We start from the raw sequence: 56444 nt of genomic DNA, 5'->3' as shown, positions 1-56444 counted from the left end.
GGTCAGTCATCCATTAACTGGCGCGATTGGCTTTACTGGCTCGCGGCGTGCAGGCTTGGCGCTCAAAGCTGCCGCCGATCAAGCGGGCAAAGCGATTTACCTTGAAATGTCGAGCATCAACCCAGTCGTCATGCTGGCGGGAGCAGTGACTGAGCGTGCCGAAGCGCTAGCCGCTGAATTTGCTGGCTCGTGTACTTTGGGTGCTGGCCAATTTTGCACCAATCCAGGCTTGTTGATTTTAGAACATTCGGCAGCCAGCAGCACGTTTATTGAAGCCACCAAAACCCATTTCAGCCAATATCCCAGCCTGACGCTGCTTAATCAAGGCGTTTTGGCAGGCATCGAAGAGGGCATCAGCGCATTGCACGATGCTGGGGCGCAAGTGTTGGTTGGCGGCCATGGCTTGGATGAGGGCTATCGCTATGCCAATAGTTTGCTGTATGTCGCGGGCAATAGTTTTCTCGCCAATCCTCAAGCGCTGAGCCACGAAGTATTTGGCCCAGTCAGCCTGATTGTGGAGTGTGCTGATCAAGCCGAGGTGTTGCAAGTGCTCGATTGCCTTGAAGGCAATTTGACGGGCAGCATCTACAGCAGCAGCGATGGCACAGATGAAGCGTTTTATCAGGTGGTAGCCGAGCGCTTGCGAGCCAAGGTCGGGCGGTTGCTCAACGATAAAATGCCAACCGGCGTGGCGGTCAGTTCGGCCATGAACCATGGTGGGCCATATCCGGCTACTGGCCATGCAGGCTGGACGGCAGTTGGTTTTCCGGCGACAATTCGGCGCTTTGCGGCGCTGCACTGCTACGATAATGTGCGCGAATCACGCTTGCCCAGCATTCTGCAAAATGCCAATCCGCAGGCAATTTGGCGCTTGGTTGATGAGCAATGGAGCAATGCTTAATGCTTGAATTAAAAACTAGGCTGGGTGGTTTGATGTAGGTTTTCCACCCTTCCGTCCCGCCAGCGGGAGACGCAGGGGGTTTTCAGCCCCCTGCACCCCCAAATATTTACTTAATGGACTGTTATTATGATTCTATACCCCCGTCGTGCGCTTCGTGCGCTTCGTGGATCAAACCTTCGCGTCCTTCGTGCTCTTCGCGGTTCCGTTTCCCTCGCCTCAAATCAGCAAGCAATCATTGTCAGAGCCAAGCACAGCATGCTAGACTGACGGCAGTTTTGCCAACAGGAGCAGTGCGATGGCTACCGTAAAACCTCAATTATCGCCATGGGTTCGAATTATGTTTGTAGTTGTTGCGCTGGTGTTGATCGCTGGCGTTTCGTTGTTGCTGGCCCCGAGTTTGGTGGGGCCGCGTTGGCCGTGGGCCTTGCGCCCATTTGCGACCCGCTTTTTAGGCGCGGTCTATGCTGCCGAAATGGTGGCGGTGGTCTGGACGCTTGTTATCAACGATTGGTCGGTGGCGCGCTTGACCATCCCGCAAGCAGTTACCTTTACAACGGTGGTCACCGGAGCATCATTGGCGTGGCTCAATAATTTTGATTTTGCGCGGCCAATTGTCTGGCTTTGGTTCATTATCTACATTATTCCGACCTTGGTTTTGGGCTGGTTTTGGTGGCAGTATCGGGCTTGGCCAGCGGTCTATCCCCAAGCGCTTGGCTGGTTACGCAGCACCTTATTAATTGAAGCAGTGGTTTTGGCAGGCTATGGAGCTGCTTGTATTGTTGCGCCAGCTTGGGCAACCGCGTTTTGGCCATGGAACATCGATGCGTTTCATGCCCAAATTTATAGCGCTTTGTTCATTACCGGAGCAATCGGCGCGTGGATCGTTGCTGGCGGTGGCAATCGCCATGAATTATTGACCCTTGGTGGCAGTCAAGTCGTCCTAGGCTTGGGCGTAATTGCAGGTTTAGCCCTGGTTGATTTTGGCGCAGCAAACCTAAGCGTGCCGTGGGCAAGCCTTGGATCGATTATTTGGGTCGCAAGTTTTGGCTTAATTGCTATTGTTGGGGGCTTATTAATTGGGCGGGGTTTGCAACAGCGGCGTTGAATTTGCGGGTAAACTTCTCCCCGCTTCCCTCGGGCTCGAAAACCTTGAGCCCGCGCTACGCCTCGTCGTGCATTGTACCACAACTCTAGGTTGCCCGTGCTTGCAGCCTCAAGTATAATATTGATTATTGTTCATTCGGTGTGCGCAGATAGGGGAGATCTGCCAATCCCCGCCGATCTTAACTTGTTGAAGCTCAGGAGATCACATTATGTCTGCGTTTCCTTTACGTGAATTTGCTTCGACTGCTCAGGCATCCGTTGATAGTGGGCCGCAATTTCCCAATGAACCAACTTCAATTGACGAAACCGGTCTTGGGATGGGTTTTATTGCCGATCTTGTCCTAAAAGTTATTTATTTCAACGGCACCATTAGCGCCCAACGGATCTCAGAGCAAACCTGTTTGCCCTATCTCAACGTGATCGATAAAGTGCTCCAGTTTCTCAAAATGAGCGAATATGTCGATATTGTCGGGGCCGAGCAAGGCTTTGGCGAACGCGCCTATCAATATGTCATTACCTTACAAGGCTCGCGCAAAGTTAACGAAGTGCTCGATCGCTCGCAATATGCTGGGGCTGCGCCAGTTCCGCTTGCCGCCTACATCGAGATGGTCAATCGCCAGTCAATTGGCGGCATGACGATCAATCAACAACGGATTCGTGAAGCCTTCAAAGATCTGGTTGTCAACGACGAAATGCTCGATAAAATTGGCCCTGCTGCCAACTCAGCCCGCTCGTTATTTCTCTATGGCCCGCCAGGCAATGGCAAAACCACCATCGCCGAAGGGATTTCGCGGATTATGGGTGGCTCGGTAATGCTGCCCTATGCAGTCGAAATTGATGGCCAAGTGATCAAGCTCTACGATCCGCTCAATCACTCAATTTTGACCAAGCCCGAAATGCGCCACGATGATGTACCAGCACCATTTGGGGCGGTTGCGACGACCATGCCACCAGCGCCCGATCGCCGTTGGTTGCACTGCAAACGCCCACGAGTGATGGTCGGTGGCGAATTGATTTTGGAACAATTGGAACTGATCTTCGACCCAATTTCCAAAGTCTATGAAGCACCCTACCAAATGAAAGCCAACGGCGGCTTGTTCCTGATCGACGACTTTGGGCGGCAACGCTGTCGGCCAGAAGAATTGTTGAACCGCTGGATTGTGCCACTCGAAAAGAAAATCGACTTTTTGGCCTTGCAAACTGGCAAAAAAATCGAAATTCCCTTCGATGTGTTGATCGTCTTTTCGACCAACCTCGACCCTAAGGGCTTGGTTGATGATGCTTTCTTGCGGCGGATTCGGCATAAAATCGAGGTTGCAAACCCAACGCCCAACGAATATCGCGATATTTTCCGCATCGTGTGCAAATCCAAGGGTGTGCCCTATAGCGACGATGGCCTGCGCTATTTGATTCAAGAACACTATTTCAAAGTCAACCGCGAATTGCGCTGTTGTCACCCACGCGATTTGCTTGATCAAGTGCTTGATGAAGCCAAATATCGTGGTCAACCGCCCCAAATGAACAAAGACCTTTTGGATCGGGCTTGTGAAGCCTATTTTGTCAAAATGTAGTGAGGTCAAGCTATGTCACTTCTCAAACGTCTTGGAAGCACGCCAACAAGCCCAGAGCCAACTGCGCCACCAGCGCCAGTTCAACCCATGGCTGGCGAGCAATCAATGCCTGAATATCGTTCATCATCGTTGACTCCGCTTAGCCCACCACCACCACCAGCCCCAAGCTCGGCTCCAATGCCAAGCGGCAATCTGAGTGCCTTGGCTGGCTCAAGCTCGGGCCTCAGCGCTGGCACAATCAATACCAGTGGCTTCTTGGTGCTCGCTGATCGCGATGCGCATCGCAAATTGCTTGAGCTTTCACTCTGGATTGTCGATAAAATTCAGGCTTCGGTTGGATCGCAAACCCAGCTGCAACGCAATGAAGATTCCGAGCGGCTAATTCAAGAGCGCTTTACGACTTTTGTGCGCCAATCGAGCACCAATTTAGATCAAGATGGCATGAAATTGCTTTATCAAATGGTGCTTGATGAATTATTTGGCTTCGGCCCGCTTGAGCAACTGATTCGTGATGATAGCATCACTGAAATTATGGTCAACAGCGCCACCGTGGTGTATGTTGAACAACGGGGTAAATTGACTCTCTCACCAGTTATTTTCGCCTCGGAAGATCATGTGCTCAAAGTGATCGACCGGATTATTCGGCCACTTGGGCGGCGGGTTGACCGCAAATGGCCAATGGTCGATGCGCGCTTGCCCGATGGCTCGCGGGTTAATGCGATCATTCCGCCATGTGCAATCGATGGTTCGTCGCTGAGTATTCGTAAATTCTCCAAGAAAAAGCTCCAAGTCAGCGACTTGATTAACTATGGCTCAATGACCAAGGAAATGGCCGACTTCCTCAATGCCTGCGTGGTCAGCGCCATGAACCTGATCGTCTCTGGTGGTACTGGTTCGGGTAAAACAACCTTGCTCAACGTGCTTTCAAACTTCATCCCCGATCACTACCGCATTTGTACAATTGAAGACTCAGCAGAACTTCAACTCGGCAAAGACCACGTTATCCGGCTGGAATCCAAGCCTGCTGATATTGATGGCTCTGGCTTGGTCACCATCCGCGACCTTGTGAAGAACTCGCTGCGGATGCGCCCCGACCGGATTGTGGTCGGGGAAATTCGCGACGGCGCGGCGCTCGACTTGCTCCAAGCAATGAACACCGGCCACGACGGCTCAATGTCGACTGTCCACGCCAACACGCCACGCGATGCAATTCGGCGTTTGGAAACCTTGGCCTTGATGTCAGGTTTGGATTTACCAGTCGCGGTTATTCGCGAGCAAATTGCCTCGGCAGTACACGTAATTGTGCAACAAGCGCGTTTGCGCGACGGCTCGCGGAAAGTTGTAGCGGTGACCGAAGTCCAAGGCATGGAAAGCGGTCAGGTGGTGTTGCAAGACATCTTCATCTTCGAAGATCAAGGCACTGCCCCCGATGGCAAAGTGTTGGGTGTTTTGCGGCCAACCGGCACGCGCCCCCGCTTTACGCCAGTCCTCGAAGCCAAAGGCTTCAAATTGCCTCCATCAATCTTCGGCGCAACTTTCCCAGGCATGCGACGCTAAGTCTCTAGGCTCTCATCAAGCAACAACCCGTAGGATTCATTATTCCTACGGGTTGTTTGGCGTTGGCAGGTTGTGCTATGATCGCTCGTAATAATCATTCATAGCAAAGGGGAGCGTAATGGCTCGACAAACCTGGACTCGCCGAAGTGCACTTTTGGCTGGCTTGCTGCTAGCGCTGTGGGGCTGTGGGCAGTATATCGCCCCAGCCACCAAACTCGCGATTAATCCAAATGCCGACTCAGGTGCTTACTACCCAGCAATCTATGTTGATAGCATGGATCTGCGTCATTACGCTTGGGCCGAATGCCAAGCAGGCAATGGCTGCGACCTGATTTATAGCCGAATGCGCGGCCCCAATGAATTGTTACGCCACACCATCAGCGCTGATAATTCGACCGCCACCCTTGGTTACACCAGTTTAACCGGCGATATTAGCGGCACAATCCACTTGGCCTACCTCAGTAACCAAACCAGCTTGAACCAAGGCGAGCCAAGTTATCGCCCCTATGTCGTCAGCATTAGCGCCGATGGCGCAACCGTCAGCCAACCAGTCAGTTTGCAAGGCGAAAGCATCAACAATAGCTTGATCAGCCCAATCGCCGTGCGCAATAACGATGGCTCACGCGTCGGCGTGCTGTACACAATGCTCATTCAAGAACAGCAAATAACCAAGCAAGCGCTGGTGTATCGCCAAATCGTGCCCAGTTTAAGCCAACCAGTTGTGATTGAAAGCGTCGCCACCAATATTATTCTGACCCAACCACGAATCAGCCTCGATAGCGCCAATCAAATTCATGTGGTCTATGGCAAGCGTTCGCCAATCGTTAATCAACGTAACTTTGGCGGCGACCCAACCCTCGACGAAATTCGCTATGCCCATGGCGATCTCAGCGCTATAACTGTGCGCACCGTTGATAGTTATACCAGCGCATCAAACATTATTCAGTTTGTGTACGAGCTGAGTGTGAGCGATAAGGTATATATAACTTATATCAAGCATCCGAACGGCGCTTCACCACGTGGAATCGCAACCGATAGCCTCCGCATGCATAACGCAACGGATAACACGACCAGCGATTTAGTTTTGCCGTCGATTCGCGAGCCATGGAGCATCAGTGAAATTAGCACCGTCAGCGATGGCACAGGTCGGCCAACTGTCTATTTTGCAGGCAGCAACAATAGCTTCAGCGATCCATTTGTCTATGATGTTTGGCAATACGATGTTCAAGCTAGTGATGGGATTAATCTCACGAATACGCCTGATCAGCATGAAAACAATCTTACGAGCAGCCGGTTCCAACTCGTCGATTTGGCAGCATGGCAGGCCGATAGCTTTAGTAGCAGCGGCTGTACAACCCAAATTATCAGCTATCGCAGTGATTTAGCTAATCAATTGCATATCGCCGAGCAGTTTCTCAACCCATTAGGCTGCACCCCAAGCGTGCTCCAAATGAGCGTTGGCAACGACGTGGCAGCGGGCGTTTGGATCTCGGTTGCCAAGAATGATCCAACCCTCAACGTGCCAGCCACTGCATTTAATAGTTATGGAACGTTTTTGCCAATCTCGCAGCGCTAATTCTTGTAATCAGGCCAAAGGATGACTTAATAATCAGCCTCATGCCGCTACAATAGATTGGGCTATGCGCTGATACTGCTCTCAGCAATTACTTACACCACCATTTGAGGAGCATATGCAAGCAGTAGCCCAATATACCCAGCGCCCTGCACGCTTAGCTGATATTCCAGCAGCAGTTGCGCTGATCAACCGTTGTTCGATGGAAGAAGCGAATGTCATTGAAATTACTGAAGTCGAGTTAGCCAGCGAGTGGCAAGAGTCCGACTTTAATATTGAAACCGATAGCTTGACCATTTGGGATGGCGAAAACCTGATTGGCGTAGCGGGGGTTTTCAATCACGAACCATTTGTACATGCCTATGTTTGGACGCGAGTACACAGCGATTATGCAGCAAGCGGAGTTCAAAGCCAGCTTTTAGATTGGTTGGAACAACGCACCAGCCAAGATATTGCTAAAGCCCCAAGCGATGCCGCAGTCAGCATCTATCACGGCGTGCTCAGCACCAATCACGAATTGGCCAACAGCCTCCAAGCTCATGGCTATAGCCTTGTGCGTCACTTTTGGCGCATGGTGATTGAATTAGCTGACTACACGCCACAACCAGTGCAATTGCCCGAAGGCTTGATCATTCGGCCCTACGATCCGGCAACTGAATTGCCTGCGGTCGTCACGGCGGTGCGCGATTCGTTCCGCGACCACTGGGGATTTACCGAATCGCCCTTTGAAAAAGAGCTGAAATATTGGGAAGAAATGATCAGCCGCGATCCAAATTACGATCCTGCGCTGTTCTTTGTGGTCTGCGATGGTGATCAAATTGCCGCTGTGGCCCTATGTTGGAAGCACATTACCGAAGATCCAAAAATGGGCTGGGTTGGCACCTTGGGCGTTTGTCGGCCATGGCGACGCAAAGGCTTAGCCAAAGCGATGCTTTACCATGCCTTCAACGAATTTGCCAGCCGAGGCCAAGAGCGAGTTGGCTTAGGCGTTGATGCCTCAAGCCTGACTGGTGCAACCAAGGTCTACGGTGATGTCGGGATGAAGTCGGTGCGCCAATTCGACCGCTACAAAAAAGAATTGCGGCCAGGGGTTGAACTCGGCACCGAAACCGTCGAAGCCTAATTTTCAAGCCAAAACCAAGCCAACCACCAGAGTAGTATACTGTGGTGGTTGTCGGCTTTTTAGGAGCAAGATCATGGCGCATTTTATGTTGGAAATTACCTATACCGTGCCGCTAGAGCAAATCGAAACCAAATTGGCTGAGCATCGAGCATTCTTGCAAGCAGGCTACGATCAAGGCTTGTTGCTAAGTTCAGGCCCACAAAATCCGCGCATCGGCGGCATTGTCATCGCCCGTGCAGCCTCGCTTGAGGCAATTCAGGCTTTCTTCGCCAACGATCCATATCAGATTGCCAACTTTGCTGAGTATCGTTTTGTCGAGTTCAATCCAGTTAAATATCAGCCATGGCTCGAAGAATGGGTGACGGGCAAGGTTGAATAATGCTGATAGGCTGGTTGTCTGTTGCGATTAACAACCAGCCTATTGCTCATTAATCGTTCAAAAACGGCTCGTCGGCATGCACCGCTGCAACCGCTGGCTCGTCGCCGCGCCGATAGGCAAAGGCCATGCGTGGCGTATTATGCGCCCAACCAAATTCGCCTTGGGCATTCAACACAATACACCCAGCCAAACCTTGCACCCGCCGCTCCAAAAAGGCAATGTTGGCTTTGGCCGCTTCGTGAGGCGAAGCAGTGCGCAACTGATCGGCGACACTTTTGGCCAAACAAACCTTCATAATCGATTCGCCCCAGCCTGTGGTCGAGCAACCGCCAGTTTCATTATCTGCATACAAGCCACTGCCAACCAACGGCGAATCGCCGACCCGCCCAGGCAATTTGTTGGGAATGCCGCCGGTTGAGGTTGCTGCCGCAATCGTGCCAAAACTATCAAGCGCCACCGCGCCAACCGTATCGTGGGCCGAATGAAAGGCATCGCGGCCTTTGTAGTTGGGGTTTGATTGCTGCTCTTGCCAACGTTGGCGTTCGCGCTCCACCACCAACTCAGCAGGATCGCACAACTCAGCGCCATGCTCAATCGCAAATTGTTCAGCGCCATTACCAACAATCAACACATAATCGCTTTCGAGCACTTGGCGCGCAACGCTAATCGGATGGCGCACACGTTGGACTGCGGCAACCGAGCCAGCCCGCATACTCGCGCCATCCATAATCCCTGCATCCAATTCAACTTCGCCAATCGCATTCAGAAACGAACCCACCCCAGCATCAAATGTTGGGTCATCTTCGAGCACCCGAATCGCAGCTTCAGCTGCATCAAGCGCAGTGCCGCCTTGCGCCAACACCGCCCAACCAGCATCAAGCGCCGCCAAACAGCCCTGTTTGTGGGCATCAATTTGATCATCGGGCATGTTCCAAGCCCCACCATGAACAATCAGGGCAATCATCGCTGCTCCTTTGCTGCGAAGAATGAATGCTTCAATGTTGGTATTTTAATCGAATTCACGGAGTTGGGGATCGGCGATTAAGAGCATAGAGCATAGAACAGAGCAGAGAACATAGGGGACTTTAACGCAGAGTATACGAGGGATCAGGTGTTAGGACTTAGGTATCTGGTTCATTGCGTTAACCATGGCGTGATCCCCTCACCCCAACCCCTCTCCCATCCGATGGGCGAGGGGCTTTAACCGCATGGTTCTGCCGCAAGGCGTGGTAAAAAAGGGTCTGCTCCCCTCGCCCGCGAGGCGAGAGGGAACCGTGTGGTCATTGCTCCCCTCGCCCGCGTTCAGTGGGAGAGGGGCTGGGGGTGAGGGAATGCCTCATGTTGCCAAGCCAATGAACTAATAGCCTATAGCCAAAAGCCTATAGCCTATTTATACCGATCTCCAGCCCCCATTAACCGATACCCATCTTTCACTTCATCGCCATCAAAATTTGCCATTGACTCGCTTCATCGAAGGCGACGATTGGCAGCATCGCATCGCCAAATACCGCTTGCACCCGCAAACCAGCCCGTTGTAAATATTGCTGCCACTCAGGAAACGTATACAACCGAATCCGCTCGCCTGGATGCACAGCCTCGCCACCATTTGGCTCAATATAACGATACGCTGTTTCAATTGTGCCAGTGATGGGGTTAAAGTGTGATTCACGCAACACATAGCCAGGCCCAACCTGATGCCAGCCGCGCCGATAGTGCTGCATATAGCTGCTAATTTGATAGGGATTGATGCATTGCAGCACCAACCGCCCTTGAGGCACGAGATGATCGGCCAGATCATTGAGCAGTTGTTGATGTTCATGATCACTGAAAAAGCCCAATGAGCTATTCATAATCAAGATCACATCATACATGCCCAAATCGTCGAGTTGGCGCATATCGCCAGCAATCACCCGCGCGGGCAATTGCTCAGCAGTAATTTGGGCGCTAAGCTGAGCAACCAATGGCGTAGCTAATTCAACTCCATCAATGTGATAGCCACGCCGCGCCAAACCCAACAGATGTCGTCCATTGCCACAGGCCAAATCCAAAATCCGCATCTCGGGAGTTAAATTCAACACCGTTTCCAAAAAATCAACTTCATTATTGGTCAAGCTTGTGGCAACATCAGCATAAGTTGCAAACTCGTGAATTTGAAACAATTCTTCCCACCACATCCGCTGTTCATCCATTGCCACCTCGCTTATAATTTACAAACAATGCCAGTGATTGAGGGTCGCATATGTTGCCAGAAACACTTATTCAACAAATGAGCCATGGCTGGATTCACGCTCCGATTGCCTCGCTGATTTATCACCGCAGCGGGCGCGCCGAATTACTCAACCTTGCGGGAATGGAGTTATTGCAATATCTACCCGAAGAAGCCACCCAAGCGCAACAACATTATAATCTGCATCGTGACCCTTCGCTCCAAGCGCCGCTGACCAAAAATGCCATCACCTCTGCCTTCGAGGGCAAAAAATCGCGCATCAGCGAGCTCGATTATGAGTTGCTGAACGTCCATGCGCGGCCATCTGGCAAGCATATCGTGGCGCGGCTCAATCTGGCTCCCTTGCGCGTCGAGGAAAAAACTGGCGAGTATATTGTGGCGTTCTTTACCGATATTACTGCGCAAGTCATGATGCGCCGCGAACTCGATACGCGCAAGCACGAAATTCAGCTGGCTGAGCAGCAACAAGAAGCCATGCGCGCCGAAATCGAGGCCCGTTCGGCTCCAGTTGTGCCGGTGTTGCCTGGCATTTTGGTGCTGCCACTAGTTGGAGCGGTCGATTCACGCCGCGCCGAATATGTGTTGAATTGTTTGCTGGAAGCTGCCTCGGAGCATAGCGCCGACACATTATTGCTCGATGTAACGGGAATTCCGGTCGTCGATACCGCGGTTGCTAATTATCTACTGCAAGCAATCAAAGCCCTCAAATTGCTCGGCACCGATACAATTGTCGTTGGCATCAGCCCTGAAATTGCCCAAACCCTCGTTCAATTGGGCTTGCGGCTCGAAGATATTACCACCCGCGCCGATTTGCAAAGCGGCTTGCAAACTGCGCTCCGTCGGCAAGGCCAAGTTATTCGTGCTCGTTCGTGAGGTGCACCCATGGCTTCTAGCTTAAATACACTCATTCGCAGTAGCGCTTGGTCGGTTATGTCAATCGGTTCAGCAATTTACGACAGCACTGGCAAGGCTGTATACACCAACACTGCGTTGCGCCGCATTTTCAATCTCAGCCCAGCAGAAATGTTGGAGCTTCAGGGCAATTACAATTTATTTGATGATCCTTCGCTGGCCGATCCCGAGGTTCAGGCCGACATCAAACGCGCCTTTGCTGGCGAGAAAGTCCTTTTACCAACTTTAGATTATGTGATTGTCGATGCACAAGGCCAGCCAAGCAATCGCCACTTAGCTGCGCGTTTTACGCTCAAACCATTGGGCGATGCTAACCCACCAGAATATGTCGTGGGCTATTTCCACGATGTCAGCGAAGCAATGGAGCTAGAAACCCAAATTAGCGCCCGCCGCGACGAAATTGCCCGGATGAGCCAGCAAGATTCCTTGCTCAAGGCCGAAATTGCTGCGCGGGCGGTGCCGGTCGTGCCAATTTTGCCAGGTATTTTGGTCTTGCCATTGGTTGGAGGCATCGATCCTGTCCAAGCTGATCAAATTATCACGGCTTTGTTGCAAGCCAGCTCGCGCAACAACGCCGACACCGTGATCTTAGATTTAACGGGCGTACCAGTGGTTGATACCGCCGTGGCCAACTACATTTTGCAGGCCATCAACGCGCTTAAGTTGCTTGGCACCGAAACGATTGTGGTGGGCATTAGCAACGAAATTGCCCAAACGATTGTGCAATTGGGCATTCGCTTAGATAGCATCGCCACCCGCGCCGATTTACAAAGTGGCTTAATGGCCGCCCTCGAACGCCAAAACTTGACGATCGAGTCGATCTAACGTGCTATAATCGCTGCATTATTCTCGCTCAATCTGGCTATGCCTTGGCATTGGCTTGTGGATAGGAATTTTGGTTTTGACCTTCATTTTGTTGCTTGATGAAGATCGGGCGTTTTCGGCCACGCTCGCTCGCACCTTAGAGATGGCTAGTTATCGGGTAATGCGCGAGTGGACTGAAACCAGCGCCCGCGAAGTTGCCCGCACCCAACAGCCCGACCTGATTTTGCTCGATCTTGAGCTGGGCCGCGAACAAGGCTGGGCCTTGCTTGATGAACTGGTAAGCTTGGGCTTGCGAGTCATGGTGATGTCGCATCGCAGCAGTGCCGAGGATATTGCTCGTGGCTTGCGGGCTGGCGCGACCGATTATATTACCAAGCCCTATCGCACCGAAGAATTGCTGGCGCGGATTGCGATTCGCTTGCGCCAAGCCCCGCCACCAGCCTTGCAACGCGCCGATACCCGTGCGCCCAAACTGGCAGCCGAGCCTGTAATCGAAACCCCTGAGCCTGAACCAGTGGTTGCGGTCGAAGCGCCTGCCTTGAATATTCCGCTTGGTCAGCGCCTGCGCCAAGCTCGCAAGCAGCGCAATATCTCGCTCGTCCAAGCCAATTTGGATACCAAAATCCAAATGTACTATATTCAGGCAATCGAAGAAGAAAAATATGCCCTCTTGCCGCGTGGCAGCGCCGCCGAAGAAATTGTGCAACGCTATGCCCAATTTTTAAGCGAAGATCCAGCTCAGGCCTTGGCCGAGTTTCGGCGCTTGCACCATAGCGATGTTGAAACCCTACGCAATTTGGGCGGTCAGCCAGTGCGCTATCAACGCCGAATTTCGTGGCCATTGGTTTTGAGTCTGGTGGCGCTGTTAACCTGTGGCTTAGGTACAGGTGCAATTGCCCTGCTCTTCCCTGAAGAAACCCGCAACGTCATAACCAATGTGCGGGCGATGTTCAGCGACCCAACCGCCACGCCAACGCTCACGCCAACGCCAACGGCAACTCCAACATTAACCCCAACGCTCACGCCGACGGCAACCCCAAGCCCAACGCCGACAGCAACGCCAGAACCAAGCCCAACCCTTGATCCAAATGCGCCAACGGCGACACCTTAAGGAGTTTGTATGTCAATCAAAGCTGATCGCTGGATTAAGCGCATGGCCCAAGAACATGGCATGATCGAACCATTTATCGATGGCCAAGTGCGCGGCGGAGTCGTTTCATATGGCTTGTCATCGTATGGCTATGATATTCGGATCGCTAATGAGTTTAAAATTTTCACCAACGTCAATTCAGCGGTGATCGACCCCAAAAATTTCGATCCGCGTTCATTCGTTGATGTTAAAGCCGATGTCTGCATCATTCCACCAAACTCGTTTGTGCTCTGCCGCACGATCGAATACTTCCGCATTCCGCGCAATGTGCTATGCGTGTGCGTTGGCAAATCGACGTATGCACGCTGTTTTAGCGGCGATACTCGGGTTGCGCTGGTTGATGGCACAAACCCAACCTTGGCGGAAATGGCCAAACGCTCAGAGCAAGGTGAACTCTTTTGGGGCTATAGCATTGGGCCAAATGGCCGAATTATTGTAACGCTGCTTGAACAGCCACGCTACATCGGGCGCGATAGCTTGCTGGAAATCACGCTTGATAATGGACAGACCATCCAATGCACTCCTGATCATGAGTTTATGCGGCGCGATGGCACGATGGTGCAAGCAGCCAATTTGCGGCCAAACGATTCTTTGATGCCCTTATATCGCCAACTTTTCCGTGGCTACGAAATGGTTTATCAATTGATCAATGGCCATTATTTCCCAACCCATCGTTTAGCCGATGAGTGGAATATTCGCCATAATATCTATGCCGAGCAAGCTAATACCCATCGCCATCACATTGACCATGATCGGCTCAACAACCAGCCTTGGAATATTATGCGAATGGATGCTGAGTATCGCCAATCGCACCAACCAGCAATTTCTCATTCAATCCAAACGTTAAATGATCAGCGCAATCAAACCAACCAGCAGCATTATCGTCAAGCACCAGTTGGGCAGCACGCAACTCAACCAGTCAACCACAAAATTACGGCGATCAAGGAATTGGCTGGAACGCACGATGTTTATTGTTTATCGGTGCCTGAAGCTGGCAATTTTGCGCTTGATGCAGGCGTTTTTGTTTCAAACTGTGGTTTGATCGCGAATGTAACGCCCTTCGAGCCAGGCTGGGAAGGCTACGTGACGATCGAAATTAGCAATACCACGCCATTGCCAGCCAAAATTTACGCCAACGAAGGCATCGCCCAAGTGCTATTTTTCGAGGGCGACGAGTTGCCAGAAGTGGCCTATGATGATCGTTCGGGCAAGTATCAAGGCCAAACCGGCGTGACATTGCCACGAATTTAATTATTAATTTGGCCATTTTAATAAATCAGCCTACAATACAAGCAACCACCATGTTCGTGGTAGCAAGGATGTAAAAAGCGTATGTTGGTAACAGGTGTTGATTTAATTGAGATCGATCGGATTAATCAGGCAGTTTCGCGTTGGGGCCAGCGTTTTGCCCGCCGCGTGTGGACCGAAGCAGAATGGTTGCGTTGTCGCGACAGTGCTCAATCGCTCGCGGCGCGCTGGGCAGCCAAGGAAGCTGCCGCCAAAGCCCTTGGCGTTGGCCTAAAAGGCATCGGCCACCCCGCTTGTTCGGTTGCATGGCGCGAGATTGAAGTGGCCAACGATCCCCAAGGCAAGCCAATGTTGCGGCTCCACGGTGCAGCCCATCAACGCTCCGAAGAACTAGGCATTCGCCATTGGTCAGTCAGCCTTTCGCATAGCGGCGATCAAGCAATCGCGTTTGTGGTAGGCATGGGCTAGAAGATATTTAAGCGGCGCGAGCTAATTGCTCGCGCCGCTTGATGTTTAACCTAATTGGCCAAAAACGAAATCAAACGGCCTTCTGCATCGTACAACGAAGCATCATCAGGGTCGTTATTATTCCAAATGGGGCCTGATGCGGTGGAATTAATCGTGCGGGTTTCGCCAGCAGCAAGGCTACCACTCAATGTTGCATGCACTTGGTTGCCACGAATGCTGCAAATTCGCCAGCCATCAATCGCCACTGGAGCATTGCTTACATTTTGCAGCACCACCGTTTCAGTCTTTTTATTGACGCTGACAATTTTCACTGGATAATTGCTGGCCACGGTTGGGTCGGCTTGGCAATTGTTAAACGATGGTGGCGGTGGTGCAGGCGTTGGGGTAACAATCGGCGCAGGCGTTGGCGTTACTAGAGGCGGCTGAATTACGCCTCTGTTGTCCAAAACTTCTTTGCCCAACAAGCCCAACAAAACTTTAAATTCGTCAGGATTATTCGGATGCCATTCGAGCCGCGCGCGCTCAAACCATTGCGTTTGCACCGTATCGCCATTGGCGTTGGTTTCAAGATTCACCCCAGTCAAGGGCAAACCAAACAGTTGCAAGGAACGGGCGTAATTATCCAAACCATCAATCTTCAAGCCATGCGATTGCCAATAGCTTTTGAAACCAAGCCCATTGCTTTGATCGCAGACGTTATGGCCAGTTTCTTCAAACCACAAACACCCTTCAACTGGGCCGGTTTCACGGGCTGCAACCTCACGTCCAAGCTGCTGCAAACGCTCTTTGCCCAACAAGCCCAAGAGCACTTCGTAGGCCGTGCCCGCATTTTCTGGGTGCACTTCAAAGCGATTGCGTTCGAGCCATTGGGTATAATAACTCATCCCTGTATCTGGGTTGGGTTCGGCTTTTGCAAAGGTAATTGGGTAGCCAAAAACTGGCAAGCCACCGTTATCATCCCAATAATCGCTGAACGGTTCTTCCAAACAATAGGGGTTGTTAACTTCGACGAAGCATAAATTATGGGCAGCGGCGGCGCGAGGCAATAAACCAGCAAGTAGTAAGAGCCAAATCCAACGGCGCATAGCAGTTCCTCAGCTAAAAAACGTCGTTGTTAGTATACCAAAAGCTGGCTTTTTTAATTGATTAAATAACAGCAGGCTCGCTGATCTGTGCGATCAACAAGCCTGTGGTTGGTGCCGAGGGCGGGAGTCGAACCCGCACCCCCTTGCGAGGAGAGATGTTTAAGACCTCAGCGTCTGCCATTCCGCCACCTCGGCGCAACGAGCAAGATTATAGCGCATATTAGATTTTTTGGCAAATTAGTTTTCATTTATTGATATAATATATCAGTAATTTAACCGTATGAGGTACTGGCATGAGCCTTGATCATGGAATCTATACGCTGCGCGAAGCAACGACCGCTGATTTAGCGGGAGCGCGTCAGCTGATGTTACGCACCTTTGAGCACGATTTTGGCATTGGCTACGTTGCCAAATGGCATGCTGACGTTGATGATTTAGCTCGAGCTTATCAGGAAAATCCGCGCCAAGTGCTGTTTGTGGCGGTCGTTAAGGCAACTGGCGAGGTTGTCGGCACCTGCGCAGTGCGCACTAGCGGCCCCAAAGCGCCGTACAAACCGGAATGGCTGGTTGAACGCTATAGCACCGCCGAAACCGCCCAATTAGTGCGGGTTTATGTCGCTTCAGCTCATCGCCGATCAGGCTTAGCACGCCGCTTGGTCAGCTTAACCCGCGATTGGATTCTCAATGAAGGCACATATCGCACAATTTATCTGCATACCAACCCAGCAATTGCTGGAGCCGAGCATTTTTGGCGCTCACTGCCAACCAGCGAAATCTACGACGATCGGCCAGATCAAGGCGAATTTCAAAATATCCACTTTGAAATGGATCACACAACGCCGATTATTTAATCATCAAGCGCAATTAATTCACTTTCAGCATAGGTTAATTCACGAATAGCATCTGCACATTCTTGCCAGCGATCTTGAGGCAATGCCAGCATCAAGGTAATATCGCTGGCAAAATCTTCACTTTCAATCACCGGATCAAATGTATTGAGCAAACGGCGTAATACTTCATATTGATTGTAATTAATTGTGACCATCCCAGTGCGGCGAATAACTTGTTCTTTGGTTGGTAAATCGTTAAGCGCTTTTTGTAAGGTTCCGCTATAAGCCCGCACCAAGCCACCAGTGCCTAGTTTGATGCCGCCAAAATAACGGGTTACGACTGCTGCAATATCGCCAATGCCACTGCCCTGCAATACTTGCAACATCGGGCGGCCAGCTGTGCCAGCAGGTTCACCATCATCAGATGAGCCAATTTCAGCGTGCGGGCCAAGCCCAATCTGAAACGCCCAACAATTGTGGTTTGCATCGGGATAACGCGCTGCAATTGTGGCAATTGCTTGCTTAGCATCAAGCAATGTTGGTGCATGCACCACCGTCGCAATAAAGCGCGAGTGTTTAATATCTTGTTCAAATTCATGCTCGTTGGCCGGAATTTGATAACGAGTTGGAGTCATAAGAAATATCAACCCAGCTAAATTAATTGGCGTTCATAGGCAATCGATACCGCTTCGGTACGATTATGTGCGCCAAGCTTTTGAAAAATACTGTTAAGATGAAACTTAACCGTGCGTTCAGTAATATTCAATGTATAGGCAATCTGTTTATTGGCAAAGCCTTGGGCTAATTGTTGCAAAACTTCATGCTCACGCGGAGTTAATTCGACCAAGTTTGTATCGCGCTGCACTTGGCGCAACAATTTCGAGGCAATCAATGGGTGCAAGGTCGAGCCGCCAGCATGAATTAAACGAATTGCGGCAAATAATTCGTCGCGCGGCGCACCTTTGAGCAAATAGCCCTGCGCGCCAGCCCGCACTGCTCCAATAATCCGCTCATCAGTATCAAACGCGGTAAAAACTAAAACACGTAGCTCAGATACCGCTAAATCGAGCTGTTCGAGCACTGCAACGCCATCTAATTCTGGCAACTCAAGGTCAAGCAGCAGCAAATCGGGCTGAAGTTGCTGGCACAAGGCCAAGGCTTGGCGGCCATCACTAGCCTCGCCAATCACCGCAAAATCGGCTTGGGTGCTCAAAATAGCAACCAAGCCCTCGCGCACCACCGGATGATCATCAACAACAAGCATTCGAATCATGGATTTAACTCCCTAATGGCACGGTAATACAAACCTCGGTACCAGCGCCAAGGGTGCTTTTGATTTCAAGGCTGCCGCCAAGCAAGCGGGTGCGTTCATTCATACCAATCAAGCCAAAATGCTGGGGCTTGGCAAGGGTTGGGTCGAAACCACAGCCATTATCATGCACGCAAATTTCAATCTGGCTTGGCGTAGCATGATATTCGACCACCACTTGGCTGGCTTGGGCGTGCTGGCGCACATTATTCAGGGCTTCTTGCACAATTCGCAACAAACCAACCTCAATTCGTAAGGGCAATGGTTGCAAGCCGCCAATTGTTTGCAATTCAAAGCTAAATGGATCGTGCTCGTGGTTCAAGGTTGCCAACGCTTCGACCAAACTCCGGCCTTCCAAGGGCGCGGCCCGCAGATCGAGCACCGAACGCCGTGCCTCATCGAGATTATAGCGCGTCCATTGCAGCGCTTGATGAATTTTGGCCCGACCGCGCTCGGTTGCGCCAACCTCAAGCAGGGCATCGGCGGTCTCGAGTTGCAACAAAACCGCAGTCAGGCCTTGGGCCAAGGTATCGTGGATTTCGCGGGCAATTCGGTTGCGCTCCTCGACCGCGCCCAAGCTCAGCGAGCGCTCAAACAAACGGGTGCGCTCAATCGCCATGCTCAGCAAATCGCCGACGGTGTGCAACAAGCGCAAATCATCGGCGCTCAATTCGCACCAATCGGGACTAGCCACATTAAAAACCCCTAGTTTGCGCCCATGGGCCATCAAGGGAATCGACGAATGGAAGCGTACCTCAGCAGTGCCTTGCGGCACATGGCGTAAACGACTACAACGAATCACGCTGATATTGGCCGCGCGTTCCAAATTATCATCACGAAAACGCTCCAAACAATAACAATCATCTTCCAAGGCTTGGGGGTGACACAAAACCGGAGGCAGATGATAAGCCGCCGCCAAATAATGGGTCGTTTGATCATCGCGCAGCAGCCAAACCCAACCAGTGTGCAAACCAAGCAACTCTGCCACCAATTCCAAAACGGTTTGCAAAGCTTGATCAAGCTGATTGCTCCGGTTGAGCGCCTCGGCAACTTGATTCAAAATCGTCAATTCATGGTTTCGGCGCGCCAAAACCGTTGGATCATTGCTCATTATCAACACCTTTGGGGCAATTTTGCCAAATGCACACCGAAGCATGCCAAATTTGCCACCGTTGTGGCTCTCCACTACCAACCATTTTAGTGCGAGTTTGATTGTATGAGCAACTATTTTATCTCAATTAAGGAATTACCATCCAGCGAACAGCCACGTGAGCGCCTGCGCGACTTCGGGCCACAAGCATTGTCTGATGCTGAGATTTTGGCGATTTTGCTGCGAGTGGGCGTGCAAGGCATGAATGTGCTTCAGCTTGCCCAACTGTTGCTGCGCGAGCATGGCGGTTGGCATGGCCTACAAAAGATCGAGTTCAGCGATTTATGTCGAGTACGTGGAATGGGCGAGGCCAAAGCAGCCCATATCAAGGCAGCGCTGGAAATTGGGCGACGTTTGCTGCTGGCAGCGCCTAATCAGCCGCTGCAAATCACCTCGCCTGCTGATGTGGTGGGCTTGCTGCAAGTGGAGATGAGCCATTTGGATAAGGAGCATCTGCGAGTCGTCATTCTCAACACCAAAAACCATGTGCTGAAAATCGAAAACGTGACAATTGGCTCGTTGAATAGCGCCAGCGTGCGCATTGCCGAGGTGTTTCGTGAGCCAATTCGCCTGAATGCGGCAGCAATTATTGTAGTGCATAATCATCCAAGCGGCGACCCAACGCCCTCGCCAGACGATATTTTAGTGACCAAACAATTGATTCAGGCTGGGCAATTGCTCGATATTGACGTGCTTGACCATTTGGTGATCGGTCAAGCACGCTGGGTTAGTATGCGCGAACGGCGCTTGGCTTGGCTGTAGTTTATTTCGCTGAATTCAAATTCGACAAGGTATGGCCCATGCGTTCGCGTTTGGTACGCAAATAGGCTTGGTTTTCGCTATTTGGGTCGGTTTCCAAGGAAAGTTGTTCGACAACGTGCAAGCCATAGCCTTCAAAGCCGATGATCTTTTTGGGATTATTAGTCAGCAAGCGTAAATCGCGCAAGCCCAAATCGGCCAACATTTGCGCGCCCAAGCCATAATCGCGCAAATCGGCAGGGAAGCCCAAGCGTTCGTTGGCTTCAATCGTATCTAAGCCTTGATCTTGCAGCATATAGGCGCGAATTTTGTTGGTCAGGCCAATGCCACGGCCTTCTTGGCGCAAATAGAGCAACACACCACGGCCTTCTTGGGCAATTCGTTGCATGGCTTTTTCCAGTTGCGGGCCACAATCGCAGCGCAACGAGCCAAAAGCATCGCCAGTTAAACATTCGGAGTGAACTCGCACCAGCACTGGTTCGTCGGTCGAAATATCGCCCATAATCAAGGCTACAGCTTCTTTGGCTTGTTGGTCGGGAGTATCGATTTTGCTTTCGTAGGAGATAATTTGAAATTCGCCATATTTAGTTGGCAAGCGAGCCTCGGCGGTGCGAGTAACCAACAATTCGCGTTCGCGGCGATAGCGAATCAATTGCTCGACGCTAATAATTTTCAGATCATGCTTTGCGCCAAAGATGGTGAGATCGGGCATGCGCGCCATCGTGCCATCGTCATTCATAATTTCGCAAATGACACCTGCTGGATATAAGCCTGCTAAGCGCGCCAAATCAACCGAGGCTTCGGTTTGGCCAACCCGCCGCAATACGCCGCCCTCGGCAGCACGCAACGGAAACACATGGCCAGGCCGCGAAATATCGCTTGGCTTGGAGTTGGGATTAATCACGGTTTGGATGGTATGCGCTCGATCATAGGCTGAAATACCCGTGGTTACACCTTGCGCCGCTTCGATCGAAACGGTGAAATTCGTACCAAACTTGGAATTATTCGAGGTTACCATCATAGGAATTTCCAACTCGTCGAGGCGCTGACCAGTGATGGCCAAGCAGATCAGCCCACGACCTTCTTTGGCCATAAAATTAATTGCCTGTGGCGTAACAAACTGGGCAGCACATGCCAGATCGCCCTCGTTTTCGCGATCTTCATCGTCGACGATGATCACCATTTTTCCGGCTGCATAATCTTGCAGTGCTTCTTCGATGCTTGCCAACGGCATAGCTTCACTCCTTATGCGACAATCAAACACTCATTGTTTGGTACAGACCCAAAGCCAGCGATGGCTGATTGGGGTTGGTTCGGTCAGCACGAAACAATCGTACACGGCCTCTATTGTAAACCCGTTTGTCCGTAAAAGCTGCTCTAATATGGCTTGGCTATAGCCACGTTCTGCATGCTGCTCGCTAAATCGCTCAAACAAGCCATCATCGCGCTGGGCAAAACCAGTTAATTGCAACCACGAGATACAGCGTTCTGGCTCAAATTGCGAATGCATAATATGCACATAGCCATCACGCTCGTCAATTTCGACTGGTTGCCAAACATGCTCCAAAAAATAGGGCGTGTTGATGTCGAAAATCCAGCGTCCGCCAGGCTCCAGCGCTGCCGCCACACAGCCAAAGGTGGCATTCAAATCGCTTGCTTCAAGCAAATAATTCAGGCTATCGTAAAAACAGGTGACTAATTGCACTGGCTGACTGACCTGCCAATCGCGCATATCGGCGCGGCGAAAGCGAATTGAGCGTTGCTGAGTTACATCGCCACGAGCCTTGCGTTGGGCAACGCGCAGCATCTCGCGCGAGGCATCAATTCCCAACACATCCCAGCCCAAATCGGCATGCATCAAAGCCAACGTGCCCGTGCCACACGCCAAATCGATCATCAAACGGCCAGGCACGGGGTGCAATTCCAGCACACGCTGCAAATAATCAAACATCAAGACGCTAAAATGGAGCTGCCCGTCATCATAGTAACGGGCATAATCGTTGTACATCATTCATTTATTCCATCTAGGCAAACGGCGCTTATTCTGCAAGCATTTTGCGATCAAAGCGCACGATATTTTCAACATACTTGGCCAAAATATCGACTTCGATATTGACCGTATCGCCAACCTGCTGCTGGCCAATAATCGCCCACGCTTGGGTATGAGCAATAATCGCCAAGCCAAAACTATCGTCAGTGGTGCGGGTAATCGTCAAGCTCGTGCCATCAACTGCAATAAAGCCTTTTTCGACAATATAGCGCATCAAGCTTGGTGCAACCCGAATCGTAATTGCTTTGGATTCACCCTCTGGCTCGATGGCGATAATTTCGCCAGTGCCATCGACGTGACCTTGCACATAATGACCGCCCATCCGTCGCCCAGCGGCCAAAGCACGCTCTAAATTGACAGCACTACCAACCTTGAGCTGGCCCAAATTGGTGCGGCGCAAGGTTTCTGGGGCTAAACCAACCTCAAACCAATCGGCTTCAAACGCCGTTACGGTTAAACAAACGCCATTGACTGCAATGCTATCGCCCAATTGGGCATCGCTGGTTGCCAAGCTACAGCCGATGCGCAAGGTATTATCGCGCTCAAGGCCCGTATTCGCCACCACAATTGTGCCAATTTCTTCGATAATGCCTGTAAACATTGTTCATTCCCTTTAGTAAGAACATAGAGCATAGAGCATAAATTTAATTATACTTCATCAATAATTTATAATCACTATGCATAGCATAATCATTAAATTGAATAAACAATATTTATAATTTAAGCAGATTCGTTCTATGTTCTATGTTCTATCATCCCAATACACTATCCAATAAGGCGGCATTGGTTTTTTCGGCTTCGTTGAGCGTATCGTTGGCTTTGCGTAATTCTTCGCCAAGCAATTCCATTTGGGCGCGAATTTCATCAAAGCTCTTCGAATGCAAAATAATATCGGTTATGCGTACTTCAAGGCTTTGTTGTTCGTGCATAAACGAAAGCATTGCATCAATTTCGCCAATCACGGTCTGGAACATATCGATTTTACCAGTCAGCACGTGGAGAATATATTCTTCGATTGTGCCGCGTAAAATCAAGGTATAAATTTCAACAGGCCGTTCTTGACCATAGCGATGCACCCGCCCAATCCGTTGCTCAATCCGCATTGGATTCCATGGCAAGTCGTAATTAACCAAGCGATGGCAGAATTGTAAGTTAAGCCCTTGACCGCCACTCTCGGTCGATAAAAAGACTTGGGCTTTGCCATCGCGGAAACGCTCGACTGCGCTGCGTTTTTGCATCCCGCTCAAGCCACCGTGGAAGAGCACCGATTCAACCCCGTGATCAGCCAAGAAATCGCGCAGGAATTCCAAGGTTGCCACAAACTCGGTATACACGATAATTTTGCTATCATCGTTTTTGACAATTTTCAATAAGGTGCGCGCTTTGGATGGAATCTGCATATCGTCAACGATTTTGAGCAAACGATCTAATTCGCTGCTATCAGCGCCATCCATTTTGCCCAAGCGTGCAGTCATTGCGCCACGTAACGTATGGCCAACCGCTCGTGGACTAGAAGTCATTTCCTTAAGCAACGTCATCAAGACCAAGACCAATTTTGAAACAACGACTTTGCCATCAATGCTTTGCAGCACAATTTCGCCTTCAACATAGCGTTGATAGATATGTTTGCAAAATCGCACCATTGCATCGTGAAAATCGTGCTCATCATCGGTTAATTCAATTTCATGATGATGAATTAAGCGTGGTGGTAATTCCGTGAGAGTATTTGAACGTCGATTACGAATCATCACCTCGTTAAGCAATGCCCGTAAATGATCGACGTTACGTGCATGACGACGATCTTCCATAAATAATTTTTGGAATTGGCGTGGCCCTTTGAGGTGACCAGGTCGGGCAACCGTAATCAAGTTATACAATTCGCGCAGCTCATTTTGAACTGGGGTTGCTGAGAGCAATAAACAATGTTTGCGATTTAAGTTAAAAACAAATTTATAGCGCCCAGTGCGGTGATTTTTGAGCATATGACATTCATCAATCACCAACATATCCCACGTTCGGTCGGTCAAAGCTTTACGATATGCACCCTTGGCGCGATCAATTGAGCCAACAACCAACGGATATTGGCCAATATCAGTATCATCGCCTAAACGATGAAAATTCATGCCAAACTTATCGTGCATTTCCTCGAGCCATTGCTCGGAAAGCGGCGCTGGAGTCAAAATCAAACATGTGCGAATCATTTCGCGCAAGTGATATTCTTTGATGATTAAGCCAGCTTCAATAGTTTTCCCCAAACCAACTTCATCGGCCAAAATTGCGTTGCCATGCATTTCGCCCAAAACGCGTCGCACAGCACGCAATTGATATTCTTTGGCATCAATTGCGGCGTATTCGAGCGAAAGCAAGTGGTCGAAGCCACCTTTGAGCGTATAATGTTCAGCTTGTTCGCGCACTGCCCAACGATCAGCTGGCGTAACGTGGCCACTCAGCAAGCGCGCCCGTTCGCCATCGGTTGGCGGGCGAAAACGCAATTCATTCAAAATTGGCGGCAAAGCTTGCAAACGCGGCGGCGCAGCCACCGGAATCTGCGGGCGAGTTGCCCGAGTATTGGGCGTTAAGGCCGCTTCAAAATCGGCGCGGATCAAATATTCATCTAATTCAAAGCCCAAATGCAATACATCTGCTTCAATTTCAGGCTGATCAATCTCAGGCAGTGCTTGCACAAGTTGCGCTAGCTCAAAGGCTGGCTCAGGCAAGCTCGCCAAAATCTCAAGATAGCGCTGGCGACGTAATTCATCCATTGATATGAACCTATTTTCTACTGATTTGGCTTCTGGTCGTGAGCGGCTTCGCTTAAGCGTAAACGCGCTAAGGGCAACAACAAACTAGCATGGCTGCGTGGATCAAGCTCGGCTGCACGGCGCAAAAAGGCTACCGCCTCGGTTGGCCGCCCTTGATCGAGTGCGTCGGCTCCATAGGTCAAGTAGAGTTCGACCAACTGTGGATCGCTGGCTAATTGGACATAGATTGCCTCGGCTGGGCCATCGCCAGCGTTGGTTGGCAGTTCGGCCAACTCTGCTTGTTCGGCTTCGATTTCCTCGGCGCTCATGCGTGCAGTACGTGGAGCAGAACGGCGTTGCGCCTTAATTTCTTCTTGGGCTTGGCGCGCCACATCGGCAGCAACACTGACTGCACTCACCACCCGTCGCTTGGAGCGGGTGTAGCTGAAATTCACAATTGGCAAATCGCTGAGCGGGCCATTATCCATTTCCCATTCGCTCAGCAATTGCTCGGCGCGTTCAGCAATTTGGTCGAAGCACTCGCGAGTCAAGGGCGTATGGTTGAAACCGCCAACCCGTGCCACATACAACAAGCCGCGGCCATCAACCACGCCACCAGCATTCCACAACAATTCGAGCAAACGCGTGGCTTGATCGGGATTCATCGGCGTACGGTTGAAGGCAGCATTTGCTCGTTCAACATCACCAAAATCGCTATACAATGGCATCAGCAAATCGAGGCCAGCGCGCATCAACGATTCATCGTTGGTCTGGTCGAAAATGGTTTCGAGCATGCCCACAATGTTGTGCTTAAGCAAGCGCGGATCACGCTCGTCAAACCACGAATCGGTTTGTTCTTGGGCTTTTTGGGGCGTTAAACGGCTAAACGCCGCCTCTAAGCCTTTGAAACGCACCGACCAAAATACATCCAAGGGCTTGACATCCTCGCCTGCCAGCCAATCCAAATACCACCAGCGTTGCTCTGGAGTTAAGGTTTTATAGGAGGCGACAGCGTAGGTTGGCGGCGTTGGGGCATTCCATGGTTCGGGTGAGCTTGGTTGCTTAATCGGCAAACTGCGAATCAGCACCGCATCGGGCGAAGTATTTTGGCGGCCACTCCAATAGGAAAAAACATCCCATTCGTTTTTGACGACTTTGACTCCAGGCACTTTTTGGATGCGATTCAACTTTTGCTCTAGAATCTCTTCTTCTTCCTCGGTCATCACATATTCAGCCGAGCCAGAGAGGTCGAATTGAACCACACCACCATCGCCCTTGAGAATCCCATCGAGCAATTCGAGGCCATCGAGCGGCGTGCTGCCTTTTTTGTTCGAGCGCACTTGCTCTTGGGCGGCGGCGGCCAAACCACGAATAAAGCTGGCGGCATCGGAGCGATCGAATAAAAAGACCCCTTGCGAAAGCTCCAAGGCACGAGCAACCCACATCACCAACGTATCGCTATAGTTCAGCGCAACCGGCATGGTTGGCGTTTGCTCAACCATCGTGCGAATAACGGTGGTCTGATGACGCTCGCCCCAACGATCAGCAATATCGCGCATGGCTTGCTCGATCGCAGCGCGTTTGCCGCCCAAACCACGGCCAAGCTTGAAATTACAACGCGAAGCAATATCAAAAAGCAACGGGCCGCTGGCTTCGATCGAGGCCAAAGCAAAACAACGAATCAACACATCGGCGGGAATTGCGTTTGAGGGAGTAAAAATGGTCAACCACTCGCCTAATCCATCTGCTTGCGAAGCGGCATAGGCCAAGGTCAAAACATTGCCAATTGAGCTTTGGGCCACCGCATCGTTGGCGCTGGAATCGTACAACTGGCGCATGGCCGTAATCGCCTCATCGCGGCGGGTAGTGGTTAATTCGGCGCATAAGGCATACAGCCGCATAATGCGAAACAGTTGGATTGCGCAACTCTCATCGCCTGCCAACCATGCAATATAATTCCAGCGTTGTTCTGGGGTTAATGAGGCATAGGTCGGCGAATAGGTAAAATAGCCGCCCCAGGTTACCCGCCCGCCCGTTGGCCGCATCACCGGAAAACGCACCAAATCGAGCATAATCCGCGTATCCAACATGAAACGCCCAGGCTGTTGATTAATATGTACTCCAACCAACGAACGGATACTCTCAGCCATCCGCTCAAATGTAGCCCGATCTTCAGCAGAAAGTGTACGTTGTGGAATAGCGCGAGTAGTGCGTGCCATCGTGGATTATGTCACCTCAAATTTAAACATCAGCGCTTATTGTAGCATATTTCTAGCTGGCCGTCAGAATTCGCTCTCTCGCTTCTTGAGCAAATTCATTCTGCCTGCAAGCCAAGCGCAACCATTGGATAGGCTGCATTCGGCAGCCACAACACCCGCACGCGATAGCCTTCGTATTCGATAACTTGCCCAAGCGTTGCTGCTAGCTCAAGTGCTGGCACGCTACTGCTGACCCAAAAACTTAATTCAACCCGCGCTGCTTGGCCTGCGCTAGCCGGATAATATTCGCTAAGCGTAATCGTTAAATAGCCATCGCCAACGCTCGTTTTGGGCGGAGCGATCAAAAGTTGTTCCTGGGCCAAAGCTTCAATTGGCAAGCTTGGGGCATGTTCAGCGGTCAAACGAATCGCTACCTGAATTGATTGTTGCTCAATCGCCAGCAATTGCACTTGATAATTTGCCACGCTGATTGTTTGATTAAGCAAAAGCTCGCTATGATAATTAAAGATCGCTGGCTTGGTTAAAAAGCGAATCCGCACGCCAATTGGTTGTTTTGGCTCAGTTGAACTATACAAAATTTGCAAAACCCCAAGGTTCATGCCTTCGATTTGAACATCGGTTCCTTCGCGTAGCGTCACATGGGTTGCTTGATCAAGGCTTAGCATCGGAGCGGGTTCCTCTTCTTGGTCGGCAAGCGGGTCTTGGGCACTTTGACAACCAACCATCAATACCATAAACAGACTCAATAGCCAGCAAAAACGCATGCAGCTTACTCCAATTAATCAATTGGATTGGTCACCACCGAATTAAACACCTGATCAAGATCAGCATAATTTACAATGATTGGCGGTTCGTTCCACGACCATGGATTGCGCAAGCTAACCCGATTGCGCTGTTGATCAACGTGGCTCACATAGTATGCATGTTTGGGTTGCAAGTGTTTGTTGACGAAGGCTGCTTGATTGACCAAGGGATTTTCTGGCTCGTGGGTGCCAAAAATAATCGCTTGCTTGCTGTTATGCAGCTCGGCCAATTGCCGCATACTATAGGTTTTCGGATCAGCAAGCACGCTCGGCTGGCCAGTAATTGCCTCTAAAACATCGGCGGGGTTGCCACCCCGATTGAGCGTGCTATACATCTCAATTGGGTCGCTGCTTTGGCTCAAAAATTGGCCATAGGCTTTTTCCATAATTGCTGGCCACAATTCACGTTTGCCATTGAGCATTTCTTGATTTTCGTAAATATAGGGATGCGTGCCATCAGCCAACACCGGAAACTCAGCAGTAACCGTAATTTTGACTTGATCATAGCCATTATCGAGCCAATTATTTAAGCGATTAAAACGATTATTCGATTCGCGCTGGTAAAAGGTGACGGTGTAGCTGCCATCGCCGTTATCTTCAATTGCGTTGCGAATCACATCGGGGTTGTGTTGGGCAATTGCCGCCAGCGAAGCCACCACAAAGCAATCGCCAATCTGGCCTTGATCAGCATCGCTGGGGTGGATACCTTGACGCATATCAGCGCCGCCAGCAACATATAATTGGCCTTCAACACGGCGCATTTCGCTAATATCAAGATAAGCCGCTTGATATTTCGCCGCCTGATCGGTGGTTTGGTTGAGCACAAGCTGCGAGCGAAACAAACGCGCTGCTTCATCCTCGGCGCTCTGAATCACGCCGCTTACTTCGAGGCTCAGCTCTTGGGCGATGTTCAAAACGGTGCTTAAACGGTGGATGGCAGGTACAAGCTGGGTCTGATATTCGTTGGCAAATTTTACTGCCGCTGCGCCCTGCCATGCGCCAGCAATCAAGCGCTCAGCAACCTGCTGCAATTGCTGGCGCAACCAGCTAACCCGCTCAGCCAAGCGCTGAAACCGTAGGCTAATCTGCTGCATTCGATCATAATCAATTTGCACAATCGGGGCTGCCATCGCAGAATCCTTCTCGATGTGGGCCAATGCGAATCGCACCGCCCTCAATTCATCACAGCCCCACTATACGCCACAATCGCAGCTCCTGAATTAAAGGCTAGATTAAGATTTATGCGCCAAACGCTGCGCCTGTACTGGCTGATAGATCGTCGCCAGCATGCTCAGGCTAAAGAGCAGGGCCGCCAAGCCATGCAGGCTTGCGCCAAACACCAGCAACCAACGTGCCAATGCCACATTTGCCACCAAGCCAGCCCAACCAAGATCAATCAGCAAGACCGCGCTAATTGCCAAAACGACTTGCCAATTGGCAACACCTGCCAAGCCCAATGGCCGCCCCATAAAGCGCGGCAGCATAAAATAGGCCATGCCATAAATTAAAATCGTCGCAAAGCCAGCTAAATTCGATTCAACATGGATTGGACGAAGTTGCGCGCCCAAAGCCCGATCAAAGGCAAAGCTAATGCCAAAGCCGATGCCAACCGCCAAATAGAAAACCGCAGCCCGAATGCACCACATGGTCAAAGGCCCAATGCGCCGCGGTTGCACGATGCTTAATTGATTGGTTTGCTGCTTGGCGACGGTTGCTAAAGCTGGAATCAACAACCACACACAGCAACAAAGCGCGAAGAAAACCAAGCTCGCACCAAGCGCAAACAAGGCTGGCATATCAAAGCCTAAGCCAAGCACAATGCTCAGCAAGCCAACGTGATGCAAGCCCAAACCCGCCCGCAACCAGCCTGGATTGCGCGTCGCTTGGCCCGACCAACGCGGCAGCACATGGCAACCAACCCCGATAATCATCAACATCATCCAGCCGAGGGTCAGCAAATGCTCGGCGCTCAACAGCCAGCGAGCATGAATTAAGCCAAATTCACGGGCAAGCATTAAGCTCAAGGCCAGCGGTAAACTTGCGCCAGAGGTTTTCGTCGCGAGGGTCGAGAGCCGATCGATCTGTTGTTGCTGCGGCGAAGCAGGCATGCTTGGGCGCAATTTGGGGCTACGCAAGAGTTGGATAATATTCGCCATAAACAACCAACTGCCCAGCCACTCCAAACCCAAGCCAAGCCGATAGCTCAGTTGGCTATACCACACGAGGCCACTGCTCGCCAACACCACGCCCAAGCTCCAAACCAACCAGTGCAATTCAAGCCAAGCTGGTTTGGGGAAATTACGGCCACTAAATACCGGAGTTGTATGATAATTAACCGCAAAAATACTACAGCTGATCCAGCCATAGAGCAGCAGATGCACCCACGCATCCCAGCGCTGCGGGCCAGCAGCCGTCAAAGCCAAATGCACAAGCGTAGCCAGCAACAACGCTGCGAGGCCACTAAGCCAAAATAATTTACTATGCCGCGCCATACAAATTCTCCATAAACGAGTAAATCTAAGGCTAGTTTATGCAGAAAGCGTATTTAGCGCAGCGATATTTATCACATGGCGTTGTGCTTGGTGACCGTTGGAAACAGGCCAGCGCGGCGTTGATGACAGCTAAAATAGATCAATTCGCTACTGGTGGCTTGAATTGAACGGGCAGCTCCCCGCGGAATACAGATAATCGAGCCAGCGCCAATCGGCTGCTGCACCAAATCGATCTCCAAGATTCCTGTGCCTTCAAGCACCAACAGCAACACATCAACTTCGTTATTTTGATGCTTGGGAATGCCATCGCCAAGCCGAAAACGCAGCAAATTAAGGTTTAGTTGATCGGTCGTGTAGCTCCACAACGGCCCGTCAATTTCGCTTTGGCTGCGCAGTTGAGCCAAATCCAGCGGCGCAAACGTACCAACAATCAATTGCGAAAGTAATGCATGCATTGGGCAAATTCCTTGTACTATGATGTGAGCGTTCTAGTGCAACGAGGATACTACAGATGGATCGAAATGCCTTATTTGCCCATGTCAGTTTCACCCGCGATCTATCGCCACCAATTATTGCTGCGTTGAGCAGCCATGCCTATGAACAAACCGTCGAACGTGGCAGCATTATCACCCTTGAAGGCGAGCCAGCCAGCGCCATGTATTTGCTGTATAGCGGGCGCATCAAGGTTGTGCGCCATTCAATCGAAGGCCGAGAGCATATTTTACACTTGGTCGAGGCCAATGATCATTTTAATACGGTGCCGATGTTTCGTGAGCCGCGCTGCCCCGCCACCAGCGAAGCCCTTGTCACCAGCCAATTATTAGCAATTCCACGTGAGCATATTCGCCAAGTTGCTCAACAATACCCTGAATTGGCGTTGGCAATCTTGGGCGAGTTTGCCAATCGATTGCATAGTTTGGTTGGCTTGATTGAAAATTTGGCTTTGCATACGGTTAATGGGCGTTTGGCGCGTTTGTTGTTGCAACAGGCCAGCCTAGCCGAACACAACCCACAATTAGCACCACTCACTCAGGCCGAAATGGCGGCCCACATTGGCTCAGTGCGCGAGATGGTTGGGCGGGCGCTCAAGGCCTTTGATGCTCAAGGCTTGATTCGGCTTGATCGCGGCATGATCGAAATTATCGATCCCCAAGGTTTAGCTGCCCAAGCTGAGCTTTAGTCAATGGCTGGCTGCTTGGCGCAAAACGAATTGCAAACGAACGACTAATTGCCTCAGTTGGGCAGGCAGCTTCGCAACGATCGCAGAAGGTGCAGGCTTCGGGCTGGCTCAAAACTGCTTGTTGTTGCTCCAGCTTCACCGCGTTAGTCGGGCAAACGGTTTCACAAACCCCACAGGCAACACAGTGTTGCAAATTGATCACTGGCAAAAACATCATCAACTCCGATCGTTCGCTGGCAGCGCGAGCAAAAACCCGCGCTGCCAGCTCAATTGATGTTCGTTTAGTTTTTGGGGTCGCCATCGCCTGCTTGGAAGAGGCCCAAAGCTCCCCGACCCACAAAGTTGAAAGCGTGGGTCACGATTGGATACAAGCCGTCTTCAGCGGTACGAAATTCGACAATTGCGCCTTGGGCTGGGGCTAAATCGACAGCCTGCGAGCCATAGCCATTGGCAGTTTCAGGCCGTAATTGGACCCCTTCTTTGATCACGGTGTTGAAAATTGTGCCAACCACGTGGAATGAGCTATCGATGCTTGGGCCTGCATTCAGCACAAACACCCGCACACTGCCACCAGTTTTGACTTCGATTGGATGATCTTTATATTGGTTAGCAACACCGTTGAACACCACGTACTCAGGCGCTGGAGCTGCTGAAGCAGCTTTTTCGAGGCTAACCAAATCACCTTGCGGGCCGAGATACCATTCGCTTTGCACCAAAGCAACTTCATGATCAACCGCTGGCAAGCCTTCCTTGGGTTCAACAATCACCATCCCATACATCCCATTGGCAATGTGATGCAGCGCTGGAGTCGTGCCACAGTGATACATCCAAACCCCAGCATAATTGGCTTGCCACTCGTAAACTTTATCTTCGCCAACATTGATCGAGGTCATTTCGTCATTCCAAGCAACCTCGCTAGAGTGGAAGTCGATCGAGTGTGGCACTTCGTTCGAGCTTGGGTTTTTCAGGTGAATCCGCACGGTATCGCCAACTTTGACCCGAATGACAGGGCCGGGCACCGTGCCGCCAAATGTCCACACATGCTGCACATAGCCAGGAGCCACGGTCATATCTTTTTCTTCAACCACCAAATCAATCTCGTGGACTGTACCCTCGAGCGCAGCTGGAGCTTTGGCATCGTACAAAATATATTCTGGAGCCGACTCATCGGCGGCAATATCGCTCTCTGGCGCAGGCCCGCTATGGTCGTCCATCATCGTTGGCGTGACGGCTGCATTAGCCGAGGCAACTTGGATCGTGCCTTTCATGCCAGCAGCTTCGTGGCCAGGCACGGCGCAAATAAAGCTCAGACCTTCGGCGGGAACCGTCACATCGGCAGTCACCGTTTCTTTGCTATTGGCACTAATTTTGGTGCCGTCAGGCAAGGTTATGTCGTGTGGAATCACGCCATCGTTGACTAATTTGATCGTATAGAGACCAGCACTTGGCACGGTCAGATTCTGGGGCTTGAAGCCCATTTCAAATGCATGAATTTCGAGCACTGCTTGGCTCGTTTGTGGACTCGTTTGCTGGCTCACCGCTTGGCTTTCTTGACTATGTGAAGCAGTTGGTGAGAGCGAACTTGTGCGACTTACTTGGTCGCCACAGGCAGCAATACTCGTTAACAATAGGCTAAAAATCACTACCATAGTGAATGATCGGCGGTTCATTGCGACGCTCCTTGCTTGAAAGCGAACCATCAATCGATGCTGGGAATCGCCAGTGATCGATATGCAATTTGGATTGGGCCAGCCGTTGTAATTACATAGCGCTAGCTTAGAACCGCTACAACGCCTTGGCTGTGACTTTTCTCGCATGGTCTGAAGATTGGCCGCTTGTGAGAAAAGTCGCTGCTGGACAGCCAGCGATCGGCTATCGTAGGCTCAGCTTTATTTTTGCAAGGAGGAGCCTGATGCAAGCAACAACCTTAACGCCCGATGTGATCGCCAAAACGACTTTAGCCAATTTGGCCGATGCCCACCCTGATGTAATGGCCGTTTTACGCCAGCATGGCTTTGATTTATGTTGTGGCGGTGGCCTGAGCCTCAGCCAAGCAGCCCAAGCCCATAACGTCGAGCTTGCGCCAATCGTGGCCGATTTAAGCGCGATATTGGCCAAAGAAGCCTAGTTTGCAAAGGAGCCAAGACCATGCCAACCCTTGCCCGTTACTATATTCGCACCGCATTTGTCTGGCTGGTCTTGGCCTTCGTGATTGGCATCGCCATGCTCACCAGCCAGCTTTGGGCGCTGAAAACCAATCCCTTGGCGGCTTTACAAATTGTGTTTTATCACGCGCTTATGGTCGGCTGGGTCACCCAATTAATTGTCGGCGTGGCGATTTGGCTATTTCCGGTGCATACCCGCGAGCAGCCACGCGGCAACGAAAAAGTAGCATGGGCCGCCTATGCCACGTTTAACCTTGGGCTTGGGCTGCGCAGCATTGTTGAGCCACTGTTGCAATGGGCACCAAGCGGCCTCGTCAAATGGGCGGTCGTCGGCGCGGCCTGCCTGCAAGTCGCCGCCTTGTGGTTAGTGTTGTTGATGCTTTGGCCACGAGTCAAAGCCAAAGTGAGCAAAGCCAAATAGCGCAGAGGTGCAATCATGCCAAAATTTAGTATCTTCAGCATTCGCGCCAGTTTGCTCTATTTGGTGATTGGCGGCAGCGTTGGCGGCATTATGTTGGTCAGCAAGGCAATGGGGCTTTGGCCTTGGATTTGGTATTGGCGCACGGCCCACATTCACGCCATGCTGGTAGGTTGGTTGCTCAACCTCATTTTTGGGGTAGCTTTTTGGATTTTGCCACGGCTTGATGCCCATGGCTGGCGCGGCTCGCCGTGGCTAGTTTGGGCGGCCAGCGGCTTATTGCAGGCTGCGCTGGCTGTGCTGGTTTGGACCAGTATCTGGCCATGGTCGGCGGCCATTGCCGTCGCCAGTAGCCTCGAATGTTTGGCCGCAATTGCCATTGCTTGGCATTGCTGGCCGCGCTTACAGCCATTAATCATCGAGCCACGGCCAGCCCAAAACAAGTAAATCCAATTAATCCAGCTTCGTGCTCTTCGTGCCCTTCGTGGTAAAAAAACCTCACCATTTGATCTGATAGTCTGATGCTGATTGAGCTACCAGACTGGCCCCTGATCCCTAGCCCCTGATCCCTCATTTGAAATTGTCATCTTGACACTACTGATCATTGTGTTAGAATGACAATATTAGGGGCGTTTGCTGCGTCCCGCTCTTTTTCTCACGAGTTATAGTGTCAAAATGACACTAATCGCATATTAACCCAATGGAGGGTCATCATGACCGTCATCGCAGCCGAAGCAATTGGTGTGGCACACGAACGTGCCGAGGATTATGCAGGGCTATCAATCGCAGAATTGGATCAACGGATTGCTGAGGCTAAGGCCAAATTGGGCGAGCGGTTGGTTATTCTGGGCCATCACTATCAACGTGATGATGTGGTTAAGCATGCCGATTTGAGCGGTGATTCCTACGGGCTTTCGGTCGATGCCCGCAAAGCTGCCGCCCAATATATCGTCTTTTGTGGCGTTCACTTCATGGCCGAAAGCGCCGATATTCTTGGGCGCGACGACCAAACCGTGATTCTGCCCGACCATACTGCTGGCTGTTCGATGGCCGATATGGCCGACATCGAACAACTTGAAGAAGTTTGGGAGGAGCTTGACGAAATTTTGGGTGATGCAGAAGCTCAGGTCATGCCAATTACCTATGTCAATTCAACTGCCGCCGTCAAGGCCTTTGTTGGCGAACATGGCGGTGCATGCTGCACCTCATCCAACGCCGAGCCAATTGTGCGTTGGGCCAAAAGCTTGCGCCCCAAAATGCTGTTCCTGCCCGACCAGCACCTTGGCCGCTACACGGCTTTTGCCAAACTTGGCATTCCGCTCGATAAAATGTTGGTCTGGAATCCCAATTTGCGCTATGGTGGCCATACGCCAGAAGCAATTCGCGAGGCCGAAGTGTTGCTGTGGGCTGGTCACTGCTCAGTCCATGCGCAATTCCGCCCAGCCTACATCAAAGCATGGCGCGAAAAGCACCCCGAAATTAATGTGATTGTGCACCCAGAATGCACCTTGGGCGTAACCAACGAAGCCGATTATGTTGGCTCAACTGCCTATATCATCAAAACGATCAACGAAGCTCCAGCAGGCAGCATGTGGGCGGTCGGCACCGAAATCAACCTTGTCAATCGTTTGCAAAGCAATAATCCCGATAAAACGATTGTCTCGGTTTCGCCGTTTGCCTGTCTCTGCTCAACCATGTATCGGATCGATCCCGAGGAATTGTGCTGGGTTTTGGAGAATTTGGTCGAGGGCAAGGTAGTTAATCAAATTGCCGTGCCAACCGCGATCAAACAAAAAGCTCGCTTGGCCTTGGAGCGCATGTTGGAAATCGCTGGCAATTAACATTCCCTCACCCCCCAACCCCCTCTCCCACTGAACGCGGGCGAGGGGGAGCCGATCATTGTTCGCCAAGGAATTATGGGAGAATCACGCTGTTAAAGCCCCTCGCCCGCGCCACGGGAGATAGGGAGCACTCGTTTTTACTGACGAATGCGAACGAACCATACAAAAAAGCCCCTCGCCCGTTGGACGGGAGAGGGGTTGGGGTGAGGGGCTTTTGCTTAGGCATTAACCAGCTTACGGCGCAGCGCAATAATTTCGGTCTCGGTAATCAGCGCCACCAAAATGGCTTGCGCAATCAAGAAGCCATAGCCCCAAACGGTTGGCTCGAAGGTTGGTCCAACAATCAGCCAAATGCTTTCAGCCAGCCACAGCCCATTGACCACCACCACAAACCAAGCTGCCGCACGGCTAATCGTCGGGCGAAACGACAACCAAACCAACCACGTCACCCAAGGAATCAAGCCCAAGCCGACATACCATAAAAAGCTGCTTGGCAAGCCAAAAAATTGGGCCAGCGGTTGATTCAGACCAAGCAAACCGAGCATCAAGGTTCCAGCGCTTACGCCATCAAACCGAATCGCATAGCGTAATAATTGAGGGTGTTGTAACCAACGCATAGCATCACTCCTTAGCAGAAACTCATATCCCAACAGTGTCAGGTTTCAAAACCTAGGTGCAGCATAGGCGCTGATAGTTGCTGGCACAATTACCTCAGAGGTAATCGTGGCAACTACCCAATTTGTGCTAAGATGCGGCTATGAAACAAGCAGCAATTGGTTCACTCATCCGTACGTGGCGGCAGCGTCGCCATCTGAGCCAGCTTGATCTGGCCAGCGATGCCAATATTTCGACCAAACACTTGAGTTTCTTGGAGACTGGGCGCTCGCAGCCAAGCCGCGATATGCTGTTGCACCTGGCCGAACATTTAGAAGTGCCGCTGCGCGAGCAAAATGTGCTGTTGGTGGCGGCAGGCTTTGCGCCGTTATTCAGCGAGCGTTCGCTTGATGATGATGATTTAGATCCTGCGCGCGAGGCAATTCAGCATGTTTTACACGGCCACGAGCCATATCCGGCGATTGCGATTAATCGCCATTGGCAGATGGTTATGGCCAATAATTGTATTGATTATTTTCTAGCAGGTGTGGCAGCCGAACTCTTAACTCCGCCAGTTAATGTGCTGCGCTTGAGCTTACATCCTGAGGGCTTAGCTCCGCAAATCGTCAATTTGGCGGCATGGAAAGCCCATTTGTTGGCGCGGTTACGTCATCAAATCGAGCTCACCGCTGATGCCTCGTTGAGCGAACTCTACCAAGAATTGGCGGCTTATCCTACCAACCAAGCGCATTCCACGCCAATTCCAGCCTACCACGAAACCATGGATATTGCCTTGCCCTTTGCGTTGCGCACTCCGCACGGCGTGCTCAGCTTTTTCAGCACCACCATGGTGTTTGGCACGCCAATCGATGTAACGGTTTCTGAATTGGCGATCGAGGCTTTTTTTCCCGCCAATGCTGCCAGCGCCGAACTGCTGCGCCAACTCCATGCCGCTAAAACCAGCCCACAAGGGAGCAATTAATGGCAACGAAACATCCACGCCTAAGCCCAGCCGCAACCGAAAGCATGCCAGCTGTGCCAATTTCAGCTGCTTATTGGGTGCTGCCAGGTCGCTTGCTTGCTGGCGAACATCCCATGTTGCAGGATCAAGAACCATTGCAAGCGCGCTTGCAACGCTTCAGTGCAGCAAATATCAGCGTTTTTATTGATCTGACTGAGCAGGACGAAACCCACGAGCTTGGCGATTATCTGGCTGCATTCAACCAAGCGCAGTTGAATCAACAACCAGTGCCGATTCGCTACCACGCGCCGATTCCCGATATGCAGATTCCTGCAATCGCGCAGATGCAGGCGATTCTTGAGCACATTATTGTTGCACTCGATAACCAACAAACCGTGTATGTGCATTGCTGGGGTGGCTTGGGCAGAACCGCCACGGTGCTTGGCTGTTTGCTGGTGCAGCATGGCTGGGAATATAGCGAAGCCTTGGCCCACATTGCTGTGTTACGCCAAGGCTCCCGTGATGAGCGCTATCCATCGCCCAGCAACGATCTCCAACGCCAGTTCGTCGCCGATTGGCGCAAGCAAATCGTTTAGGCTATTTGGGCTGGGTTAGGCTGAAAATATTGCCAAACGGATCTTTGAAGGTGGCTTCGATGCCATAAAATTGATCTTGTGGAGGAGCCACAAATTCAACGCCACGCTCTTTGAATTCGTTATAGCTGGCATCGCAATCGTCAGTTTGGAAAACGCCCGGCCCAACCACGCCAGTTTGCAATAAATCCCGCATTTGGGCAACAATTTCATTGCTCATCATCGTGCCACCCTCTTTGACCTCAAACAGCACAATATCAAGCTCAGGCTGGTTTTTGGGGCCAACCGTCAACCAGCGAAAACCATTATCCAACTTCATATCCATCCGCACATCAAAACCTAATTTATTTACGTAAAAATCATAGGCCAAATCATGGTCAAGCACATAAATGGTGGCATGCGAAAGTTTGGTAATCATTGTTGCTCCTAACACATTCGAACATTCGTTCATAGCTTGAGTATACAAGAAGCAACGACAGAAAACTTCTTGAAAATTGCGCACCTAGTTGACGCGTTGCAAACCAAGCCCAAAAATTGTGCGATAGCAGCCAGGGATAAAGTGGCGCGGCAAGCTGATGCCTTGAAAATGGCGGCGGCGATAGTGGCTTGGCGCGTGGCCAGTGCTGCGTTGAAAGAGGCTACTAAATGAGCCGAGGCTTTGAAAACCAACAGCAAAGCAAACCTCAGTCACCGATAAATCGCTGTTAATCAGCAAATCGCGGGCGCGTTCAAGGCGGCGTTGAATCAAATATTGGTGTGGGGTAATTTCAAAGTTGCGCTGAAAGAGGCGTAAAAAATGATAGTGCGAAAAGCCAATCTGCTCGGCGATGTCAGGCAATTCTAATGGGGCTGCATACGCTCCATCGATATATTGGCGCGATTGCCAAACGAGCTGTGTGGTTGATGTTGTAAGAGCGTGCATAACCCTCCCAAATATAGCTAGTATAGCAGATTGCAGCCCAAAATCAACACATTCGTTCTGTTAACTACTGAACGAGAGCATAAAAAAGCCCCTCTGCTGCTCGACAGAAGAGGGGTGGGAGTGAGAAAAATAATGTTTAGCGCAATACAAAGACCTTGCCACCAGAGCCAGGCACTTCGATTGTGGCAACGCCTTCTGGCGTTTCGCGATCGTAGTTATAGACCCATTCATGCCACAAACCACCGACTGGGAAATGCACATCGAGGTATTGCAGGGTGATGCCAAAATTGACTACCACAATCACATGCTCGCTGCCATCGTCCGCCCAGCGATAGTAGGCCAACAATTTGCGCTCTGCATCGACCGCAATTGGTTGAACATTGTTGCCAACCAAGGCCTTCGACGAGGTGCGCAATTGGATCATCCCCCGATAAAATGCGTGCAAATCGCTGCCTTCGGGTGTTTCCAAAAGCTCCCACTTCAGCACGTTCTTATCGATTGTGCGCTCGGTATCCATGCCAAATTCTTGACCATGGTAGAGCATTGGCACGCCAGCAGCAGTAAACAGCACAATCGCACCCAAGCGCGATTTCAAATAGGCAGTTTCGCGGCTGATATTGCCATTGGTTTGGGCTTCGTAAATAATCCGCTGCTCGTCGTGCGATTCAAGATAATTGATCGCTTGGGCATTATCGCTATAGCCAGCATTGCGAAAATCAATAATGCCCATGGTTGCTTCAACATTGCCATATTGATTGCCTTCGAAATCACCCTCGCGCAAGTTGGCAAACATTTGCGAATGGAACGAGCGATGCCACGACGAATCCATATCGGTGTTGAGCACCATGCCAGTGTAATCTTTGAGATTTTCGGCAATCAAATAGACATGGGGCTTGACTTGGCGTGCTTGCCAGCCCAAGAACGAAACCCCGTTCTCGCCATCGAAGCCAATGCCTTCAGCATGATCGTAGCGGAAACCATCGACGTGCATATCGCTCAGCCAATATTGCTGCACATCGCTCATCAATTGCTTGACCGCTTCGTTCCAGTGGTTCAAATCGGGGAAGCCCCACGGGTTGCCGTCGCTACTGAAGAACGGGCTTTGATCGTAGGGATACAAATAATTAATTGGGCTTGAGTGATCGACATGATTAAACACCACATCCAAAATCACGCCAATGCCATGTTGATGCGCCGTATCGATCAGTTCGCGTAAATCGGCGGGCGTGCCATAGGTTGATTCAGGCGCGAAAAAGTAGGCGGGATTGTAGCCCCACGAACGGTCGCCTGGAAACTCAAACAACGGCATCAATTCAAGCGCATTCACGCCTAAATCCTGCAAATACGGAATGCGTTCGGTAACCGCTTTGAACGTACCAGCCTCGCTAAAATCGCCAACATGAATTTCGTAAATCACCAGTTCGTTGAGTGGGCGAATGCCAAAATCAGCATCGTGCCACTCGTAGACTGGCTCGCCAACGTGAATAATGGCCTGCGGTTGATCGCCGCCAGCCCAGCGCAATTCACGGGCATAGGGATCGCCGATGATCGTTTCGCCATCGACCACAAATTGATAGGCATGTTCGCCAGGCGTTAAATTCTCTTTGATAATCCACCAAACACCGCGATCCGAGATACTCATTGGATCGGCGGTTTGGTCCCAATCGTTAAACGAGCCAATCAGGTGGACGCTCTGCTTCCACGGTGCATACAGGGCAAAGGCAACCTTGCCATTGCCTTGATCGTGCGCACCCATCCAAACCCCATCAGGCAAACTAGCAACAGTTGGTGAAGCGTCAGTATTGGCTTCGCTATGCATAAATGTGAACCTCATTGGCTACCTAAGGAGCTAGCTAATACTCTAGCTTATACTTCTGAACCCCATCTATAGCAGAGGCTATGCCACAAAACTGCAACCATGCAATCAATTAATTCCAATTGAGCTTGTAAAGATCAGGTCGCGACCTGATGCCAAGCTGGCTGATCGTGGTTAGACTAGCTATACGCCCGCCACAGCATCGATTTAATAGGAGTGAACCAATGATGTTGCACGCCAGCAACGAACCAGCCCTTGACGACGGGCTGCAACGTTATCTTAATGAAATTGCTGAAACTCCACTCCTAGCAGCAGAAGAGGAGCAAAAGCTAACCCAGATTGTTCACGTGGCTCGTCAAGCCCAACCTTCAGCAGCTTGTCGCATTGAACGCTGCCCAAGTTGCGCCCTTTTTGAGCAATGCGTCAGCAAGCTTCGAGAGCCAGCCCACGAACAACTGGTGCGGGCTAATTTGCGCTTAGTCGTCAGCATTGCCAAACGCTACCGCGGCTTTGGCCTGCCCTTCCAAGATTTAATCCAAGAAGGCAATATTGGCCTCATGAATGCGATTGAGCGTTTTGATGCCACCAAAGGCGTGCGCTTCTCGACCTATGCAACCTGGTGGATTCGCCAAGCGATTACCCGCTCGTTGGCCAACCAAGGCCGCCTGATTCGCTTGCCAGTCCATCGCTGGGAACTCTTGATCAAAGTGCGACGGGTTGAAACGAAATTGCTGCAAGCCCTTGGCCGCGAGCCAAGCGCCCACGAAATTAGCACCGCCTTAGGCGTGCCAGAAGAGAAAATTTGCGATTTACTCAGCATCGCACAAGTGCCAATTTCGCTGGCAACCCCGAAAAATGAAGAAACCGATATGTTGCTTGGTGATAGTTTGCCCGACGAAGATTGGGAAGACGAACTTGAATGCTTGCTGACCAGCATCGATGCCCAATATACGCGGGCTATGCTCAACCAACTTTCCGAGCAAGAGCAAGAAGTGTTGACCCTGCGCTATGGCCTGAACGATGGCAAAAGTCGTTCGCTCTCTGAAGTTGGCGCAGTTGTCGGACGCACCCGCCAACGGATTCAACAAATTGAGGCTGGCGCATTGCAAGTGTTGCGCACCCATTTATCGCAGTGAACGAGCTTAAGCGATGAACAGCTCTTTAATGGTCGCAGGATTACTCACCGTGCTGATGGCCGTAGCCCACAGCGTTTTGGGCGAGCACTTAATCTTGCGTCCATTAGCCCGCCAAATCCAAACTACCCCCAATAAACTGCTGCAATCGCGCTTGCCAACGCTACGCTTTACTTGGCACATCACCAGCATTTTAGGCTTGGCAATGGCATGGCTCTTTTTTGATTGCGCCCAGCAAACCAACCTTGCAGCAAGCCACATCACCCTGCTGCGCACCAGTTCAATTGCCTTTTTACTCTGTTTTGGTGTGGCCTTGGTTGGCTCCCGCGCCAAACATCCCTCGTGGCTAATATTTTTGATTATTGCTGGATTAACCTGGATCAGCACCACCTAAACCCCCCAAAATCAGCTATACTTATCAGCACAATTGAGCTAGAGAATAGGTGTATGCATGTCGCAGATCCTGAGTGCTGATTTTTATCAACGCCATTCGTTGCTGGTTGCGCGTGAACTTCTGGGCTGTACCTTGGTACGGCGCTTAGCCAGTGGCGAAGAATTACGCGGGCGGATTGTTGAAACCGAAGCTTATACCCCTGATGATCCTTCGTGCCATGCCCATCGCCGCAATACCCCACGCGCTCGTTCGATGTTCGCATTGGGAGGCATTAGTTATGTCTACATCATTTATGGTATTTATCATTGCTTAAATGTGGTAACCCAAGCGCTCGATGAAGGTGCGGCGGTACTGATTCGGGCAGTCGAGCCAGTAGCGGGGATTGCAACCATGGCCGAACTTGCCCAAAAAGATCTGGCGAAACCACTCCGGATCGCCAGTGGGCCGGGCATGCTCTGTCGCGCCATGGCTATCGACAAGCGGCTTGATGGTGTTGATGTCTGTTCGAGTACGGCTGGGTTGTGGGTTGAACAAGGCCCAGCATTGGCTGATAGTGCAATTATCCAAACCCCACGGATTGGAATTAACAGCGATCCGCATACGGTTGCTGCGCCATGGCGTTTGATTGTAGCCGATTCATTGGCCCTGAGTGGCACACGGCGGCAAAATAGCGGCCAAATCTATCAACCACAGCCGCATTGGTTTCAAAACGAAGCTATCTAGCTATTTTAAAAGCCATTTGACACAAATCGCCCTTTTATGTCATTATAAGGCAGTCGTGGTATAGCAACCAACACACTACCATGATTCCCCAGAGCAGGATACGGTTAAGATTTCTGGCGATAGCCTACCGTCGAGGGCTATTTCCATCTTTTAGCACGCGAGTGTTGGAGGATTCATGGCCGCACCAATCGTTCAAGCTGATTATGAAGTACTTGACCAAGTTGCCCAACGCCTAAGCAAAAATGCTGAAAGCGTTACGGCATTACAAAGCACGCTCAAACAAACCATTGAAAACTTACGTTCAACCTGGATTGGCGATGCCTCGGTTGCCTTTCAAAACGAAATGCAAGCCGATCTATTGCCAGCAGTCCAACGCTTGATCAACGCGTTTCAAGTGGCTCAAGGCACAACCTTAGAAATCAAAAAGGTTATGCAGCAAGCCGAGCAAGAAGCCTCAGGCCTGTTTAAAGGCGATCTCACCGGTGGCGGTTCAGCGAGCACCCAAGGTGCTGGCGCTTCTGATGGTGGCGCAAGTGGTGGTGCTACTGAAACAGCAACAACCAATGCAAGCACAGGCGCTGGTGCTGGCGTTATGGCTGGCGGCGGCGGTGGCGGCGGTGGCGGTGGCGGTGGTGGCGGCGGTACTGCAAGTGCCTCTGCACAACCAGCTGGCGGCGCTAAAGCTTCCGGCGGTGGCGGCGGTGGTGGCGGTGGCGGTGGTACTGCAAGTGCCTCTGCACAACCAACTGGCGGCGCTAAAGCCTCTGGTGGTGGCAGCTCAAGCGCAGCAGCCAGCGGCTCAAGCATTGGCAAACTTTCCGAAAAATACGAAACCGGCGGACGTGGCCCAGGCACCGTTTCATCGGGCAAGGGCGACCTTGGTGGGGCATCATACGGTTCATACCAAATGACCAGCCAAACCATGATCAAAAAAGATGGCAAATTGGTTGCCGTCAATGGCGGACGGGTCGCTGAATTTTTGCGCAACCCAGCTGGCCAACAATATGCTGAAGAATTCAAGGGCTTGCGCCCAGGTAGTGCAGAATTTACCGCCAAATGGAAACAAATCGCTGCTCGCGATCCAGAAGGCTTTAAAGCTGCCCAACATCAGTATATTGAAAATACCCACTATCAACCCCAAGTTAACAAACTCAGAGACGCAGGCCTCGATGTGAGCAAATACTCACCAGCCTTGCGTGATGTTGTTTGGTCAACGTCAGTCCAACATGGCCCAGGCGCAAGTGTTATCACCAACGCACTCAAAGGCCAAAATATCAGTCAAATGAGCGAATCGCAAATTATTAATGCGATTTATACCGAACGCAGCAAAACGCTGCCAAACGGTCGCTTAGCCTACTTCAAAAATACCAGCGATGCTGGCGTTATCCAAGGCTTGAAAAACCGCTTCGTTAGCGAACGCAAAGATGCCTTGAACATGTTAAACCACTAGACCTCGTTCTTTTTTTAATTAGCCAACGCCCCGCTGATCAATTGATCACACGGGGCGTTGGCCTATCTACGTGTAGTTTCGCTACTTAGGGAACGATGTACCAAACATTATCAACTTTTTTCAAGGTTGATTCATTGCTACTTGAGCCTGGGGCAATGCCACCATCGGCTAAGTCGACTGAGGTAGATTCGCCCGCAACCGTCATGACCATGGTGCCACCACTAATCTTAACAACAGCAGTATCGCCTGATTCAGAAACTTTTTCAAACTTTACATTTTCGAGCTTGGCTTCAATTTGGCCACCCATGGGAGCCATTTGTTGCAGTTGTTCAAGCAAGGCAGCTTTTTGGGTTGCGCGTTGATCGGGTGCAAAATAGCCAGCAAGCTTCGTGGCAATTTCTTCTTGTTTTGCAGCTTCACCTAAAGCAGGATCATTCATCCCAGCCACAAAATCTTTGAGAAAGTTTTCCGAACGCACTTCGGGGGTTTCTGCTGGCGAACCGCCACAAGCCACTAAAAGACCCATCACCAACAACAACATCAGACTTGATGCCAAAGACGAACTTGTTTCATACAGCGTTTCCTCACAGGCCCTATCGCTAGGGAAAATTTCCACAATCGCAAGCATAGCAGGCGTGTCAAGCAGTTAATAAGCTGATGGGATCAACCATAGTTGCCTTCGTTGCCACCACAAGCCCAGCATACGCTGGCAGCCCTAAACTTGGATACCCAACCTCAATAGCAATTTCATCGCCATAAAATGCTGCAAACTGGGTCGGTTGATCGCGTGAATCGAGATATTCTGTGATACGCTCACTCATAGCAGCCAATTCAGCTTCGCTATAGTACGGCAAAGCTTGGCCTGCAAAGCGCGTAACCGCACCCTCTTGACGCAACATTGCACTCAAAGTTTGGGCCTCGCCATGCACCAAACGATAGCCAGCCCGATAGATTGCCGCGCGAATTGCTTGGCGCACCAAAGCTGGCGTTGGCGCAACACTCGTCCAACAATAGACTGGCAACCAATTACTTTTCGCACTCAGGATTGGACTAAAACGATAGGCCCAATCGGTGAAGTTATGCTGCGTCCAGCCGCCCAACGCATCATCAACTACAACCAACGTTACACGGATTGAACAATCAAGCGCTGGCAGCTCGGTTTGCAGCTCGCTCATTGTTTGTTGGGCAATTGCTTCAGCATCGAAGGCCAAGAGGGCATCGTAATGCGCTGGCACATGCGCTTTACCCATTGGGTTGAGCGGCGCAAACGGCCACTCAAGCCCATCGCGTTTTTGATTGGTCATACTGGCAAGATAAGCCTCAAAGCGCGCTGGCCCAGGTGGCAGATCGTAAATTGCCCGCTGGCGCAGCAAACTTGGAATATAGTCAAGCTGCATCGAATCCTCCTCATGACGCTGATCTTGGGGCTGCTTGTGGCTTAAGCTATTCAGCTGTAAGCAAAATTCATTAATAATTACTTAAAATAACTCAATGTATGCGTTAATTGAAGTTCACGGCCTAGATGGATTCGTAGGGCTGTCGTAACGCTGCTAGTTGTACTTTTTTCAAGTGTCGCATACAATAGAGTGAGATCGCTACGCCATTATCGCGCTCCATATACCACAGAAAGGATGCAGCGATGCCCCCAATTCAAAAAGCGTTTGTTATGGTTGTCGAAGATAACGCCGACAACATGTGGATTATTACCGAAATGCTCAATGATGACCCACGCGTGCGCTATTGTAATGTTCGGCCATCAGGAAAGCAACTTTTCGCATTTATGGCAAAAAATGACGTTCCACCAATTAATTTAGTCTTGCTTGATTTAAATTTGCCTGGTGATGACGGATATAGCATTCTCGAAAAGATTCGGGTTCATCCAAAATTACTGAATGCAATCGTGGTTGCAGTCAGTGCCGATAACACGGCAGAAGACGTTGCCAAAGTACGCGCTGCGGGGTTCGATGGGTTTATTGGCAAACCTTTACGTCACGATCGGTTTCCAGAACAATTACAACGGGTAATGGATGGCGAAGGTGTCTGGGAGCCAGATTAGGCCTAAGTACATCGGGAGACAAACATGGGTGTGCTCAATGGGTTGAGTTCACCCATTTTTTGGTTAAGCAAACAGTTTATAATCATGAGACCCAGCCAAGTGAAAGGCTAAACGTAAGGCATGCTGCAAATCGTTGGTCGTGCGCGTCCCAGCTAAATCCATGCTCAACGAGACCAAAATTTGGGCCACATCTGGCGAAATTCCACAGAGAATAATTTGGGTTCCAAGCAAGCGCGCCGATTGAGCCAGCTGCAATAGGCTATTGGCGGCAGTATAATCCAGCGCCGCAATCCCCGTAATATCAATAATACAAACCGTCGCATGCTGTTGGCTGATCGTTTGCAAGACGTTGGCAGTTATTTGGCTGGCTCGCTCTTGATCAACCGTGCCAATCAGCGGCAATAGCATCACTGCATCGGCAATTTGTAGCAATGGCGCTGAAAGCTCACGAATGGTTTGCAGCAGTTGTTCTTGCTGTTGATAGACATCGGTTAATCGGCTGAGGGTTTGCTCAAGCTGGGCATTGGCTTGAGCTAAATCACGCTGCTGTTGCTGATCGCGCAAACGCCCAAGCGTAATCGCCAAAGCGCTACCAATGCGGTTGGCAAAAATATTGAATAATGAGACTTCGACGGTGCTAAATGTCTGGCCTTTCAAGCGTCCAGCGTAGATCCAACCCAATAATTCGCCTTCATTCCAAATTGGCAGGCCCATGGCCGCTTGCATTGGGTATTGGCCTTGCAAGGGATCAATTGGCCATGGCAGCGCTTCGCCAGCCTGCCATGCTTGGCTATAGGTACCAAGTTGGGCTGGCTCTGCTAGCTCGATCGTGGCCAAAACTCGCTTGAGCCGCACGCCACGCGCCGCCTTGGCAACCAATTGCAATGGAGCTTCGAGCAGATAGCAAATCGCCACTTCGCAGGCAAACAATCTGGTTACTTTATCGAGGGCAACATCCAACGTGGCCTCAATCGTTGTTAACGTTAAAGGCAGCGACGATATTTCATAGAGAATGGCTAGTTCGATTTCACGATTGAGCATACAACGTCATCCGTTCAATGGTCAGGCCTGACCAATAGCGTACACAACAACGGTTTTATTGTGGAATAATGCGCCGCCAGTTTCCGCAGCGGCAATTTCGCCAAAACTAAACATCCCAACCACTGGCACATCTAAGCCTGCAACCTCGCGAATGCGTTGAACTTCGGTCGCAGCCTCGTCGCCAAGCATTGCCAAGCGCGAAACACAATCGAAAATGATTAAGGCTGCTGGTGGCCCATCAATCGCAGCCAAAGCGCGTTTGGTGGCCAGTTGAGCTGCATTAAATAAGGTTTCGGGCGAGCCATGCATAATGTGGGCAACCACATTTTTGGGTACGCTGGCGATGCATTCAATCGAGCCATCGGGATGGGTTCGCAGTGGATCGCGAATCAAAAACTCACCATTAATTTGGGGCAAGCCAATGGGGTGGTCAATCACAAAGCGGCCAAAATTTTCGACGGTTAAATCGGGAAATAGCTCTTGATAGACCGCAAAGGCAGGCCGGCCATCAAGCTCATAGATGATTGTGCCCTCGCTGCGGGTGACTACTAAGCCACGGGCTGCTGGCTCCCAGCCATGTTGAACCCCGATTCCCATGGGCGTGGGCGATTGCAAAACCCCAACCGCAGCCCCATCGCTAATCACCTGATCGTTGACAAATTGATAGGTCTGCTTGAACTGGAAACTATCGCCAGCGCCGCCGCCAACCATGGGGCAGAGCGGGCCAAAGGCGGCAGTTGCATGCTGCACAAAATCGGTCAAGGTTCCGGCCAAACCATCAACCAACACGAGCGCTGCCTGTGAACCAGCTGCCTGTGAACCAGCTGCCTGATCCAAGGCCGACTCTAATTGATCGGCCAATTGATCGGCAACCTTGCTGGGATCGGCTTTTACCCCAGCCACTAAGCCTAAATCGAGTTTGAGGGCATCGGATGTGAGCGCCAGCACCACCACGCCGTTGGTGTAGGTGCCAGCATTGCTAATAATGCCGCCTGCGCAGCAACCGATTAATGGCGCTTGCTGGCTGGCAGCGCGAATTCCCTGAACAACGGCTGCTTGATCGTAAGTATCGGTGGTAAAGGCGATTAAACAAGTGGGCGAATGGGGGGCCAGCTGCGAGCAAGCTTGCTCGGCGGCGGCAAAACCAGCGTTATAGCTGTGCTCAATCTGCGATGCACCGGTAGCTGCGTGGGTCGTCATGGTGGATACCTCACAACACAAAAGATGCAGAGACTTCATTGTCGTAAGTGCGGATTAGCTAGGCCTAGAATACGATGGGAAGTGGCATGTAGGCAATCAACAGAAGGGTGAGAATAGGCGTGAAAGATGAACCCAAACGAAGCTGTGTAGTTGCTGAGGCTTGGCTACACAGCTTCGTTTATTGGAGAATTAGCCCTCAAGCTCGTCGGCCAACTCGCGCACAGCCCGTTTGGCATACAACCAAACCGTGCCAAGTTTGGGAGCAGCGATGGTTTTATCGAAGACCATAACCAACAAAAATTGCTTGCCAACATCAAAAATATAAAAATCGTAGATATCGCCTTCGTGCATATACAGGCCGCTGCCAGGGTCGTTATGCAGCTGACGGGTATAATCGACCATCGTCGAAAAGCTGGTGGCCAACAATGGCAAAAATGGCGGCAATGGCAGCGAGGTATGGCCTTCTTCAACCAAAGGCACGCCCCAGCGGTCGGTCAAAATGGTTGATTGAGCACCGAGCTGCACCCCAAGATCCTTGAGTTTAGCCACCAAGGGAGCCAAAGTTTCAGCAGTGAGCACCAACGAACCACCGCTGCGTAACTTCGAGCCAAACACATCATCAGCATTGCTAGCTGGGGGCGGCGTTTGCTGAGCTGGCGGCGGCGTTTGCTGGATTGGGGCAGCAGGTCGAGCCGGAGTTGTTGCTGGCCGTGCTGGAGTTGCAGCAGGCCGCGCTGGTTGCTGGGCCGCAGGCCGTGGGCTAACTGGTGGTGGCGCTGAACGAGTCGCTGGCGCTGGGCGAGCACTCACTGGCGGTGGCGCAGTGCGCGAACGCTGGGGTGGTGCTGTTGGGCGCGGGCTGACCGGTGGCGGCCCTTTGCTGATGCTGGCTGGGGCGGGCGCTGGCGCAGTTGTGCGTGCTACTGGAGTTGGCGCTTTAGAAACAGGTGGTGGGCCACCCATTTTGGCAGGCGCAGGCGCTTTGGAAACGCTTGGCGGTGGGGCAAAACGCGAAGGAGCTTGAGGCTGTGGTTCTGGCTCTGGCTCTGGTTCGTAGACTGGTTCTGGCTCGACCGGACGTGGCGGCGGCGCTGCTTGCAATGCTTCATCTAAAGCATCAAGCACCAAAACTGCCGTCAAATTGCGGTCAATGAACCGAAATACGCCGCGCTGGGCAGCTTGCTCAGCAACCTCAGGGTTAGCCGAACGAGCGACCAGAATCACCCGCGTGTCGGGCGCAAAATTTGGCACAAGATCAGCCAAATCCAAGCCGCTAAACCCGGGCAAATCATAATCGGCAATCAAGACATCGGGGGCAATTTGCTGCAATTCCCACAATGCCTCGTTGGACGATTGCAGCATCGAAAGCTCAATTTCGCCTGTGACAGCCGTACTCAGCGATTGAAGCACCGTATTATCACCAGCTACCACAAAGACCCTGTAGCCCATACAAACTCCTACTTGTGAGGCTAAAGCCCCCGCTGTGGCAGTGCAACCGTGAACGTACTGCCGCGACCTTCTTCGCTTTGAACCCAAACATGACCATTATGCAATGCAACTAAGCCTTGCACAAGGGCTAAACCTACCCCAGTACCCCCATACTCACGGGTGAGTGATTGGGCTACTTGGTAAAACCGATCGAAAATCCGTTGCAACTGCGATTCAGGAATGCCAATACCCGAATCGCTGATGCTGACAAAGACCCATGGCCCAGGTTGCAGCGTGCCTTTGAAATAGGTATGTTCATAGGGCACTGCTTGTACCGTTTCGCACCATGCTCGTAGCGTAATAATGCCTTCTGCCGGCGTAAATTTCATGGCATTTGAGAGCAAACTCATCAACACCAAGGCAATTTTGGCCCTATCTGCATACAAGGTACAGAGTGCATCGGGCGGCGTGGCCAATGAGATAGTTTGGGCTTTCTTTTGGGCCAGCCCTTGCATTTGCTCGATAACTTCATACAGCAATTCATCAAGCACAATTGGCTCGACCTGCAACTCAGTTTGGCGCGTATCCAAGCGCCGCAGGTGCGTCATATCGTCGATAATTTCCTTCATGCGCTGAGCGCTCTCGACCAAGCGATCAAGATAGGTACGAATTGGCTGCTCGCTGCGTTCTTGAATGACGATGCCATAGCCAAGCACCACCGCCAGCGGCGTGCGCAACTCGTGCGAGGTGATCGAAATAAACTCGCTTTTCAGCCGATCAAGCTCTTGCAACCGCCCGTTGGCCTCTTGCACCCGCGTAAAAAGTTGGGCATTATTCAAGGCAGAGGCTGCTTGATTCAGCAAGAGCATCATGCCTTCGATCTGGGCGCTGGGCAAGGCTTCAGTATAATCAAACAACGCGCTGCCGATCATCGCCCCGCCAACCCGCAAGGGAAACGTAATGACGTTATGTTCAGTATTGGCCAAATTGAGCGTGGTTTGAATTGGTTGTTGCTGTTGATAGGTTTCTTGCAATAACTGCCAACCAGCCTCATTTAATTGGGGATGATTGGCTTGACCCATCAGCAAGCGTGGCGCTTCATCAGGCTGTTGCAACAAGAAATAGCCAAATTTACAGCCAATTTCGCTATTCGTGACGCGCACAATCTCGCCGCACAATTCGCTCAGCGAAAGCGTGCGATTAAAGGCACTGCTTAATTCAAGTTGATGCACAATTGCTTCAAGTTTGACCTTTTGCAGCACCATTGCCCGTTGATGCAGCACTTGAGCCACTGTCAAGCGCATTTCTTCAATCTCAAAGGGCTTGCTAAGATAGCTAGTTACGCCCTGTTGCACCGCCTCGCGCAGCGTTTCCAAGGTAGTTTGGCCAGTCATGATAATTACGGCCAAGCCTGGATTTAAGGCTCGCGCCTGACGAGCCAACTCAAGGCCGCTCATCTCAGGCATTTTAATATCGGTCAACAACAAATCGAACACTTGATGGCGCATATAATCTAGCGCGACCAAGCCCGACGTTGTATCAACAACCTGATAGCCGACATTGCGCAGCGCTTTTGAGCAATAGCGGCAAATCGTCGTATCATCATCAACAACAAGAATAGTCGGAGCACGACTATACTCAGAGGCTTCGTTGGGTTGGCGTTCGGTCATGGCCAACTACACTCCTCGATCAACCTAGCTTGGTAGGATCAGGGTGACAGGGGTTCAAGTGCTGCTGCCGGTAGCAGCGTTTGCTTCCCATCACTAAGGGTTATTTCAACGACATGCGAACGAACACCAGAAGGCAAGAGTTGGGGCAAGGCAGGGAAACTGCGCACAGTGCCAACCGTGCCGCGATGGGGTCCAGCCACAATCCGCGCTGGGCTGCCAACCGCCAAACTTGCTTTAATCACAGCTGCTTGCTCAATATTGCGTACCCGTGAGAGTGGAATCACCACCCGTGGGCGGCGTTGAGGGCTACGGAGTTGGGTAACGCCTTCGATCAAGGCCTCTTGTTGATCATACAACGATAGCGTTTTGAACAACGCTTCGTTCATGGGATGCACCCCAAAACCTTCGGTGATCATCAAAGTTAGGCCGGGATCACGATTGTAGGGAGGGGCTGGCAAGCGCCATGTATTATAGCCTGTGCGCCAAGCATCAAAGCCATCATCGCCAAGGAAATCACGCAATTCGTGTTCTTCGATGCCGCCAACAATCACGCCACGCACTTGCTCATCGATTGCTCTGCGCAAGGCTGCTGCCGTAATGCTCGCGCCGCCAATCAAAATTGCATAGGCCGAACGCGCATCGATCGAGCTAATATCAACTTGCTCTTTAGGATCAGTCACCAACAAGCGCAGCACGCCAAAACGCTCGCCGCCAAGGCCAAAAATGCCTTGCACATACGAGGCTGGCGTTTCGATAATCACCGTGCGCGAATCAGGCACTTCCATCACAATCCCACGAACTTGCGCTTTAAGTTCGATTGGCAATGGATTAGGAGTGAGGGTGACATAGCCTGTGCTGCGATCAATCGTTGTTATTGTACCAGCAACTGGAGCCAACACGGAAGAGCCAGCAATTAACCCAGCCCGCGCCAGCACTTCACCCTTGGCGACTTTATTGCCCTCTTCTTTTTTCATTTTCGAATAGACTTGGGTCGGCAATACGCCAAGATCGCGCGCAATATTAATAATTTGTGGATCAAGTGGATATTGCGCCCGCAACACGATATCATCTGGCTCCACCCGACTGCCAACCCGCACCAGCACTTCTCCTTCAACTGGCAGTTGGCGTTCGATGCGTGCAACCGTATGCATGACGACCGGGGCAGCACCATCAGGGTAGTAGTGCGTCATTGGTTGGGTCTCCTACAGGGCAGTGGCAACAGGCTGCATTATAGCATAGCCCGGCCCGCTCGATATAGTGGTTTTTTGGGCCATAGCAAGCCCGAATTCGGGTTCGCTTGGAACAAAAAATAGCTCTTTCGCCACCCTTCCGTCCCTCCGCCGGAGGAAAACGCCGGGGGTTTTCATCCCCCTGCACCCCCAAATATCTATGCTGTGGATTGTTATTAAGCTTGCTTAACCCCAATCTTCGCGCTCTTCGCGGTTGCTTAGCCCTAATGCCTAACTGTACTGGTTCATTAGGTTGTCAACCAGAGCATGCCCTCACCCCCAGCCCCTCTCCCACTGAACGCGGGCGAGGGGAGCGCTGGTTTTTACCGACGTATTGCGCAAGAACCACCGCGTTAAAGCCCCTCGCCCGCCACGTGGGAGAGGGGTTGGGGTGAGGGGATCAGGCGGTGGTTAACCGCATGTACCAATACATTTAACCGCTTGCTTAGCGACTATTCAGCTCGACGCTACAGCGCAGCAATTCAGCCACGCTCCAAGCCTGCCATGGACAACCACGCGGTGTAATTGGCGTATCGCCATCGAAAATTTCGCTCACCGAGCCAATCCCCGCATCGCGCAGATGATCAGCGAATGGTTGCAAATAGCTGCGCGCTTGCTCAACCCCATAAACTTTGCTCACTGCACTAATAAATGGGCCAATCAGCCAGCCCCATGTAATGCCTTGGTGATACGAAGCATCGCGAGTTTTCAAATCGCCGCCATACAGGCCAAGATATTGTTGATCGTGGGGAGCCAACGAGCGCAAGCCATACGAGGTCACCAGATGGCGCGCGCAACTATCCACCACCGCTTTGGCTTTGGCATCGTCAAGCGGCGAGTGCGCAACCGAAACCGCAAATAATTGGTTGGGCCGCAACGCAGGATCAACGCCATGCGGGCCGTCAATCACATCGTAGAGATAGCCATGCTCTGCCGACCAAAAGCGTTCGTAACCAGTTGCCACTTGTTCAGCAGCCAGCCGAAAGCGCTCAACATCGCGATCGTAGCCCAACAAGGTGGCAAATTCGCCCAAGGTGCGCAGAGCGCTATACCACAACGCATTAATTTCAACCGCTTTGCCTTCGCGTGGCGTAACCACCCAATCCTCAAACTTGGCATCCATCCATGTCAGTTGCACAGTGGGTTCACCAGCAGTTAATAGGTAATCATCGGCCACTTTGATCGAGTAGCGCGTGCCGCGTTCATGCCAATCGATAATCTCAACCAGTTTAGGATACAAATCGGCAACCAATTGAATATCGCCGGTAGCCTGATAGACCGTGCGCAGTGCTTGAAAAAACCAAAGCGTTGCATCAACGGTGTTGTATTCTGGCTCAGCACCAACATCAGGAAAACGGTTGGGCAACATGCCTTGGCTCAAAAAATGGCTCCATGTGCGCAACACATCAGCCGCCAAATTGGCCCGCCCAGTCGCCATCAACAAGCCAGGCAGGGCAATCATGGTGTCGCGGCCCCAATCGCTGAACCATGGATAGCCAGCAATCACGCTCCAGCCTTGCCATGTGCTGCCATCGGGCAATTGCACCGCGCGCCGCACCATAAATTGATCGGCGGCATACACCAGTTGCTTGATAAAATCGGGAGCTTTGTGCAAGAGCCGTGCTTGCTCCAATAACGCAGCTTGGCGGGCTTGCTCACGTGCCAAGGCTTGGAGGCCAGCGGTGCTTGGCTCGGCCTCGGTCGAAAAAACCAAGGTCAGGCTTTGGCCTGGTTGTAAGGTTGCGCTAAATTCGCCAGCTTGCAACAAACGCGCTGTGTCGGGGTAGCCACGTTCAAGCTCTTCGCGATAGTAAATTTCTTCGACCCACCTTGCTGGCTCGCTTTGCCAGGTTGCTTGGTCGCTGAGCAGCCGCACGTGGGTTCCAGCAGGAGTTGTCATTAGCACGCCGTTGGCTAATTCGCCAAAACTCGGCTGCCAATCGGCATCAACCGTCGTATCGTGATGATCGCGCTCGGTCAGCAAGGGCCGCAGGTTGAGGTTAATTGGGTCGTTGCCACGCTCGTGGGTCAACAGCACATAGCTTGTATTCGCGCCATCTTCCATCCAGATGCGTTGGCTAAGCACTGCTTCGGCCAAGGCATAGCGCGCAGTTGGAATCGTGCCATCTAATTGCCAAGTTTCAAGGTTGCGATAGCCCTCGCTTAATCGGCCATCGCTATATTCAAAGCTGCTTAATGCGTAAGTTTCGCTGCCATATTGCGCGCTTGCTTGCAAGCCACCAACCAACAAGGTTCGGCCTAGGGGTGGCTCCAAGGCGGCAATCAACAAGCCATGATATTTACGAATTGGCGCATTTGCCAAGAGCGAACCCATGGCATAGGCTCCAGCGCCATTGGTCACAATCCACTCCCGGCGCAAGGCGGCAGCGGGATGCCCAAGAATTTCACGTCCAAACATAGTGTTATGTCCTGCTAAAATGGTCGGCTTTGGCTGCGATTATAGCAGAGCAGCCGACTCAATTTGAAGTTGCTCAGCACGATAGATTAAGCGTGCTCGCGATCCATAGCTGATCGTCGCAATCCATGGCAGCAATAATTCCAGCATACTTGGCGATTGAAAATGTTGCATTTTGGTCGCTGGATGCGGATAATAGATGTAGCCCGCGTAGCTTTGGGCTTGCCACAGCAGCTGGCAGCGGATAAATGAAAAATCTTCTGGCGGGTGTAGATCAGTCCAGCGCAGCGCCCGAAAGGTATAATCTGCTTGCAGCAAATGCCACTTGGCTGGCTGAATATCAAGATTAATTGTTGCCAAATGCAAGCCCGCCAAATCAAGCCCGAGTGCGGCAAAATAGGGCTGTTGCATGGCAATTGTGCCTGCTGGATAGGGCGAATCGCTGGCGTGGCCCGAAGCCACGCCATGGCCACGAATAACGGTTCCATCAACCCACGCTTGCATCATAGCTCCACCATTCGCTGAATTGCCAGTTAAGTGTAAAACAAAACCTCAAGAAAACAAACAGCACCATGAATCCATGGTGCTGTTGCAAAGCAAACTATTTGCTAGGTGTAATGGTTCATTGGATAGGCAACAAGGACTATTCCCTCACCCCCAGCCCCTCTCCCACTGAACGCGGGCGAGGGGAGCACCAGTTTTTATCGATGCATTGCGCAAGAACCACGGCGTTAAAGC

General features: G+C 51.3%; 56 protein-coding genes and 1 tRNA gene (1 of these 57 running past the window's edge). 26 read left to right on the top strand and 31 right to left on the bottom strand.

The annotated features are described in order from the left end of the window. The 7 genes from ACFMKP_RS06355 to ACFMKP_RS06325 all read left to right on the top strand — a co-directional run. On the top strand, positions 1–901 hold the 3' portion of the coding sequence (locus tag ACFMKP_RS06355; RefSeq protein WP_382290098.1) for an aldehyde dehydrogenase (NADP(+)). The gene continues 668 nt to the left of window position 1, outside the view; only the last 901 of its 1569 coding nucleotides appear in the window; its start codon lies beyond the left edge, outside the window; it ends in the stop codon at positions 899–901. A gap of 295 nt (positions 902–1196) precedes the next feature. Then, positions 1197–2006 carry a hypothetical protein gene (locus ACFMKP_RS06350; protein WP_382290096.1) on the top strand — a complete coding sequence of 270 codons (810 nt, stop codon included), beginning with the start codon at positions 1197–1199 and terminating at the stop codon, positions 2004–2006. A 208-nt stretch (positions 2007–2214) separates the two neighbouring features. Continuing rightward, the gene (locus ACFMKP_RS06345) at positions 2215–3576 is read left to right on the top strand and encodes an ATP-binding protein (RefSeq protein ID WP_382290094.1); all 1362 of its coding nucleotides are present in this window, start codon (positions 2215–2217) and stop codon (positions 3574–3576) included. A gap of 12 nt (positions 3577–3588) precedes the next feature. Next, complete coding sequence (locus tag ACFMKP_RS06340; protein ID WP_382290092.1) at positions 3589–5133, top strand: CpaF family protein; 1545 nt, start codon at positions 3589–3591, stop codon at positions 5131–5133. Between the two features lie 118 nt (positions 5134–5251). Beyond that, positions 5252–6709, top strand: coding sequence for a hypothetical protein (locus ACFMKP_RS06335; protein WP_382290090.1), 1458 nt, complete (start codon positions 5252–5254; stop codon positions 6707–6709). Between the two features lie 115 nt (positions 6710–6824). Beyond that, positions 6825–7829, top strand: a complete 1005-nt coding sequence (locus ACFMKP_RS06330) for a GNAT family N-acetyltransferase (RefSeq protein ID WP_382290088.1) — start codon at positions 6825–6827, stop codon at positions 7827–7829. A 73-nt stretch (positions 7830–7902) separates the two neighbouring features. Next, complete coding sequence (locus ACFMKP_RS06325) at positions 7903–8208, top strand: YciI family protein (RefSeq protein ID WP_382290086.1); 306 nt, start codon at positions 7903–7905, stop codon at positions 8206–8208. 49 nt (positions 8209–8257) lie between these two features. Here the strand turns inward: ACFMKP_RS06325 and ACFMKP_RS06320 are convergent, their stop codons facing one another. Together ACFMKP_RS06320 and ACFMKP_RS06315 are read right to left on the bottom strand one after the other, a co-directional pair. Then, on the bottom strand, positions 8258–9172 hold the full coding sequence (locus ACFMKP_RS06320; protein ID WP_382290084.1) for an isoaspartyl peptidase/L-asparaginase family protein: 915 nt from the start codon (positions 9170–9172) through the stop codon (positions 8258–8260). A gap of 466 nt (positions 9173–9638) precedes the next feature. Then, on the bottom strand, positions 9639–10397 hold the full coding sequence (locus tag ACFMKP_RS06315; RefSeq protein WP_382290083.1) for a class I SAM-dependent methyltransferase: 759 nt from the start codon (positions 10395–10397) through the stop codon (positions 9639–9641). A 50-nt stretch (positions 10398–10447) separates the two neighbouring features. On the opposite strand from ACFMKP_RS06315, the gene ACFMKP_RS06310 reads away from it, so the two are divergent. The 5 genes from ACFMKP_RS06310 (at position 10448) to acpS (ending at position 15038) form a co-directional block, all read left to right on the top strand. After that, complete coding sequence (locus tag ACFMKP_RS06310) at positions 10448–11308, top strand: STAS domain-containing protein (protein WP_204754397.1); 861 nt, start codon at positions 10448–10450, stop codon at positions 11306–11308. Positions 11309–11317: 9 nt separating this feature from the next. Beyond that, positions 11318–12172 (top strand): STAS domain-containing protein, encoded by an 855-nt coding sequence (locus tag ACFMKP_RS06305; RefSeq protein ID WP_382290080.1) that lies wholly within the window; start codon positions 11318–11320, stop codon positions 12170–12172. A 76-nt stretch (positions 12173–12248) separates the two neighbouring features. Further along, positions 12249–13283, top strand: coding sequence for a response regulator (locus ACFMKP_RS06300; RefSeq protein ID WP_382290078.1), 1035 nt, complete (start codon positions 12249–12251; stop codon positions 13281–13283). 9 nt (positions 13284–13292) lie between these two features. Continuing rightward, positions 13293–14573 carry a dCTP deaminase gene (locus ACFMKP_RS06295; RefSeq protein WP_382290076.1) on the top strand — a complete coding sequence of 427 codons (1281 nt, stop codon included), beginning with the start codon at positions 13293–13295 and terminating at the stop codon, positions 14571–14573. A gap of 81 nt (positions 14574–14654) precedes the next feature. Next, positions 14655–15038, top strand: coding sequence for a holo-ACP synthase (gene acpS, locus ACFMKP_RS06290; RefSeq protein ID WP_382290074.1), 384 nt, complete (start codon positions 14655–14657; stop codon positions 15036–15038). Positions 15039–15088: 50 nt separating this feature from the next. Here the strand turns inward: acpS and ACFMKP_RS06285 are convergent, their stop codons facing one another. Together ACFMKP_RS06285 and ACFMKP_RS06280 are read right to left on the bottom strand one after the other, a co-directional pair. Continuing rightward, a complete protein-coding gene (locus ACFMKP_RS06285) occupies positions 15089–16123 on the bottom strand; it encodes a hypothetical protein (RefSeq protein ID WP_382290072.1) in 1035 nt (344 codons plus the stop codon). A gap of 109 nt (positions 16124–16232) precedes the next feature. Continuing rightward, positions 16233–16318, bottom strand: a tRNA-Leu gene (locus tag ACFMKP_RS06280). A gap of 98 nt (positions 16319–16416) precedes the next feature. Here ACFMKP_RS06280 and ACFMKP_RS06275 point away from each other — a divergent pair. Next, positions 16417–16974, top strand: a complete 558-nt coding sequence (locus tag ACFMKP_RS06275; protein WP_382290070.1) for a GNAT family N-acetyltransferase — start codon at positions 16417–16419, stop codon at positions 16972–16974. Here the strand turns inward: ACFMKP_RS06275 and ACFMKP_RS06270 are convergent. From ACFMKP_RS06270 to ACFMKP_RS06260, 3 genes are read right to left on the bottom strand one after another with little or no spacing between them, the layout of a single operon-like run. Then, positions 16971–17588, bottom strand: a complete 618-nt coding sequence (locus ACFMKP_RS06270; RefSeq protein ID WP_382290068.1) for a YigZ family protein — start codon at positions 17586–17588, stop codon at positions 16971–16973. The two genes, ACFMKP_RS06275 and ACFMKP_RS06270, sit on opposite strands and share 4 nt — an antisense overlap. Positions 17589–17605: 17 nt before the next feature. Then, positions 17606–18226, bottom strand: coding sequence for a response regulator (locus tag ACFMKP_RS06265; RefSeq protein ID WP_382290066.1), 621 nt, complete (start codon positions 18224–18226; stop codon positions 17606–17608). 4 nt (positions 18227–18230) lie between these two features. Continuing rightward, entirely contained in the window at positions 18231–19373 is a 1143-nt protein-coding gene (locus ACFMKP_RS06260) for a histidine kinase (RefSeq protein ID WP_382290064.1), read from the bottom strand. Between the two features lie 105 nt (positions 19374–19478). Between ACFMKP_RS06260 and radC the strand changes: the two genes are divergently transcribed. Beyond that, entirely contained in the window at positions 19479–20174 is a 696-nt protein-coding gene (radC, locus tag ACFMKP_RS06255; RefSeq protein WP_110517690.1) for a DNA repair protein RadC, read from the top strand. A gap of 1 nt (position 20175) precedes the next feature. Here radC and ACFMKP_RS06250 read toward each other — a convergent pair whose 3' ends face one another. From ACFMKP_RS06250 to ACFMKP_RS06210, 9 genes are all read right to left on the bottom strand, one after another. Continuing rightward, a complete protein-coding gene (locus ACFMKP_RS06250; RefSeq protein ID WP_382290061.1) occupies positions 20176–21405 on the bottom strand; it encodes a bifunctional 3,4-dihydroxy-2-butanone-4-phosphate synthase/GTP cyclohydrolase II in 1230 nt (409 codons plus the stop codon). 30 nt (positions 21406–21435) lie between these two features. Next, positions 21436–22182, bottom strand: coding sequence for a class I SAM-dependent DNA methyltransferase (locus ACFMKP_RS06245; RefSeq protein WP_382290059.1), 747 nt, complete (start codon positions 22180–22182; stop codon positions 21436–21438). A 28-nt stretch (positions 22183–22210) separates the two neighbouring features. Next, the gene (locus tag ACFMKP_RS06240) at positions 22211–22822 is read right to left on the bottom strand and encodes a riboflavin synthase (RefSeq protein WP_382290057.1); all 612 of its coding nucleotides are present in this window, start codon (positions 22820–22822) and stop codon (positions 22211–22213) included. A 151-nt stretch (positions 22823–22973) separates the two neighbouring features. Next, positions 22974–24983: a DEAD/DEAH box helicase gene (locus ACFMKP_RS06235; RefSeq protein WP_382290056.1), complete on the bottom strand. Its 2010-nt coding sequence runs from the start codon at positions 24981–24983 to the stop codon at positions 22974–22976. Between the two features lie 17 nt (positions 24984–25000). After that, on the bottom strand, positions 25001–27181 hold the full coding sequence (locus ACFMKP_RS06230; protein ID WP_382290054.1) for a hypothetical protein: 2181 nt from the start codon (positions 27179–27181) through the stop codon (positions 25001–25003). A 95-nt stretch (positions 27182–27276) separates the two neighbouring features. After that, entirely contained in the window at positions 27277–27945 is a 669-nt protein-coding gene (locus ACFMKP_RS06225) for a hypothetical protein (protein ID WP_382290052.1), read from the bottom strand. 14 nt (positions 27946–27959) lie between these two features. Then, positions 27960–29114: a C2 family cysteine protease gene (locus ACFMKP_RS06220; RefSeq protein WP_382290051.1), complete on the bottom strand. Its 1155-nt coding sequence runs from the start codon at positions 29112–29114 to the stop codon at positions 27960–27962. A gap of 102 nt (positions 29115–29216) precedes the next feature. Further along, positions 29217–30476, bottom strand: coding sequence for a hypothetical protein (locus ACFMKP_RS06215; protein ID WP_382290049.1), 1260 nt, complete (start codon positions 30474–30476; stop codon positions 29217–29219). Between the two features lie 71 nt (positions 30477–30547). After that, positions 30548–30931: a cupin domain-containing protein gene (locus ACFMKP_RS06210; protein ID WP_382290047.1), complete on the bottom strand. Its 384-nt coding sequence runs from the start codon at positions 30929–30931 to the stop codon at positions 30548–30550. A gap of 56 nt (positions 30932–30987) precedes the next feature. Here ACFMKP_RS06210 and ACFMKP_RS06205 point away from each other — a divergent pair, with 56 nt between their 5' ends. Continuing rightward, positions 30988–31656, top strand: a complete 669-nt coding sequence (locus ACFMKP_RS06205) for a Crp/Fnr family transcriptional regulator (RefSeq protein ID WP_382290045.1) — start codon at positions 30988–30990, stop codon at positions 31654–31656. Here ACFMKP_RS06205 and ACFMKP_RS06200 read toward each other — a convergent pair. Then, on the bottom strand, positions 31616–31957 hold the full coding sequence (locus tag ACFMKP_RS06200; RefSeq protein WP_382290043.1) for an ATP-binding protein: 342 nt from the start codon (positions 31955–31957) through the stop codon (positions 31616–31618). The two genes, ACFMKP_RS06205 and ACFMKP_RS06200, sit on opposite strands and share 41 nt — an antisense overlap. After that, positions 31938–33326 carry a multicopper oxidase domain-containing protein gene (locus ACFMKP_RS06195; protein WP_382290041.1) on the bottom strand — a complete coding sequence of 463 codons (1389 nt, stop codon included), beginning with the start codon at positions 33324–33326 and terminating at the stop codon, positions 31938–31940. The genes ACFMKP_RS06200 and ACFMKP_RS06195 overlap by 20 nt, the downstream gene beginning before the upstream one ends. A gap of 242 nt (positions 33327–33568) precedes the next feature. On the opposite strand from ACFMKP_RS06195, the gene ACFMKP_RS06190 reads away from it, so the two are divergent. The 4 genes from ACFMKP_RS06190 to nadA all read left to right on the top strand — a co-directional run bounded on the left by ACFMKP_RS06190 (position 33569) and on the right by nadA (position 36080). Continuing rightward, the gene (locus tag ACFMKP_RS06190) at positions 33569–33784 is read left to right on the top strand and encodes a DUF542 domain-containing protein (RefSeq protein WP_382290039.1); all 216 of its coding nucleotides are present in this window, start codon (positions 33569–33571) and stop codon (positions 33782–33784) included. A gap of 20 nt (positions 33785–33804) precedes the next feature. Continuing rightward, positions 33805–34242, top strand: a complete 438-nt coding sequence (locus ACFMKP_RS06185; RefSeq protein ID WP_382290037.1) for a hypothetical protein — start codon at positions 33805–33807, stop codon at positions 34240–34242. A 15-nt stretch (positions 34243–34257) separates the two neighbouring features. Continuing rightward, on the top strand, positions 34258–34686 hold the full coding sequence (locus ACFMKP_RS06180; RefSeq protein ID WP_382290035.1) for a hypothetical protein: 429 nt from the start codon (positions 34258–34260) through the stop codon (positions 34684–34686). A 266-nt stretch (positions 34687–34952) separates the two neighbouring features. Beyond that, on the top strand, positions 34953–36080 hold the full coding sequence (gene nadA / locus ACFMKP_RS06175; protein ID WP_382290033.1) for a quinolinate synthase NadA: 1128 nt from the start codon (positions 34953–34955) through the stop codon (positions 36078–36080). Between the two features lie 218 nt (positions 36081–36298). Here nadA and ACFMKP_RS06170 read toward each other — a convergent pair whose 3' ends face one another. Further along, entirely contained in the window at positions 36299–36697 is a 399-nt protein-coding gene (locus tag ACFMKP_RS06170) for a hypothetical protein (RefSeq protein WP_204754372.1), read from the bottom strand. A gap of 140 nt (positions 36698–36837) precedes the next feature. Here ACFMKP_RS06170 and ACFMKP_RS06165 point away from each other — a divergent pair, with 140 nt between their 5' ends. Both ACFMKP_RS06165 and ACFMKP_RS06160 read left to right on the top strand, forming a co-directional pair. Further along, the gene (locus ACFMKP_RS06165; protein WP_382290031.1) at positions 36838–37656 is read left to right on the top strand and encodes a helix-turn-helix domain-containing protein; all 819 of its coding nucleotides are present in this window, start codon (positions 36838–36840) and stop codon (positions 37654–37656) included. After that, a complete protein-coding gene (locus tag ACFMKP_RS06160; protein ID WP_382290029.1) occupies positions 37656–38231 on the top strand; it encodes a serine/threonine protein phosphatase in 576 nt (191 codons plus the stop codon). The genes ACFMKP_RS06165 and ACFMKP_RS06160 overlap by 1 nt, the downstream gene beginning before the upstream one ends. Position 38232: 1 nt before the next feature. Here the strand turns inward: ACFMKP_RS06160 and ACFMKP_RS06155 are convergent, their stop codons facing one another. From ACFMKP_RS06155 to ACFMKP_RS06145, 3 genes are all read right to left on the bottom strand, one after another. Then, positions 38233–38646, bottom strand: a complete 414-nt coding sequence (locus ACFMKP_RS06155) for a VOC family protein (protein WP_110517653.1) — start codon at positions 38644–38646, stop codon at positions 38233–38235. An 84-nt stretch (positions 38647–38730) separates the two neighbouring features. Next, a complete protein-coding gene (locus ACFMKP_RS06150; protein ID WP_382290025.1) occupies positions 38731–39150 on the bottom strand; it encodes a helix-turn-helix domain-containing protein in 420 nt (139 codons plus the stop codon). Between the two features lie 136 nt (positions 39151–39286). After that, on the bottom strand, positions 39287–40969 hold the full coding sequence (locus ACFMKP_RS06145) for an alpha-amylase family glycosyl hydrolase (protein ID WP_382290023.1): 1683 nt from the start codon (positions 40967–40969) through the stop codon (positions 39287–39289). Positions 40970–41190: 221 nt separating this feature from the next. Between ACFMKP_RS06145 and ACFMKP_RS06140 the strand changes: the two genes are divergently transcribed. From ACFMKP_RS06140 to ACFMKP_RS06125, 4 genes are all read left to right on the top strand, one after another. Beyond that, positions 41191–42102: an RNA polymerase sigma factor RpoD/SigA gene (locus ACFMKP_RS06140; protein ID WP_204754561.1), complete on the top strand. Its 912-nt coding sequence runs from the start codon at positions 41191–41193 to the stop codon at positions 42100–42102. A 13-nt stretch (positions 42103–42115) separates the two neighbouring features. Further along, positions 42116–42493, top strand: a complete 378-nt coding sequence (locus ACFMKP_RS06135; protein ID WP_382290021.1) for a hypothetical protein — start codon at positions 42116–42118, stop codon at positions 42491–42493. 57 nt (positions 42494–42550) lie between these two features. Continuing rightward, positions 42551–43216, top strand: coding sequence for a DNA-3-methyladenine glycosylase (locus tag ACFMKP_RS06130; protein WP_382290019.1), 666 nt, complete (start codon positions 42551–42553; stop codon positions 43214–43216). 175 nt (positions 43217–43391) lie between these two features. Further along, complete coding sequence (locus ACFMKP_RS06125) at positions 43392–44666, top strand: WXG100 family type VII secretion target (RefSeq protein WP_382290018.1); 1275 nt, start codon at positions 43392–43394, stop codon at positions 44664–44666. Between the two features lie 85 nt (positions 44667–44751). Here the strand turns inward: ACFMKP_RS06125 and ACFMKP_RS06120 are convergent, their stop codons facing one another. Both ACFMKP_RS06120 and ACFMKP_RS06115 read right to left on the bottom strand, forming a co-directional pair. Then, on the bottom strand, positions 44752–45222 hold the full coding sequence (locus ACFMKP_RS06120; RefSeq protein WP_382290016.1) for a hypothetical protein: 471 nt from the start codon (positions 45220–45222) through the stop codon (positions 44752–44754). 82 nt (positions 45223–45304) lie between these two features. Beyond that, positions 45305–46063, bottom strand: a complete 759-nt coding sequence (locus ACFMKP_RS06115; protein WP_382290014.1) for a hypothetical protein — start codon at positions 46061–46063, stop codon at positions 45305–45307. A gap of 242 nt (positions 46064–46305) precedes the next feature. Between ACFMKP_RS06115 and ACFMKP_RS06110 the strand changes: the two genes are divergently transcribed. Then, a complete protein-coding gene (locus tag ACFMKP_RS06110; protein ID WP_054537482.1) occupies positions 46306–46722 on the top strand; it encodes a response regulator in 417 nt (138 codons plus the stop codon). Positions 46723–46785: 63 nt separating this feature from the next. On the opposite strand, the gene ACFMKP_RS06105 is transcribed toward ACFMKP_RS06110, so the two are convergent. The 7 genes from ACFMKP_RS06105 to ACFMKP_RS06075 form a co-directional block, all read right to left on the bottom strand. Further along, positions 46786–47763, bottom strand: coding sequence for an STAS domain-containing protein (locus ACFMKP_RS06105; protein WP_382290012.1), 978 nt, complete (start codon positions 47761–47763; stop codon positions 46786–46788). 21 nt (positions 47764–47784) lie between these two features. After that, a complete protein-coding gene (locus ACFMKP_RS06100) occupies positions 47785–48963 on the bottom strand; it encodes an FIST signal transduction protein (RefSeq protein ID WP_382290010.1) in 1179 nt (392 codons plus the stop codon). A 189-nt stretch (positions 48964–49152) separates the two neighbouring features. Then, positions 49153–50412: a response regulator gene (locus ACFMKP_RS06095; protein WP_382290008.1), complete on the bottom strand. Its 1260-nt coding sequence runs from the start codon at positions 50410–50412 to the stop codon at positions 49153–49155. Between the two features lie 20 nt (positions 50413–50432). Next, positions 50433–52061 carry a response regulator gene (locus ACFMKP_RS06090; RefSeq protein WP_382290006.1) on the bottom strand — a complete coding sequence of 543 codons (1629 nt, stop codon included), beginning with the start codon at positions 52059–52061 and terminating at the stop codon, positions 50433–50435. A gap of 38 nt (positions 52062–52099) precedes the next feature. Then, complete coding sequence (locus tag ACFMKP_RS06085; protein WP_204754356.1) at positions 52100–53251, bottom strand: hypothetical protein; 1152 nt, start codon at positions 53249–53251, stop codon at positions 52100–52102. Between the two features lie 484 nt (positions 53252–53735). Beyond that, positions 53736–55709: an amylo-alpha-1,6-glucosidase gene (locus ACFMKP_RS06080; RefSeq protein WP_382290003.1), complete on the bottom strand. Its 1974-nt coding sequence runs from the start codon at positions 55707–55709 to the stop codon at positions 53736–53738. Positions 55710–55748: 39 nt separating this feature from the next. Then, a complete protein-coding gene (locus tag ACFMKP_RS06075) occupies positions 55749–56213 on the bottom strand; it encodes a hypothetical protein (RefSeq protein ID WP_382290001.1) in 465 nt (154 codons plus the stop codon). Positions 56214–56444: the final 231 nt, after the last annotated feature.

It is taken from the genome of Herpetosiphon sp. NSE202 (assembly GCF_042688385.1).
Taxonomy (GTDB): Bacteria; Chloroflexota; Chloroflexia; order Chloroflexales; family Herpetosiphonaceae; genus Herpetosiphon.
The sequence above is the reverse complement of the archived record's forward strand: the minus strand, read 5'-3'. Positions and strand labels throughout refer to the sequence as shown.

What these genes read in the sequence shown, in the direction of transcription:
- ACFMKP_RS06350 (WP_382290096.1), top strand. Translation starts at nt 1,197, where the DNA reads ATGGCTACCGTAAAACCTCAATTATCGCCATGGGTTCGAATTATGTTT.
- ACFMKP_RS06345 (WP_382290094.1), top strand. Translation starts at nt 2,215, where the DNA reads ATGTCTGCGTTTCCTTTACGTGAATTTGCTTCGACTGCTCAGGCATCC.
- ACFMKP_RS06340 (WP_382290092.1), top strand. Translation starts at nt 3,589, where the DNA reads ATGTCACTTCTCAAACGTCTTGGAAGCACGCCAACAAGCCCAGAGCCA.
- ACFMKP_RS06335 (WP_382290090.1), top strand. Translation starts at nt 5,252, where the DNA reads ATGGCTCGACAAACCTGGACTCGCCGAAGTGCACTTTTGGCTGGCTTG.
- ACFMKP_RS06330 (WP_382290088.1), top strand. Translation starts at nt 6,825, where the DNA reads ATGCAAGCAGTAGCCCAATATACCCAGCGCCCTGCACGCTTAGCTGAT.
- ACFMKP_RS06325 (WP_382290086.1), top strand. Translation starts at nt 7,903, where the DNA reads ATGGCGCATTTTATGTTGGAAATTACCTATACCGTGCCGCTAGAGCAA.
- ACFMKP_RS06320 (WP_382290084.1), bottom strand. Translation starts at nt 9,172, where the DNA reads ATGATTGCCCTGATTGTTCATGGTGGGGCTTGGAACATGCCCGATGAT.
- ACFMKP_RS06315 (WP_382290083.1), bottom strand. Translation starts at nt 10,397, where the DNA reads ATGGATGAACAGCGGATGTGGTGGGAAGAATTGTTTCAAATTCACGAG.
- ACFMKP_RS06310 (WP_204754397.1), top strand. Translation starts at nt 10,448, where the DNA reads ATGTTGCCAGAAACACTTATTCAACAAATGAGCCATGGCTGGATTCAC.
- ACFMKP_RS06305 (WP_382290080.1), top strand. Translation starts at nt 11,318, where the DNA reads ATGGCTTCTAGCTTAAATACACTCATTCGCAGTAGCGCTTGGTCGGTT.
- ACFMKP_RS06295 (WP_382290076.1), top strand. Translation starts at nt 13,293, where the DNA reads ATGTCAATCAAAGCTGATCGCTGGATTAAGCGCATGGCCCAAGAACAT.
- acpS (WP_382290074.1), top strand. Translation starts at nt 14,655, where the DNA reads ATGTTGGTAACAGGTGTTGATTTAATTGAGATCGATCGGATTAATCAG.
- ACFMKP_RS06285 (WP_382290072.1), bottom strand. Translation starts at nt 16,123, where the DNA reads ATGCGCCGTTGGATTTGGCTCTTACTACTTGCTGGTTTATTGCCTCGC.
- ACFMKP_RS06275 (WP_382290070.1), top strand. Translation starts at nt 16,417, where the DNA reads ATGAGCCTTGATCATGGAATCTATACGCTGCGCGAAGCAACGACCGCT.
- ACFMKP_RS06270 (WP_382290068.1), bottom strand. Translation starts at nt 17,588, where the DNA reads ATGACTCCAACTCGTTATCAAATTCCGGCCAACGAGCATGAATTTGAA.
- ACFMKP_RS06265 (WP_382290066.1), bottom strand. Translation starts at nt 18,226, where the DNA reads ATGATTCGAATGCTTGTTGTTGATGATCATCCGGTGGTGCGCGAGGGC.
- ACFMKP_RS06260 (WP_382290064.1), bottom strand. Translation starts at nt 19,373, where the DNA reads ATGAGCAATGATCCAACGGTTTTGGCGCGCCGAAACCATGAATTGACG.
- radC (WP_110517690.1), top strand. Translation starts at nt 19,479, where the DNA reads ATGAGCAACTATTTTATCTCAATTAAGGAATTACCATCCAGCGAACAG.
- ACFMKP_RS06250 (WP_382290061.1), bottom strand. Translation starts at nt 21,405, where the DNA reads ATGCCGTTGGCAAGCATCGAAGAAGCACTGCAAGATTATGCAGCCGGA.
- ACFMKP_RS06245 (WP_382290059.1), bottom strand. Translation starts at nt 22,182, where the DNA reads ATGATGTACAACGATTATGCCCGTTACTATGATGACGGGCAGCTCCAT.
- ACFMKP_RS06240 (WP_382290057.1), bottom strand. Translation starts at nt 22,822, where the DNA reads ATGTTTACAGGCATTATCGAAGAAATTGGCACAATTGTGGTGGCGAAT.
- ACFMKP_RS06235 (WP_382290056.1), bottom strand. Translation starts at nt 24,983, where the DNA reads ATGGATGAATTACGTCGCCAGCGCTATCTTGAGATTTTGGCGAGCTTG.
- ACFMKP_RS06230 (WP_382290054.1), bottom strand. Translation starts at nt 27,181, where the DNA reads ATGGCACGCACTACTCGCGCTATTCCACAACGTACACTTTCTGCTGAA.
- ACFMKP_RS06225 (WP_382290052.1), bottom strand. Translation starts at nt 27,945, where the DNA reads ATGCGTTTTTGCTGGCTATTGAGTCTGTTTATGGTATTGATGGTTGGT.
- ACFMKP_RS06220 (WP_382290051.1), bottom strand. Translation starts at nt 29,114, where the DNA reads ATGGCAGCCCCGATTGTGCAAATTGATTATGATCGAATGCAGCAGATT.
- ACFMKP_RS06215 (WP_382290049.1), bottom strand. Translation starts at nt 30,476, where the DNA reads ATGGCGCGGCATAGTAAATTATTTTGGCTTAGTGGCCTCGCAGCGTTG.
- ACFMKP_RS06210 (WP_382290047.1), bottom strand. Translation starts at nt 30,931, where the DNA reads ATGCATGCATTACTTTCGCAATTGATTGTTGGTACGTTTGCGCCGCTG.
- ACFMKP_RS06205 (WP_382290045.1), top strand. Translation starts at nt 30,988, where the DNA reads ATGGATCGAAATGCCTTATTTGCCCATGTCAGTTTCACCCGCGATCTA.
- ACFMKP_RS06200 (WP_382290043.1), bottom strand. Translation starts at nt 31,957, where the DNA reads ATGGCGACCCCAAAAACTAAACGAACATCAATTGAGCTGGCAGCGCGG.
- ACFMKP_RS06195 (WP_382290041.1), bottom strand. Translation starts at nt 33,326, where the DNA reads ATGAACCGCCGATCATTCACTATGGTAGTGATTTTTAGCCTATTGTTA.
- ACFMKP_RS06190 (WP_382290039.1), top strand. Translation starts at nt 33,569, where the DNA reads ATGCAAGCAACAACCTTAACGCCCGATGTGATCGCCAAAACGACTTTA.
- ACFMKP_RS06185 (WP_382290037.1), top strand. Translation starts at nt 33,805, where the DNA reads ATGCCAACCCTTGCCCGTTACTATATTCGCACCGCATTTGTCTGGCTG.
- ACFMKP_RS06180 (WP_382290035.1), top strand. Translation starts at nt 34,258, where the DNA reads ATGCCAAAATTTAGTATCTTCAGCATTCGCGCCAGTTTGCTCTATTTG.
- nadA (WP_382290033.1), top strand. Translation starts at nt 34,953, where the DNA reads ATGACCGTCATCGCAGCCGAAGCAATTGGTGTGGCACACGAACGTGCC.
- ACFMKP_RS06170 (WP_204754372.1), bottom strand. Translation starts at nt 36,697, where the DNA reads ATGCGTTGGTTACAACACCCTCAATTATTACGCTATGCGATTCGGTTT.
- ACFMKP_RS06165 (WP_382290031.1), top strand. Translation starts at nt 36,838, where the DNA reads ATGAAACAAGCAGCAATTGGTTCACTCATCCGTACGTGGCGGCAGCGT.
- ACFMKP_RS06160 (WP_382290029.1), top strand. Translation starts at nt 37,656, where the DNA reads ATGGCAACGAAACATCCACGCCTAAGCCCAGCCGCAACCGAAAGCATG.
- ACFMKP_RS06155 (WP_110517653.1), bottom strand. Translation starts at nt 38,646, where the DNA reads ATGATTACCAAACTTTCGCATGCCACCATTTATGTGCTTGACCATGAT.
- ACFMKP_RS06150 (WP_382290025.1), bottom strand. Translation starts at nt 39,150, where the DNA reads ATGCACGCTCTTACAACATCAACCACACAGCTCGTTTGGCAATCGCGC.
- ACFMKP_RS06145 (WP_382290023.1), bottom strand. Translation starts at nt 40,969, where the DNA reads ATGCATAGCGAAGCCAATACTGACGCTTCACCAACTGTTGCTAGTTTG.
- ACFMKP_RS06140 (WP_204754561.1), top strand. Translation starts at nt 41,191, where the DNA reads ATGATGTTGCACGCCAGCAACGAACCAGCCCTTGACGACGGGCTGCAA.
- ACFMKP_RS06135 (WP_382290021.1), top strand. Translation starts at nt 42,116, where the DNA reads ATGAACAGCTCTTTAATGGTCGCAGGATTACTCACCGTGCTGATGGCC.
- ACFMKP_RS06130 (WP_382290019.1), top strand. Translation starts at nt 42,551, where the DNA reads ATGTCGCAGATCCTGAGTGCTGATTTTTATCAACGCCATTCGTTGCTG.
- ACFMKP_RS06125 (WP_382290018.1), top strand. Translation starts at nt 43,392, where the DNA reads ATGGCCGCACCAATCGTTCAAGCTGATTATGAAGTACTTGACCAAGTT.
- ACFMKP_RS06115 (WP_382290014.1), bottom strand. Translation starts at nt 46,063, where the DNA reads ATGCAGCTTGACTATATTCCAAGTTTGCTGCGCCAGCGGGCAATTTAC.
- ACFMKP_RS06110 (WP_054537482.1), top strand. Translation starts at nt 46,306, where the DNA reads ATGCCCCCAATTCAAAAAGCGTTTGTTATGGTTGTCGAAGATAACGCC.
- ACFMKP_RS06105 (WP_382290012.1), bottom strand. Translation starts at nt 47,763, where the DNA reads ATGCTCAATCGTGAAATCGAACTAGCCATTCTCTATGAAATATCGTCG.
- ACFMKP_RS06100 (WP_382290010.1), bottom strand. Translation starts at nt 48,963, where the DNA reads ATGACGACCCACGCAGCTACCGGTGCATCGCAGATTGAGCACAGCTAT.
- ACFMKP_RS06095 (WP_382290008.1), bottom strand. Translation starts at nt 50,412, where the DNA reads ATGGGCTACAGGGTCTTTGTGGTAGCTGGTGATAATACGGTGCTTCAA.
- ACFMKP_RS06090 (WP_382290006.1), bottom strand. Translation starts at nt 52,061, where the DNA reads ATGACCGAACGCCAACCCAACGAAGCCTCTGAGTATAGTCGTGCTCCG.
- ACFMKP_RS06085 (WP_204754356.1), bottom strand. Translation starts at nt 53,251, where the DNA reads ATGACGCACTACTACCCTGATGGTGCTGCCCCGGTCGTCATGCATACG.
- ACFMKP_RS06080 (WP_382290003.1), bottom strand. Translation starts at nt 55,709, where the DNA reads ATGTTTGGACGTGAAATTCTTGGGCATCCCGCTGCCGCCTTGCGCCGG.
- ACFMKP_RS06075 (WP_382290001.1), bottom strand. Translation starts at nt 56,213, where the DNA reads ATGATGCAAGCGTGGGTTGATGGAACCGTTATTCGTGGCCATGGCGTG.